The 57194-nt window shown below is 64.4% G+C and carries 59 protein-coding genes and 1 pseudogene (1 of these 60 running past the window's edge); 47 read left to right on the top strand and 13 right to left on the bottom strand.

The window, feature by feature from the left end; genetic code table 11:
- From fliF to JF66_RS25175, 24 genes are all read left to right on the top strand, one after another.
- Positions 1 to 779, top strand: partial view of a flagellar basal-body MS-ring/collar protein FliF gene (gene fliF / locus JF66_RS00375; protein WP_035873760.1) — the 3' portion only. The gene continues 814 nt to the left of window position 1, outside the view; 779 of the gene's 1593 nt are visible here — the last part of the coding sequence; the start codon falls outside the window, past its left edge; its stop codon occupies positions 777 to 779.
- Positions 776 to 1792, top strand: a complete 1017-nt coding sequence (gene fliG, locus JF66_RS00370; protein WP_197059270.1) for a flagellar motor switch protein FliG — start codon at positions 776 to 778, stop codon at positions 1790 to 1792. The genes fliF and fliG overlap by 4 nt, the downstream gene beginning before the upstream one ends.
- Positions 1782 to 2387 carry a FliH/SctL family protein gene (locus tag JF66_RS00365; RefSeq protein WP_051972925.1) on the top strand — a complete coding sequence of 202 codons (606 nt, stop codon included), beginning with the start codon at positions 1782 to 1784 and terminating at the stop codon, positions 2385 to 2387. Before fliG ends, JF66_RS00365 begins: the two co-directional genes overlap by 11 nt.
- Positions 2387 to 3712 (top strand): FliI/YscN family ATPase, encoded by a 1326-nt coding sequence (locus JF66_RS00360; protein WP_035873759.1) that lies wholly within the window; start codon positions 2387 to 2389, stop codon positions 3710 to 3712. Before JF66_RS00365 ends, JF66_RS00360 begins: the two co-directional genes overlap by 1 nt.
- Positions 3709 to 3885, top strand: coding sequence for a hypothetical protein (locus JF66_RS24100; protein WP_231556236.1), 177 nt, complete (start codon positions 3709 to 3711; stop codon positions 3883 to 3885). Before JF66_RS00360 ends, JF66_RS24100 begins: the two co-directional genes overlap by 4 nt.
- A gap of 5 nt (positions 3886 to 3890) precedes the next feature.
- The gene (locus JF66_RS24095; protein WP_231556235.1) at positions 3891 to 4163 is read left to right on the top strand and encodes a hypothetical protein; all 273 of its coding nucleotides are present in this window, start codon (positions 3891 to 3893) and stop codon (positions 4161 to 4163) included.
- Complete coding sequence (locus JF66_RS25105; RefSeq protein ID WP_304413052.1) at positions 4160 to 4813, top strand: C40 family peptidase; 654 nt, start codon at positions 4160 to 4162, stop codon at positions 4811 to 4813. The genes JF66_RS24095 and JF66_RS25105 overlap by 4 nt, the downstream gene beginning before the upstream one ends.
- A complete protein-coding gene (locus JF66_RS21465; protein ID WP_051972924.1) occupies positions 4810 to 6303 on the top strand; it encodes a flagellar hook-length control protein FliK in 1494 nt (497 codons plus the stop codon). The genes JF66_RS25105 and JF66_RS21465 overlap by 4 nt, the downstream gene beginning before the upstream one ends.
- A gap of 22 nt (positions 6304 to 6325) precedes the next feature.
- Entirely contained in the window at positions 6326 to 6772 is a 447-nt protein-coding gene (locus JF66_RS00340; protein WP_035873754.1) for a flagellar hook capping FlgD N-terminal domain-containing protein, read from the top strand.
- Positions 6773 to 6839: 67 nt separating this feature from the next.
- Positions 6840 to 8030 (top strand): flagellar hook protein FlgE, encoded by a 1191-nt coding sequence (locus tag JF66_RS00335; RefSeq protein ID WP_035873753.1) that lies wholly within the window; start codon positions 6840 to 6842, stop codon positions 8028 to 8030.
- Between the two features lie 225 nt (positions 8031 to 8255).
- Complete coding sequence (locus JF66_RS00330) at positions 8256 to 9182, top strand: hypothetical protein (RefSeq protein ID WP_035873752.1); 927 nt, start codon at positions 8256 to 8258, stop codon at positions 9180 to 9182.
- 585 nt (positions 9183 to 9767) lie between these two features.
- Positions 9768 to 10001: a flagellar FlbD family protein gene (locus JF66_RS00320; RefSeq protein WP_035839906.1), complete on the top strand. Its 234-nt coding sequence runs from the start codon at positions 9768 to 9770 to the stop codon at positions 9999 to 10001.
- Entirely contained in the window at positions 10001 to 10819 is an 819-nt protein-coding gene (locus JF66_RS00315; protein ID WP_035873750.1) for a motility protein A, read from the top strand. The genes JF66_RS00320 and JF66_RS00315 overlap by 1 nt, the downstream gene beginning before the upstream one ends.
- Entirely contained in the window at positions 10816 to 11670 is an 855-nt protein-coding gene (locus JF66_RS00310; RefSeq protein WP_035873749.1) for a flagellar motor protein MotB, read from the top strand. The genes JF66_RS00315 and JF66_RS00310 overlap by 4 nt, the downstream gene beginning before the upstream one ends.
- Before the next feature lie 39 nt (positions 11671 to 11709).
- On the top strand, positions 11710 to 12624 hold the full coding sequence (locus JF66_RS00305; protein WP_231556234.1) for a flagellar motor switch protein FliM: 915 nt from the start codon (positions 11710 to 11712) through the stop codon (positions 12622 to 12624).
- Positions 12621 to 13331: a flagellar motor switch protein FliN gene (gene fliN, locus JF66_RS00300; RefSeq protein ID WP_035873745.1), complete on the top strand. Its 711-nt coding sequence runs from the start codon at positions 12621 to 12623 to the stop codon at positions 13329 to 13331. Before JF66_RS00305 ends, fliN begins: the two co-directional genes overlap by 4 nt.
- A gap of 1 nt (position 13332) precedes the next feature.
- Positions 13333 to 13770 carry a flagellar biosynthetic protein FliO gene (locus JF66_RS00295; protein ID WP_035873744.1) on the top strand — a complete coding sequence of 146 codons (438 nt, stop codon included), beginning with the start codon at positions 13333 to 13335 and terminating at the stop codon, positions 13768 to 13770.
- Positions 13767 to 14657, top strand: coding sequence for a flagellar type III secretion system pore protein FliP (gene fliP, locus JF66_RS00290; protein ID WP_081882035.1), 891 nt, complete (start codon positions 13767 to 13769; stop codon positions 14655 to 14657). The genes JF66_RS00295 and fliP overlap by 4 nt, the downstream gene beginning before the upstream one ends.
- On the top strand, positions 14657 to 14932 hold the full coding sequence (fliQ, locus tag JF66_RS00285) for a flagellar biosynthesis protein FliQ (protein ID WP_035873743.1): 276 nt from the start codon (positions 14657 to 14659) through the stop codon (positions 14930 to 14932). The genes fliP and fliQ overlap by 1 nt, the downstream gene beginning before the upstream one ends.
- Positions 14933 to 15691, top strand: coding sequence for a flagellar biosynthetic protein FliR (locus JF66_RS00280; protein WP_035873742.1), 759 nt, complete (start codon positions 14933 to 14935; stop codon positions 15689 to 15691).
- Positions 15692 to 16837, top strand: a complete 1146-nt coding sequence (locus tag JF66_RS00275; protein ID WP_081882034.1) for a flagellar biosynthesis protein FlhB — start codon at positions 15692 to 15694, stop codon at positions 16835 to 16837.
- Position 16838: 1 nt separating this feature from the next.
- Positions 16839 to 18890 carry a flagellar biosynthesis protein FlhA gene (locus JF66_RS00270; protein WP_035873739.1) on the top strand — a complete coding sequence of 684 codons (2052 nt, stop codon included), beginning with the start codon at positions 16839 to 16841 and terminating at the stop codon, positions 18888 to 18890.
- The gene (locus JF66_RS21460; protein ID WP_051972922.1) at positions 18865 to 19746 is read left to right on the top strand and encodes a hypothetical protein; all 882 of its coding nucleotides are present in this window, start codon (positions 18865 to 18867) and stop codon (positions 19744 to 19746) included. Before JF66_RS00270 ends, JF66_RS21460 begins: the two co-directional genes overlap by 26 nt.
- 69 nt (positions 19747 to 19815) lie before the next feature.
- Entirely contained in the window at positions 19816 to 20172 is a 357-nt protein-coding gene (locus tag JF66_RS25175) for a carbon storage regulator (RefSeq protein WP_081882033.1), read from the top strand.
- Positions 20173 to 20189: 17 nt separating this feature from the next.
- Here JF66_RS25175 and JF66_RS00255 read toward each other — a convergent pair whose 3' ends face one another.
- Genes JF66_RS00255 through idi form a run of 8 tightly spaced genes read right to left on the bottom strand, consistent with a single transcriptional unit; the run spans position 20190 to position 26202 of the window.
- Positions 20190 to 20561 carry an RNA-binding S4 domain-containing protein gene (locus JF66_RS00255; RefSeq protein ID WP_035873736.1) on the bottom strand — a complete coding sequence of 124 codons (372 nt, stop codon included), beginning with the start codon at positions 20559 to 20561 and terminating at the stop codon, positions 20190 to 20192.
- A 42-nt stretch (positions 20562 to 20603) separates the two neighbouring features.
- Positions 20604 to 21497, bottom strand: a complete 894-nt coding sequence (locus tag JF66_RS00250; protein ID WP_035873777.1) for a prenyltransferase — start codon at positions 21495 to 21497, stop codon at positions 20604 to 20606.
- Positions 21490 to 21813, bottom strand: a complete 324-nt coding sequence (locus tag JF66_RS00245; protein WP_035873735.1) for a lycopene cyclase domain-containing protein — start codon at positions 21811 to 21813, stop codon at positions 21490 to 21492. Before JF66_RS00245 ends, JF66_RS00250 begins: the two co-directional genes overlap by 8 nt.
- Entirely contained in the window at positions 21810 to 22133 is a 324-nt protein-coding gene (locus tag JF66_RS00240; RefSeq protein WP_035873734.1) for a lycopene cyclase domain-containing protein, read from the bottom strand. Before JF66_RS00240 ends, JF66_RS00245 begins: the two co-directional genes overlap by 4 nt.
- Entirely contained in the window at positions 22130 to 23737 is a 1608-nt protein-coding gene (gene crtI, locus JF66_RS00235) for a phytoene desaturase family protein (protein WP_035873733.1), read from the bottom strand. The genes JF66_RS00240 and crtI overlap by 4 nt, the downstream gene beginning before the upstream one ends.
- Positions 23734 to 24621 (bottom strand): squalene/phytoene synthase family protein, encoded by an 888-nt coding sequence (locus JF66_RS00230; protein ID WP_035873732.1) that lies wholly within the window; start codon positions 24619 to 24621, stop codon positions 23734 to 23736. Before JF66_RS00230 ends, crtI begins: the two co-directional genes overlap by 4 nt.
- Complete coding sequence (locus JF66_RS00225; protein ID WP_035873731.1) at positions 24618 to 25664, bottom strand: polyprenyl synthetase family protein; 1047 nt, start codon at positions 25662 to 25664, stop codon at positions 24618 to 24620. Before JF66_RS00225 ends, JF66_RS00230 begins: the two co-directional genes overlap by 4 nt.
- On the bottom strand, positions 25657 to 26202 hold the full coding sequence (idi, locus tag JF66_RS00220) for an isopentenyl-diphosphate Delta-isomerase (RefSeq protein ID WP_035873730.1): 546 nt from the start codon (positions 26200 to 26202) through the stop codon (positions 25657 to 25659). Before idi ends, JF66_RS00225 begins: the two co-directional genes overlap by 8 nt.
- A 72-nt stretch (positions 26203 to 26274) precedes the next feature.
- Here idi and JF66_RS00215 point away from each other — a divergent pair, with 72 nt between their 5' ends.
- Both JF66_RS00215 and JF66_RS00210 read left to right on the top strand, forming a co-directional pair.
- A complete protein-coding gene (locus JF66_RS00215; protein ID WP_035873776.1) occupies positions 26275 to 26787 on the top strand; it encodes a MarR family winged helix-turn-helix transcriptional regulator in 513 nt (170 codons plus the stop codon).
- Positions 26788 to 26884: 97 nt separating this feature from the next.
- Positions 26885 to 27352 carry an NUDIX hydrolase gene (locus tag JF66_RS00210; RefSeq protein WP_035873729.1) on the top strand — a complete coding sequence of 156 codons (468 nt, stop codon included), beginning with the start codon at positions 26885 to 26887 and terminating at the stop codon, positions 27350 to 27352.
- 17 nt (positions 27353 to 27369) lie between these two features.
- Here the strand turns inward: JF66_RS00210 and JF66_RS00205 are convergent, their stop codons facing one another.
- On the bottom strand, positions 27370 to 29829 hold the full coding sequence (locus JF66_RS00205) for an ATP-dependent DNA ligase (protein WP_035873726.1): 2460 nt from the start codon (positions 29827 to 29829) through the stop codon (positions 27370 to 27372).
- 97 nt (positions 29830 to 29926) lie between these two features.
- On the opposite strand from JF66_RS00205, the gene JF66_RS00200 reads away from it, so the two are divergent.
- From JF66_RS00200 to JF66_RS00180, 5 genes are all read left to right on the top strand, one after another.
- Complete coding sequence (locus JF66_RS00200; protein WP_035873725.1) at positions 29927 to 30730, top strand: Ku protein; 804 nt, start codon at positions 29927 to 29929, stop codon at positions 30728 to 30730.
- A 72-nt stretch (positions 30731 to 30802) separates the two neighbouring features.
- Complete coding sequence (locus JF66_RS00195) at positions 30803 to 31420, top strand: CDP-alcohol phosphatidyltransferase family protein (protein WP_369797921.1); 618 nt, start codon at positions 30803 to 30805, stop codon at positions 31418 to 31420.
- A gap of 94 nt (positions 31421 to 31514) precedes the next feature.
- A complete protein-coding gene (locus tag JF66_RS00190) occupies positions 31515 to 31928 on the top strand; it encodes an FHA domain-containing protein (protein WP_081882037.1) in 414 nt (137 codons plus the stop codon).
- Positions 31928 to 32623 carry a MerR family transcriptional regulator gene (locus tag JF66_RS00185; RefSeq protein WP_035873724.1) on the top strand — a complete coding sequence of 232 codons (696 nt, stop codon included), beginning with the start codon at positions 31928 to 31930 and terminating at the stop codon, positions 32621 to 32623. The genes JF66_RS00190 and JF66_RS00185 overlap by 1 nt, the downstream gene beginning before the upstream one ends.
- Before the next feature lie 183 nt (positions 32624 to 32806).
- The gene (locus JF66_RS00180; RefSeq protein WP_035873723.1) at positions 32807 to 33358 is read left to right on the top strand and encodes a MerR family transcriptional regulator; all 552 of its coding nucleotides are present in this window, start codon (positions 32807 to 32809) and stop codon (positions 33356 to 33358) included.
- Between the two features lie 195 nt (positions 33359 to 33553).
- Here the strand turns inward: JF66_RS00180 and JF66_RS00175 are convergent.
- A pseudogene (locus JF66_RS00175) lies at positions 33554 to 34368 on the bottom strand (ParA family protein).
- Positions 34369 to 34445: 77 nt separating this feature from the next.
- Between JF66_RS00175 and JF66_RS00170 the strand changes: the two are divergent.
- From JF66_RS00170 to def, 3 genes are all read left to right on the top strand, one after another.
- Entirely contained in the window at positions 34446 to 37850 is a 3405-nt protein-coding gene (locus JF66_RS00170; protein ID WP_035873721.1) for a pyruvate carboxylase, read from the top strand.
- 455 nt (positions 37851 to 38305) lie between these two features.
- Positions 38306 to 39235 (top strand): MinD/ParA family protein, encoded by a 930-nt coding sequence (locus JF66_RS00165; RefSeq protein ID WP_231556233.1) that lies wholly within the window; start codon positions 38306 to 38308, stop codon positions 39233 to 39235.
- 47 nt (positions 39236 to 39282) lie between these two features.
- Positions 39283 to 39774 (top strand): peptide deformylase, encoded by a 492-nt coding sequence (gene def / locus JF66_RS00160; RefSeq protein WP_035873718.1) that lies wholly within the window; start codon positions 39283 to 39285, stop codon positions 39772 to 39774.
- A gap of 273 nt (positions 39775 to 40047) precedes the next feature.
- Here def and JF66_RS00155 read toward each other — a convergent pair whose 3' ends face one another.
- On the bottom strand, positions 40048 to 41880 hold the full coding sequence (locus tag JF66_RS00155; RefSeq protein ID WP_035873715.1) for a long-chain fatty acid--CoA ligase: 1833 nt from the start codon (positions 41878 to 41880) through the stop codon (positions 40048 to 40050).
- Positions 41881 to 42067: 187 nt separating this feature from the next.
- Here JF66_RS00155 and JF66_RS00150 point away from each other — a divergent pair, with 187 nt between their 5' ends.
- The 3 genes from JF66_RS00150 to JF66_RS00140 all read left to right on the top strand — a co-directional run bounded on the left by JF66_RS00150 (position 42068) and on the right by JF66_RS00140 (position 45268).
- Positions 42068 to 43015 (top strand): ROK family glucokinase, encoded by a 948-nt coding sequence (locus tag JF66_RS00150; RefSeq protein WP_035873714.1) that lies wholly within the window; start codon positions 42068 to 42070, stop codon positions 43013 to 43015.
- 77 nt (positions 43016 to 43092) lie between these two features.
- On the top strand, positions 43093 to 43782 hold the full coding sequence (locus JF66_RS00145) for a 1-acyl-sn-glycerol-3-phosphate acyltransferase (RefSeq protein ID WP_035873711.1): 690 nt from the start codon (positions 43093 to 43095) through the stop codon (positions 43780 to 43782).
- 106 nt (positions 43783 to 43888) lie between these two features.
- Positions 43889 to 45268, top strand: a complete 1380-nt coding sequence (locus tag JF66_RS00140) for a class II 3-deoxy-7-phosphoheptulonate synthase (RefSeq protein ID WP_051972921.1) — start codon at positions 43889 to 43891, stop codon at positions 45266 to 45268.
- A gap of 48 nt (positions 45269 to 45316) precedes the next feature.
- Here the strand turns inward: JF66_RS00140 and JF66_RS00135 are convergent, their stop codons facing one another.
- On the bottom strand, positions 45317 to 46273 hold the full coding sequence (locus JF66_RS00135) for a proteasome assembly chaperone family protein (protein WP_035873707.1): 957 nt from the start codon (positions 46271 to 46273) through the stop codon (positions 45317 to 45319).
- A gap of 81 nt (positions 46274 to 46354) precedes the next feature.
- On the opposite strand from JF66_RS00135, the gene JF66_RS00130 reads away from it, so the two are divergent.
- From JF66_RS00130 to lnt, 10 genes are all read left to right on the top strand, one after another.
- Complete coding sequence (locus JF66_RS00130; protein WP_255351494.1) at positions 46355 to 47122, top strand: HAD family phosphatase; 768 nt, start codon at positions 46355 to 46357, stop codon at positions 47120 to 47122.
- Between the two features lie 4 nt (positions 47123 to 47126).
- Entirely contained in the window at positions 47127 to 48158 is a 1032-nt protein-coding gene (locus JF66_RS00125) for a tRNA (adenine-N1)-methyltransferase (protein WP_035873705.1), read from the top strand.
- A 203-nt stretch (positions 48159 to 48361) separates the two neighbouring features.
- Positions 48362 to 49195 (top strand): FKBP-type peptidyl-prolyl cis-trans isomerase, encoded by an 834-nt coding sequence (locus JF66_RS00120; protein WP_051972920.1) that lies wholly within the window; start codon positions 48362 to 48364, stop codon positions 49193 to 49195.
- Positions 49196 to 49248: 53 nt separating this feature from the next.
- On the top strand, positions 49249 to 50307 hold the full coding sequence (locus tag JF66_RS00115; RefSeq protein WP_051972919.1) for a YafY family protein: 1059 nt from the start codon (positions 49249 to 49251) through the stop codon (positions 50305 to 50307).
- A complete protein-coding gene (locus JF66_RS00110; protein WP_035873701.1) occupies positions 50304 to 51281 on the top strand; it encodes a YafY family protein in 978 nt (325 codons plus the stop codon). Before JF66_RS00115 ends, JF66_RS00110 begins: the two co-directional genes overlap by 4 nt.
- A gap of 3 nt (positions 51282 to 51284) precedes the next feature.
- Entirely contained in the window at positions 51285 to 51638 is a 354-nt protein-coding gene (locus JF66_RS00105) for a hypothetical protein (protein WP_035873700.1), read from the top strand.
- Positions 51628 to 51840 carry a twin-arginine translocase TatA/TatE family subunit gene (tatA, locus tag JF66_RS00100; RefSeq protein WP_035873698.1) on the top strand — a complete coding sequence of 71 codons (213 nt, stop codon included), beginning with the start codon at positions 51628 to 51630 and terminating at the stop codon, positions 51838 to 51840. Before JF66_RS00105 ends, tatA begins: the two co-directional genes overlap by 11 nt.
- A 46-nt stretch (positions 51841 to 51886) precedes the next feature.
- Entirely contained in the window at positions 51887 to 52639 is a 753-nt protein-coding gene (tatC, locus tag JF66_RS00095) for a twin-arginine translocase subunit TatC (RefSeq protein ID WP_035873697.1), read from the top strand.
- Between the two features lie 7 nt (positions 52640 to 52646).
- Positions 52647 to 55115 carry an RNA helicase gene (locus JF66_RS00090; RefSeq protein WP_035873696.1) on the top strand — a complete coding sequence of 823 codons (2469 nt, stop codon included), beginning with the start codon at positions 52647 to 52649 and terminating at the stop codon, positions 55113 to 55115.
- Complete coding sequence (gene lnt, locus JF66_RS00085; RefSeq protein ID WP_231556232.1) at positions 55116 to 56684, top strand: apolipoprotein N-acyltransferase; 1569 nt, start codon at positions 55116 to 55118, stop codon at positions 56682 to 56684.
- A gap of 64 nt (positions 56685 to 56748) precedes the next feature.
- Here the strand turns inward: lnt and JF66_RS00080 are convergent, their stop codons facing one another.
- Positions 56749 to 57114 carry an RNA polymerase-binding protein RbpA gene (locus JF66_RS00080; protein WP_035873693.1) on the bottom strand — a complete coding sequence of 122 codons (366 nt, stop codon included), beginning with the start codon at positions 57112 to 57114 and terminating at the stop codon, positions 56749 to 56751.
- Positions 57115 to 57194: the final 80 nt, after the last annotated feature.

Below are 57194 nucleotides of genomic sequence, written 5' to 3'. Positions count from 1 at the left end.
AGCGCACGGAGGAGTCCTTTGTCACTCCCCTCGACGCCCCTGCCCTCAACGAGTCGACCAAGACCGAGACGTACACGGGCACCGGCGGCGGCGCGGCGGGCGTTCTCGGCGCCGACAACATCGCTGTTGCGGCCAACGGGAGCGGTGATGGCACGTTCAACTCCGAAGACACCACCCGCAACAATGCCGTCAACAAGGTCACCGAATCCCGCACCATCCCGGCCGGCGCCGTCAACCGCCAAACCATCTCCGTGGCCGTCGACAAGGACGCCGCAGCCGGAATGAACGTCGCCGACATCACGAGTCTCGTGGCCTCCGCCTCCGGAATCGACGTCGCCCGCGGCGACGCGGTCACGGTCGAGGTCGTCTCGTTCAACCAGACGGGTGCGGCGGATGCGGCGGCAGCCCTGGCCGCAGCCGACAAGGCAGCGGCGGATGCCCGCCTCGCCAGCGTGCTGCGCGTCGCCATCATCACCGCAGGCATCGTGATCACTCTCATGGCCAGCCTGATCCTGTACGCGCGCCGGTCACGGCGGCAGAGCCGCGAGGCGGTCGACGTGGGAGACCTCACCGAGATGCAGAACGCTCTCGACGCCATGAACGCGCCGACCCTGCTCAACCCCGTCGTTCCCCAGAAACCGCCAGAGCTACCTCCGCTCAACTACACCCTGACCGAGGCCGACACCCGTCGAGCGGAAATCGACCAGCTGGCCCAGAGCGATCCGAAGCGCACAGCCGAGTACTTGCGTAATCTGATGGATGACCGGCAGAACGCATGACCGAGATCATCACCGCGTTGACGGGCACCCAGAAGGTGGCCGTGGTTCTCATGAACATGGACCACGATCTCGCAACCATCGTCATGAAGCAGTTCTCCGACGCCGAGGCGGAGGTCATCGCGTCTGAAATCATCCAGCTGCGTAAAGTGGATGCCGGCGTCGCGGAGAACGCCCTGACCGAGTTCCATGAGCTCACCCGAACCAGCTCCCGGTCCGGCCGTGGGGGGCACGAGTTCGCCCAGGGGCTGCTTGAGGCGTCCTTCGGCGCGGAACGCGCGGCCGGCGTGCTCACCCGTGTTGCCACCTCGATGGCGGGCAAAGCTTTCGAATTTCTCGACAGCGCCGAGTCAAGCGACGTTCTCAACCTGCTCGAAGGCGAAATGCCGCAGACCATCGCGCTCGTGCTCGCGCACCTGCGCCGTGAGCACGCCTCAGCGATCCTGTCCGGAATGTCTCCGGGACTGCGTACCGACGTGGCCCAGTGCATCGCCACGATGGGCAGCGCAGCCCCCGATGCGATCCGCATCGTGACCGACACCCTCAAGATGGGTGCCCGCACGGTTGTCGCACGCGAAACGGTCGAGGTCGTCGGGGGAGTGCAGCCGCTTGTCGAGATCATCAACCGTGCCGATGCCGCCACGGAGCGTGCCCTGCTCGAAGCCCTCGAGGAGCGCGACCCGATCCTCGCCGAAGAGGTTCGTTCCCGCATGCTCACCTTCGCCGACATCGTCAAGCTCGAGAGCCGGGATGTGCAACAGGTGCTGCGTGGAATCGACACGAGCGTGCTCGCAATCGCTATGAAGGGCACCTCCGGCGCCGTGCTCACCGTCATCCGAGCCAACCTTTCCGAGCGCAACCGTGACCTGCTCGACGACGAAACCAAGAGCCTGGGCCCTATGCGTGTCAGCCAGGTGGAAGACGCCCGCGCGGAGGTCGTGCGGGCCATCCGCGACATGGAAGCCCAAGGCACGATCACCGTGCAGCGCGGAGCGGAGGAAGAATATGTCAACTGACGCCCGCTTCTCGAGTGTCGCCTTTCCGCGCCTGCATGTTGTGGTCGATGCTCGCGCCGACGAGCAGGACCGCGCTGCCGGGCACGCCGCCGGGTACGCCGCCGGCCTGCGCGAAGCCGGGATCACGGCCGTGGCCGTCGCCGCGGAGCATGCGGCCGAACACGCCGCAGCGCTGCGCCACGCTGAAGCGCGTTCCGACCGTGCGGTGCGCCTGCTCGCGGCCGCTGCCGAAGCGCTCGACAACCGCACGATTCCCGTGCTCCGCGAGGCCGAAGGAACGCTGGTGCACACGGCGCTCGACCTCGCCGAGGCCGTGCTCGGTGCCGAACTGAGCCACAGTGACGTCTCGGCCCGACGTGCCCTCGAACGTGCCCTCGGTCAGGGCGAGCACGCCGAAACGCACACGGTGCACATGCACCCCGATGATCTGGCCGTGCTCGGCGCCGCCACCCAGAATGTTCCTGGCGTGCTCTTCGTGTCCGACGCCTCACTGGCGCGCGGCGACGCCGTCACCAGATTCCCCGACGGATTTATCGACGCCCGTATCGGCACGGCCTTCGCCCGAGTCAAAAACGCCATGTTGGGCGGAATCTGATGGGCGCCGTCACCCTCCTCGACTCCGTCGTCGCGACGGCACGGCGGGCGGCGCGACCGGAACGGGTGGGAACGGTCAGCTCCATCGTGGGTCTCGGCGTGGAGGTGCGCGGTCTCGATGCCGCCATCGGCGATCTCGTGAACCTCGGAGACCACCCGGGAATCGACGCGGAGGTCGTGGCCACGGGAGCGGGCGGCATCCGCTGTATGCCTCTCGGCCGTCTCACCGGACTGCGGGCAGGTGCAGCGGCCCGTGCCGCGAGCACACCACTGCTCGTTCCCACCGGAAACGGACTCTTCGGCCGCGTCATCGACGGCCTCGGCCGCCCGATCGACGGCAAGGGCCCCCTCGTCAGCGATGGAGCGGTGTCCCTGCACAATGCGAGCCCCTCGGCCATGCAGCGTAGCCGCATCACCGAACAGCTGCAGCTCGGCGTGCGTGCCCTCGATACCCTCACTGCCGTGGGCAAGGGCCAGCGCATGGGACTGTTCGCCGGTTCCGGTGTGGGCAAGTCCTCGCTGCTGTCGATGATCGCCCGTGGAACGGATGCCGAGGTATCGGTCATCGCGCTGGTGGGGGAGCGTGGCCGTGAGGTGCGGGAATTCCTCGAGGACGACCTCGGCCCCGAGGGCCTTGCACGGTCCATCGTTGTGGTCGCCACCAGCGACGAGCCGGCCATGATGCGCCTTCGCGCAGCGTTCACCGCCACTCGCATCGCGGAGTCCTTCCGCGACCGGGGTTCCGACGTGGTGCTCATGATGGATTCGCTCACCCGGGTGGCCATGGCCCAGCGCGAAATCGGGCTCTCGGTGGGCGAGCCCCCCGCTACCCGCGGCTACCCGCCGTCGACGTTCTCCGTGCTCGCGCAGTTGCTTGAGCGCGCCGGCACCGGGCAAACCGGCTCCATTACGGGCATGTACACGGTTCTCGTGGACGGAGACGACCACAACGAGCCGATCGCGGATGCCGCGCGGTCGATCCTCGACGGACACGTCGTGCTGGATCGCAAGCTCGCCGTCACCGGTCATTTCCCCTCGATCGACGTGCTCGCTTCCATCTCTCGGGTTGCCTCGCGGGTCAACACGCCTGCCCGCAACCAGGTTGCCGCGACCCTCCGCAGGGTTCTTGCCGCCCGTCAGGGTGCGCAGGATCTTCTCGACGTCGGCGCGTATCGCGCCGGCACGAACCCGCTCGTCGACGCCGCAGTCAACAACGAAAGTGCCATCAAGAACTTCCTGCAACAGCGCATGGACGACCAGACGCCCACCAGTGTGGCCTGGGACAGTCTGACCGTCTTGACGCGCCAACTCGGGGTGGCCTCATGAAGCGCCTCTTTCCCCTGGCCGGGCTGCTGCGCCTTCGCCACCTGCAGCAGGACGAGGCCGCGGGCGAACTCGCCGCAGCCAACTCCCGAGTGCAAGACAACGAGACCCGTCGGGACCGGGCGCGAGCCTGTTACACGGGGGAGCCCACTCACCCACCAGCTCCGCGACGATGAACGCCATGGCCGCCGCACGGGCATCGTCTCGGAGCATGCTCGCCGACCTCGATGCCCTCGGTCAGGGGCACCTCGCTACCCTCGCGCAGGCGCAGTCCGTGTTTGACGCGGCTCGCGCCGAATCGATCGGACTCGAGAAGCTCGAAGCTCGGCACAGTGCTGCCGTGGCTGCGGCGGACCTGCGCGCCGAGCAGATCGTGCTCGATGAGATCGCTTCCACCCGCTGGCATCGCGACCAGGCCGCGCATGACACGACCGACGATGGAGGTGCGCGATGACAATGACCATGTCCGACGCCCTGAGCCGCATCGACCAGATACAGTCGACGTTGCAGCGCATGAGCGGCACCCAGTCGGCCGCAAAACCCGCGGCATCCGCTGCCTCAAGCGCTGCCTCGGCCGATGCCTTCGCGGCCAGTCTGGCGTCCAGTATCGGCACCACCGGGAGCGCCGCCACGGGCAGCGCCGCACTGCCCGGAAGCGCCGGAGTGACCGGCACAGACGTCAGCAACGCCGCCCAGAAGTATCTCGGTGTTCCCTACGTTTTCGGTGGGGAAGACGCGAGCGGTATGGACTGTTCCGGCCTCGTGCAGAAGGTATATGCCGACGTGGGCATAGAGGTCCCCCGCCTGGTTTCCGGACAGATGAAGATCGGTACCGAGGTGGGATCCCTCGCCGAAGCCCAGCCCGGGGACCTGATCGTCACCGGCGGCGGCGCCCACATTCTCATTTACGCCGGCAACAACAAGGTCATTCACGCACCGTATGCCGGCCGCTCAGTATGCCTCGTTGACGCGTACATGACGGATGCCGACATCGACACGATCCGACGAGTGATCCCGACCCCCACGGCGGCGACCACCGGCGGCACAACCGCCGACATGTTCAGCGCGGCATTCGCTGCATTCGAGACTGGCGGTGCCCGGTGACCTTCAGCCTGAACTCCAGCCTCGCTCGACCGGCAGCACAGACGGGTGGGCAGGGTGGTTCCCCAAGCGGTACCGCGCGCGTCGGTTCGTCGGAGCGCGCCGCCGGCTTCGCCGCTGTCATGAAGCGGACAGGCTCCGACTCTTCGGCACAGAATGCTGCCGACCGCGAGGCGACCGGCAGCACGTCGGCGGCCACCGCGCATTCTTCCCGCGCGAAGTCGCCGCGATCGGAGTCTGTCACTGCAGGGCCGACGATCGATTCCGTGCGTGCGGACGCGGCCGATTCGGTCACCGCTGCCGGTGAGCCACCGACCGGGTCAGAACCTACCCTCGACGAATTCGGTGACGCCTCCGTTAGACCCCGTGCGTCCACCGCAGAACGCACCGACGCGGCCACGGTGGAAGCGACCGCCGCTGCCAGCCCCATCGACGCACCGGCACCGACATTCGCCTGGCCAGTGTTCAGCCGTGACGTCGCCGCGACCGCTGCTCCGTCGACGGCCGTTGCTGGGGTTGCTGGTGCGGGGACGATTGGGACGGCCGCTGCGACGACGACGAGTGCTGCGACGACGACGGCTGCCGCGGCGACTTCGCTTGTGACTGCTGGTCTAACGATTCCGGCCGCTGCGCCAGCGTCGGCCCAGGCGTCGGTCCAGACGTCGGTCCAGACGTCGGCTGAGGCGGCGCTGGCCACACGGGTTCGCGGGAGCCTCGACATCACACCCCCTCCCGCCCCGGGCACGTCGGTCGCGTCGCCAACCAGGACCGACGCATCCGCCGCGCCGCAGCTCACCGCGCTGCCTGCCGCGCTGCCTGCCGCGGTACCTGCCGCGCTGCCTGCCGCGACGCCCGCCTCGGCCGGAGCGGTGCTTCCGCAGCCTGCGGGTACCGCTCCCCGCACCGATTTCCTGATTCGCCCGACCGGTGCCACCGCGGCCGAGGCGGTCACGATCGTGCAGGCGGACGCGGCGGCATCCGCATCTACGTCCCTCGCCGCGGCAGCTGTGGGACCGGCGGCGCCCGCGGCTCTGGGCGCACCGATGGCCCCTGCCGCCATCGTCACTCCCACGGCCGCCGCTGTGCCCGTTCCCCTGACGACACAGGTTGCGAAGCCACTCTTCACTCTCAGCGGCGTCAAGCCGGGGGAACACGTGCTCACGATCACAGTGACGCCCGAAAACCTCGGACCGCTCACTGTGCGGGCCCACGTGACCGGCGACAACATCCGTGTGGAGCTGTTCGCTCCCACCGACTCGCGCGTGAGGCGCTTCGGGCCATTTTGCCCGACCTGCGCCGGGACCTCGCCGGAGGCGGGCTCAACGCTCAGCTTGATCTGTCGTCCCAGAGCCAGGCGAACGACGCCCGATCGGATGCTCAGGACGGCCGCCTGCAACGGCCGCCGCCCGGAATACGTGACGGCCCCGGTGATGAACCCGTGGCGCGCAGCCCCCGCAGTTCTCTCTCCCACTCTTCATCGACCATCGACGTGATGGCATAACAGGAAGGTCGACCGTGACAATCCCCGCAGTTACCGCCGCACCGACAACCGGAATGTATTCCTCCACGGTCACGCGTGCCCCGAAACAGACCATGGACTCGGAGGTCTTTATGTCGTTGCTGGTCACCCAGCTGCGCAACCAGGACCCGAGCTCGCCGATGGACACGAACCAGATGATCGCGCAGACGACCCAGCTGGCCATGATGGAGAAGCTCAACGCCCTGGCCACAACCAACGAAGAGAATTTCTCCCTGCAGATGCGCATGGCCGCGGCCGCGCTGGTGGGACAAGAAGTGACATTCACCGATGCCGGGGGCGTGGAATCCACCGGGCAAGCCACGGCCGTGTCCTATGCCGGTTCCGTGCCCCAGGTCACGGTCAACGGGCAGACCATCGCTCTCGACGCCATCTCCGGGGTGACCGGCGCGAAAGCCTCGTCGGTCGAGCCTGTCGAGCCCTGATCCCCGCACCCCAATCATTCGTATTCCGCTCATTCTTCTTCTTCGTCCTTATCGAAAGGCAGCACTCATGCTTCGCTCTCTCTACTCCGGCATCTCCGGTCTTCGCGCCCACCAGGCCATGCTCGACGTGACCGGCAACAACATCGCCAACGTCAACACCACGGCATTCAAGGCATCCGCCGCGCAGTTCCAGGACACGCTCTCGCAGATGTCGCAGGCCGCGGGCGGGCCGCAGACCACGGTTGGTGGCACGAACCCGGCCCAGGTGGGCCTCGGCGTGCAGGTTGCCGGCATCTCCACCAACTTCGCTCAGGGTTCCGCTCAGTCCACTGGACGCGCTACCGACATCATGATCTCGGGCGACGGCTTCTTCGTCACCCAGCTGGGCGGCGAGACGCTCTACACCCGCGCCGGAGCCTTCGATTTCGATGCCCAGGGCCGACTCGTGTCGCCCGATGGAGCCATCGTGCAGGGCTGGAACGCTGTCGGCGGCGTGATCAACGCGGGCGGCGCCACCGGAAACATCACCCTGCCCGTTGCAGCCATTATCCCGGCGGTCAGGACAACAGGGGCAACCGTCGGGGGCAACCTGCCGTCCGACGCCCTCGCCGGAACCGAACTCATCCGCGATATCGAGGTCTTCGATGCCTCGGGTGCCGCCAGCACCGTTTCCCTGCGATTTGTGAAGGACGCAGCGGCCGGCACCTGGAACGTGACCGATGTGAACAACGCAGCCACGCCCCCCGTGGCTCTCACCTTTGTGGCCGGAAAGCTGACAAACGCCGCTGGATCCGCAACCATCGCGGCCGGCTCGGCTGCAACCCCGATCGACCTCTCCGCGCTCGAAGGCTCCGCTGGTCTCACGACTGTCGCGTTCACGGGCCAGAACGGTTCCGCGGCCGGCACGCTCGAGTCCTTCGCACTTGGGGCCGACGGCACCCTCGTGGGCCTGTTCAGCAACGGTGGCCAACAGGCCATCGGACGTATCGCTCTTGCCACGTTCACGAACCCGGGCGGTCTCGAAAAGGCCGGTGCCTCCGGTTACCGCACCACGTTCAACTCCGGCGCCGCGCAGCTGGGCACCCCCGGCGCGGCCGGCCTGGGCTCGCTGCAGAGTGGCGCTCTGGAGATGTCGAACGTCGATCTCTCGCAGGAGTTCACCAACCTGATCGTCGCCCAGCGCGGCTTCCAGGCCAACGCCCGCATCATCACCACCTCCGACGAGGTGCTCCAGGAGCTCACCAACCTCAAGCGATAGTCGCAGGAGCAAACACGTCCCTGGCGCTGGTCGAGGCGCGACGAAGGAGTGATCGAGACCGCGCCAGGGTATGGCGCCTGCGTTGCGCGCCGACGGGGCTGGATAGACGGCGAACCGCGCAATCGTGCTGAGATGCTGGCGTGTGGACGGCGCCGTGCGCGGTCTCGAGACGCGCCGTAGACGGCGCTCCTCGACCAGCGACGCGGGGCGTTGGCCCGGTCAGATGTGTCCGCGAGAGCGTTCGCGGAGTTGTCCGACGACGGGTCGGAGAACGCCCACCGGGCGATGGCCCACCATCTGCGTGAGGTGACCGCGGCCTACGCGCTGTCGGCGGCGAATATGGCCGGCCGATCCGACTGGACGCTCGGCCGCGAAGGCCTGTCAAGAAAGAAGGGATACAACAGTCCAGAGGACTACGTGCAGGCCCTCGGCGGAGGAGGAGGCGGCGGAACCAAAGCCGACACCCGCCGCCTGATCGAGGCCGGCACCATGGCTACAGAGGCCGAGGCTGCTCGAGCCAGGCAGAAGGAAGCCGACCTGCGCGCTGCGGAGTACCCGGAGGCCCCGCCCGTGGAAGTTCACCGGCCGTGGTTGGCACCTCTCGGCGACGCCGTGACCGACGGAACACTCAGCACCGACGCCGCAACGGCCATTCGCCGCGCCCTCGGCGTGTCTCGACAGGCTCGACAACGGGCCCTTGGCGTGACGGAGGAGATGCTCAGCGACGCGATCGAGCATCTCATGGCCGAGTGCCGCACCCTCAACGCCGATCAGGCGGCGAAGGCGGCCCGGCAGCGCCGGGACACGATCGATGCCGCCGGGATCGCCTCCCGCGCCGACGGCCGCGCCCACTGCGGCCGAGCCCACTGCGGCCGAGCCCACGACGGCCGAGCCCACGACGGCCGAGCCCACGACGGCCGAGCCTACTTCGGCAGGGCCCACGAAGGCAGGGCTCACGACGGGCGCGCCCACTGCGGCAGGGCGCACAACGGCCGCGCCCACGACGACGCAGCCGACAACGGGCTTGGTGCTTCTTCGCAACGGCTTCATCGAAGGAACACCCGACGCCGCCACCGCCGCCACCATCGACCGGACCGTGTGCAACACCGGGTTTACGCCGGTGTTGTTCGGGCGGAGCGGCACCGTACTTGATGTTGGACGCGAGCAACGGCTGTTCACCACCGCTCAACGTGCGGCGTTGGCGCTTCGAGACGGCGGGTGCATGTGGAAGGACTGCCTGCGGCCACCGAGCTTCTCAGAAGCTCACCACCTTCGGCTGTGGCAGGCGGAGGGCGGACTGACCAACCTGAACGAGGGGATACTGCTGTGCAGCCCGCATCACCTCCGGTTGCACAACGAAATCTCGACAAGCTCGATCCAAGGGCTGGAAGATCATCCGCATCGGGCAGGAGTTCTGGCTGATTCCAACGCCCGCCGCCGACCCGACCCAAACCCCCATCCTCCTGACGAGCAAATCAGCCCTGAAGTTGGGATCGTCCCTGCGACTGCAGGCATGAGGGTCGCGCCTCGGCAGTGAGATCGGGCGTCCGGAGGTAGACGCTCGAGCCTCTTCGGTGTCGAGCCCGTCGAGCTGCGCCGCCAGGTCCCGAGTGGTGGCGCGACTGCTCGGTGTCTGTGCCATACCTCCCTGGGTGAGGAACCTAACGCTGGGGGCCGCGCGGCCGACAGTACTCAGTAGCGCCTCACCGGAGTCGTTCGGTACCAGGGGATGAACTCATGATCGTAGTTACGCGGCTTAACGACAGCCAGTTTGCGATCAATCCCGACTTGATCGAGCGCATTCATGCGAATCCCGACACCACCCTGGTGATGGTGGACGGGGCGAACTTCATCGTGACAGAAACGATGGAGGAGGTCATTGAACGCATTGCGCAGTATCGTGCCCGCGTAATTTCCCTCGCCTATGACCCCGACGCGGGCGAGCTTCCGCGCGGCCCGCGGAGGATCTGATGGATCCGGCAACACTGGTCGGCATTGTCATCGCCTTCGGGGCGCTCTTTGCCATGATCACACTCGAGGGATCGCATATCTCGAGCATCATGCTTCCTGCGCCGATGATCCTGGTATTCGGCGCGACGCTTGCCGTGGGCATCGCCGGTGGCACGATTCAGGATGCGGTTCTCGCGTTCAAATCGCTGCCGCGTGCTTTCAAGGGAAAGACCACTCCACCCAACCAGATCATCGACCAGGTCGTGCAGCTGGCCGAGACGGCCCGAACCTCGGGGCTACTCTCCCTGGAGCAGGAGGCCGACAACGTCAAAGATCCCTTCCTGCGTGGTGCATTACAGAACATCGCCGATGGGACCGATGGCGACGAGCTGCGCATGCTCCTTGAGGACGAGATCTCCACCCGAGCTCGGTCCGACAGATCCGCCGCGAAATTCTTCACGAGTCTTGGTGGCTATGCGCCCACGATCGGCATTGTCGGAACCGTCGTGTCCCTCACCCATGTACTCGAGAACCTCGACACGCCCAGCACGCTCGGGCCGATGATCGCCGCGGCGTTCGTTGCCACCCTCTGGGGACTGCTCTCCGCCAACTTTCTCTGGCTTCCGATCGGCTCCCGACTCAAACGCCTCGCGGACATCGAGGTCGACCGGATGACCTTGCTCATGGAAGGAGCACTCGCCGTTCAGTCCGGGAGCCAGCCGCGCCTGCTCGGTGAACGTCTGCGCGCCATGGTCTCCGACGACGCGCTGGGCAAGTCCGCGAAGCCCGCAAAGGCGGCCAAGCAAAAAGACGACGACTCCCTCCCCGAAGCCGCATGAGTTCCCGCACCAAGCGCCGGAATTTCGGCGGCGACGATGAGGAGCATCCCGACGAACGGTGGATGGCCTCCTACATGGACATGGTCACTGTGCTCATGTGCATGTTTATCGTGCTCTTCGCCATGTCGAGCGTTGACCAGAACAAGTTCGAGCAGTTGCGCAACTCCCTGGCCACCGGATTCGGCAGTGTGGAGGCCGGTTCCATCGATACGGCGACGGGTGTTGTGGTGCCGGCGGAGCACGCCAATTCTGACGCGGAGGCCTTCGCCGGCGCAGCGCCCACGGACTCGCCGGCCACCGACGCGCAACTGGCGACCGCCGAGGTGGAAAGTCTCGTCGACGTGAAGGCCCAGATCACCGCCAACCTGGCCGCGGTTGGCCTCGCCGACCTCGTTCAGTTCGCGGTCGATGAGCGCGGACTCACCGTGGGACTCGTCGGGTCCGAGACCTTCTTCGCCCCTGACCGTGCTGATTTGAGCGCGACGGCCATCTCTATTCTGGATGCGATGGCCCCGGTGCTCGTGGCGAGTGATCGGGAGATTTCGGTGGAGGGACATGCCGACAAGCACGGAGAAACCGTGAACTTCGCCACAGACTGGGAGCTCTCGGCAGGGCGAAGCACGCGGGTGCTCCGTCGTCTCGTGGAACAGGGTGGCGTGCAGCAGGAACGGATCGCCGCGATCGGCTACGGGGCGGCCCGCCCCGAATCCACTGGTTCGACACTGGCCGATATGGCCATGAATCGCCGCGTCGACGTCGTGCTTCTGTCGACCCTGCCGGACTCGGTGCGTTCGCTCATCCCCGGGGTCCTATCCGGAACGCCGACAACCGGGGAAACCGGCACCGGATAGCATCTAACGCCCCGGCGACGCCGGCCGATAGTGCCAGACGTGACGGTCCAGGAACAGGTAAGCAGAGGTGTGCCCGCCAAGCCACCCGAAACGGTCGAGGTGTACGACTTCCGTCGTCCCACGACCCTGGCGCGTGAGCACGGCCGCGTTCTGGAACTGGCCTTCGAAACGTTTGCTCGCCAGTGGGGCACGCAACTCACGGCCCGTGTTCGTCTGCTCTGCCAGGTGACCTGCGACCTGGTGCTTATGCAAACCTACGACGAGTATGCCGCGAGCCTGCCGTCCACCACCGCCATGGTGCTGTGCAGCATCGACGGCATCGACGCCAAGACCGTGATGCAGTTCCCCACCCGCACCGCTTTGAGTTGGGTCGATCACATGCTCGGCGGCAACGGGAGCAAGGCAACCAAGGAAGAACGCAAGTTCACCCCGATCGAGCAGGCGCTCGTGCGCCACCTCGTCGAGGAGGGGCTTGAGGACCTGCGCTATTCGCTCGGCGACCTGCTTCTTACCGACGTGACGATGGACGGGATCCAGTACAACTCTCAGTTCGCGCAGGCAGCGGCCACCGGTGACCTGATGATCGTGGCCACCTTCGGGATCCGAACGGGCAACGAGACTCCTGTGATCGCCACCATTGCCATCCCCGAGCACGCACTGATGCCCCAGCTCGGCGAGGCGAACCCCAAGAGCCTTGCCGAAAACGCCCGGGAACGACTTGAACAGCAGTTGGCTTTCGTGCCGGTCGAGGTGTCCCTTCGACTTAATCCGATCCAGGTCTTGCCCAACCGCATACTCACCCTGGCCGTCGGAGACGTGCTGGCCATCCCGCATCCGCAACATCGCCCGCTCGAACTTGTCGTCAACAGTCAGGTTTTGGCCACCGCCGCCGTGGGCGTGAACGGTTCCCGTCTTGCCTGCATCGTGATCGACACCGAGGAGAAATCACCATGACCGACACCGGAGTGTTGTCTGCGTCCGCCGTTGACGCCCTGATCCGAGTTCTTCCCACCGGCGTACCCCTGCGCGCCATAGAAACTCATGGAAGTTCCGCGTTGAGCGCCCGCGTCGGGTCGGCCGCGGTGGCCTCATTTGTGGGTGCGACCTCGGCCGACCTTGCGATCGTCCTGATGGACCCGGCGGCATTCGACGCCGCGTCCGGGTCGACATCGGCGCTCGTCGCGAGTCACGACGTCCTACGCCCGTCGCTCGAGAGCGCCTCTGGTGTACTGGGCATTGGGGTGCTCGGCGACACCCGGATTGAAGACGCTTCGGCCCTGTTCACGGATGCGGAGACCCGTGTTTTCGAACTGGGCGCCGCCGGTGAGGTGACCGGGTGGTTCGCCATGCGCGTGCGAAAGAACGGCACAGCGACCACCACGTCGCCGGGCTCTTCTTCCTCCTCCGCAGTGAGTAACCTGGGGCGCATCAACAACGTGTGGATGGCCCTGACGGTCGAGATCGGGCATACTCGCATGCCCGTCCGGGACGTGCTTTCGCTCGAACCCGGCGCCGTCATCGAACTCGACCGCTCGGCGGGCGCCCCGGCCGACGTGATGCTCAACGGTCGACTCATCGCCCATGGCGAGATCGTCGTCGTCGACCAGGATTACGCGATTCGCATCACGCAGATTCTCGACGTGGTGGAGAGCGCTTCCTAAGGTGGACACCCTGATCGTGGCGTTGCGGGTAGTGCTGTCCCTCTCCGTCGTTCTCGCCCTTCTCTGGTACATGCAACGTCGCTTCACCAAGGGTGTTCGTGCCCGCGGGGGAGCCAACCTCGTCACCGTGGTGGGTCGCCAAGGCCTCGGCCAGAAGGCATCCGTCGTGGTGGTCGACATTGACGGCCAACGCCTCGTGCTGGGAGTGACGGAGCAGTCCGTGACGGTTTTGCACGGCGGTGAAACACCGGTACCGGCAACCGGCCACGAGGCATTCGCGCGCTCGTTGAACACCGTGACCGAGGACGATACGACCGTGGGCGAACCCCTCGAATTCCGCCCACGCCGCAAGGCCGCCCCGTCCGGCGCGCTCGGCGGGTCTATTCTTTCCGCGTCCACGTGGCAGCAGGCTGCCGCGGCCCTTCGGCAGGGTCGGTGAGCACCCCGGCCCAGCGGCCCGCCCCGTCTGCCGCTGCCCTGCAGCGTCGGCTGTACGTGCGGCTGAGCCTGCTGGTGGCCGCCGTCCTGCTCATCACGGCAGTCCTGCTGTGGTTCACGGCTGCGGCCGGACACGCCCTGCCTGTGGACCCGAAGATGCCGACTGACCCGGTCGACCCAACGGCCCCCGTCGCCCCGCTCGACCCGAGCTCCGGCGAAGGCGGCCTGACGATCGACATCAACGGCCCGAATGGTGCGCCGTCCTCTGCCATCGTCACCCTCGTGGGGATCACGCTGCTCTCGGTGGCCCCGGCGCTCCTGCTGATGATGACAAGCTTCACCAAGATCTTCGTGGTGCTCGCCATGACCCGTAACGCTCTGGCGCTCCCGTCGATTCCACCCAACCAGGTGCTCGCCGGCCTCGCGCTTTTTCTCTCCCTCTTCATCATGGCGCCGGTTCTCGCGGACATCAACAGCCTGGCCGTCACGCCGTACCTGGACGGCACCATGACATTCACGGATGCCCTCGCCGCGGCATCCACACCACTCCAACACTTCATGATGGCCAATACCCGCGAGGAAGACCTCGCTCTGATGACCCGGGCCGCCGGCCAGGAGAACCCGGCGAGCCCCGATGACGTGGAGCTCCTGACGCTCATTCCGGCCTTCATGATCTCCGAGCTGCGCGCGGCATTCATCATTGGCTTTGTCATCTTCATTCCGTTCCTCGTCATCGACATCGTGGTCTCTGCCGCGTTGATGTCGATGGGCATGATGATGCTTCCGCCTGTGATGATCTCACTCCCGTTCAAGATCCTGCTTTTTGTTCTCGTCGACGGCTGGGGGCTCATCATCACCTCGCTTATCGGCAGTTATCGGGTCGGCTGATGGACGCGAACGCCGTTCTCGACATCGGCCTGCAGGCGCTGTGGCTCGCAGCGAAGCTCTCCGCGCCCGTGCTCATCACCGCGCTCGTCGTCGGATTCGCCATCTCGCTGCTTCAGTCGATCACTCAGATCCAGGAGGTGACGCTGTCATTCGTGCCGAAGGCCATCGCCGTTTCCATCGCGCTGCTGATCACGGGGCACTGGATGATTTCCGAATCAGTGTCCTTCACCTACGCCATGTTCGACAAAATCCCCACGCTGATCGGCGGCGGCTAGGTGGAATTCGTCCTCAACCAGGCCTGGATAGAAGCCGTCATGCTCGCGGGAGTGCGGATGATCGCGTTTCTCGTGATCGCCCCGCCCTTTTCCTACAATGCCTTTCCCCTGCGGATCAAGGCGATGCTCGGCATCGGGCTGGCCCTCGCTGTTTCGCCGCGCGTCACAGCGACCTATGAGTCGCTGAGCACCGCGGGATTCTTTGGAGCGCTCGTGCTTGAGATCCTGGTCGGCGCGCTGCTCGGGTTTCTGGTGTTTGTCATTTTCGCCGCCGTGCAGTCGGCCGGTGGCCTGATCGACATGTTCAGCGGATTCCAAATGGCCCAAGGCTATGACCCGCAGTCCATGGTCAACGGCGCCCAGTTCACCCGGTTGTTCCAGATGACAGCCCTCGCCCTCCTCTTCGCTTCCGGCGGGTACCAGCTCATCATCGGCGGACTCGTTCGGTCGTTTAACGCCCTGCCGCTCGGCGGCGGCATCGACATGGCAGCCCCAGTGCAGGCCCTGATCGGTTCGGTGAGCCAGATGTTCCTGGCCGCCGTGCAGATCGCCGGCCCGCTCCTGGTGGTGCTCTTCCTGGCGGATGCCGGCCTCGGCCTCATCACCCGGGTCGCCCCTGCGCTCAACGCGTTCGCCCTGGGCTTCCCCCTCAAGATCCTGATCACCCTGACCCTCGCCGCGACCGTCTACGTCGCCCTCCCGCACATCGTCTCCACGCTCACCGGTGACGCCGTTGACGCGCTGATGGGGGTGAACTAGATGCCAGAGGCCGATTCCGGCGAGAAGACCGAGCTCGCGACCCCCAAGCGCATGAAAGAGGTGCGCGCCAAAGGCCAACTGTCGAAGTCGCAAGACGTCACGGCCTGGCTTGGAGTGGGAGCGGCTGCCGTCATGATCCCCGCCACCATCGCGGCCGGTGCTGAGGCCGGCAGCGACCAGATGTTCACGATCAAGGGGCTGATCACGAATCCCGATCCCCTCGAGGCCGTCACGGCGCTCGGGGACGGAATGGCATCGATGGCCGGCGTCCTCACACCGATGCTGCTCCTGGTGGTGGGTGTCGTGCTGTTCGGGGCCGCGCTTCAGGGCGGGATCCACTTCAAGAAGTTCGAGGGCAAGTTCGAGCAGTTCAACATCGTCACAGGCCTCAAGCGGGTATTCGGTGGTCAGGCGCTGTGGGAGGGAGTGAAATCCCTGCTTAAAACCGCGGTCGTCGGCCTCGTCCTGGTCTGGGTGATCCAAGGCCTCATGCCGGTCATGATGACCGCCGGGGGACTCCCCGTGATGGAACTCATCGGAGCGGCCGGCGACGGCGCCGGTGCCCTTCTGCGTTCCGCGGTGATCGCCGGGCTCATCCTGGCGGCAGCGGACGTCTTCGTCGTGATGCGTCGCAACCGCAAGAAGACGCGCATGACCAAGAAGGAAGTGCGCGACGAGAACAAGGCATCGGAGGGCGATCCGATGATCAAGTCCCAGCGCCGTGCTCGCCAGCTGGCCATGAGTCGCAACCGCATGATCTCCTCTGTGACGGATGCCGACGTCGTGCTGGTCAACCCCACGCACGTGGCCGTGGCCCTGAGCTACGAGCCCGGCAAATCCGCCCCGCGCGTAGTCGCCAAGGGCGTCGGCCACATCGCCACTCGCATCCGTGAGCAGGCGGAAACGGACCAGGTCCCCATCGTGCAGGACATTCCTCTTGCGCGTGCCCTGCACGGCGCGTGCGAGATCGGCGAGGAAATCCCCGTCGACATGTATAACTCGGTCGCCCGCGTGCTCGCCTTCGTCATGGCCCTCAAGGGGCGCGGCGGCGGCGGGGTGCACACCATGACGGCGCAGGCCGCACCGCCGCCTGCACCACCCACACCAACCAGACCATCGTTCGCCACGACCACCGGAGGCAATTGACGTGAATCGCAATCTCACCAAGCTTGCCGTGCCTGTCGGAGTGGTCGGCATCATTCTGCTGCTTGTCGTGCCGATCCCGGCGGTCATGCTCGACATGCTCATCATCGTGAACATCATGCTGGCGCTCGTCACGCTGCTCACCACGATGTTCGTGAAGAAGCCCCTCGACTTCTCGGTTTTCCCCTCGCTGCTGCTGGTGGCAACGCTGTTCCGGCTCGGCCTCAACGTGGCTTCCACCCGCCTGGTTCTCGGGGACGGCTACGCCGGCCAGGTGATCGAGGCTTTCGGACATGTCGCCGTGGGCGGATCGATCATTATCGGCGCCGTCATCTTCCTCATCCTCGTGGTCATCCAGTTCGTCGTGGTCACCAAGGGCGCCGAGCGCGTGGCCGAGGTCGGAGCTCGTTTCACCCTCGACGCCATGCCTGGCAAGCAGATGGCCATTGACGCGGACCTGAACGCGGGCCAGATCACCGACGCGCAGGCGAAGGATCGCCGCGCGGAGGTGTCAGCGGAGGCCGACTTCTACGGCGCGATGGACGGCGCTTCGAAGTTCGTCAAGGGAGATGCGATCGCCGGCATCATCATCATCATCATCAACCTCGTGGGCGGCATCGCGATCGGTATGCTGCAGAAGGGCATGGAGGTCAGCGAGGCACTCAACACCTACGCGCTGCTGACGATCGGCGACGGCCTCGTCACCCAGATTCCCGCGCTCCTCATGGCTGTATCCACCGGCATGATCGTCACCCGCTCGAACGCGGAAACGGATATCGGGTCCACGGCCTCGGCGCAGCTGTCCCAGTCACGCTACGCGCTCACGATCGCCGGTTCGGCAGCGATCTTGATGGCGATCATCCCCGGCATGCCCATCTTCCCGTTCCTCATTGTGGGCGTGGCGTTGATCGTGATCGGGCAACGCATGAAATCGGGAGAGACCTCCAAGCAGGCGGCAGCGGATGCGAGCCTCGCGGCCGAGAAGACCGCGCCCCGCGCGGACACGCCGGAAGACCTGATCGAGCAGATGCGGGTTCATGCCCTGGAGATCATGCTGGCTCCCGACCTCGTGGATTTGGTCTCCGGAGCCTCCGACGACCTCCTCGCTCGTGTGCGGGGCCTGCGCCGCAAGATCGCCCTCGACCTGGGTGTCGTCGTGCCTCCCGTGCGCACCCGCGACAGCGTCGAGCTGCCGGCATCGACGTATTCCATTCGCATTGCCGGAGTGGAATACGGGCGTGGTCTCGCCCCGTCGGGCAAAGTACTCGCTCTGGGCGAGGCACTCGACAACCTGCCGGGCGTGGTGACCGTTGAGCCGGTCTTCGGCCTGGCCGGCAAGTGGGTACCGAGCGAGATGCGGCACAGCGCCGAGATGACCGGTGCCACCGTGATCGACCGGGTGTCCGTGCTCATCACTCACCTGTCATCGATCATCTCGCTCAACGCCGCACGACTTCTCACGCGAGAAGACGTGCGCGTACTGACCGACGGCGTCAAGCAGGTCAACCCCGCTGCTGTCGACGATCTCATACCGAGTTTGCTCTCCCTGGCCGAGGTGCAACGGGTCTTGCAGGGCCTGCTGATCGAGGGGATACCCATCAACGATCTTCCCCGCATCTATGAGGCCCTGTCGCTGCGAGCCAAGGTGAGCAGCGACCCGGAAGGTCTCATCGAAGCGGCGCGGCAGGCCCTGGGGCCTGCCCTGACCGTTCAGTACCTCGACGGTAGTCTGTTGCGTGTCATCATGATCGAGCCGACTCTTGAACAGTCGATGCTGGAAGGAATGCGGCCCTCCGAGCAGGGCACTCAGATCATGATGGACGCCGCAAAGATCGAGACCGTGCTGTCGAGCGTTCGAACGTCTGTGGCCGCAATTGAGGCGAGCGGGCTGAGCGCCGTGCTCGTCTGCGCGCCGGCGTTGCGTCCGGCCATCCGCCGGCTGGTCTCAACCCAGTCCGGTGGGCTCCCGGTACTCTCGTATCAGGAGGTCACGTCGGCCAACGTGACGATCGAGACGGTGGGAGTGGTTCGTGGAGCCGAATCACTTTCTGCTTAAGGGCGCGTCCCTGCAGGAGCTGCAGGACCAGGTTCGCCTCGAGCACGGACCGGATGCGCGGATCGTATCGGCCGAGCGTGTCACCGTGGGCGGAGTGCGTGGATTCTTCGCACGCCAGCACTTCGAAGCGACCGTGGAGGTCTGGCCTTCGGAGCGTCGCGCGGTGCGTGCCCTGCTGGACGTGCCGGCGCGACTCGGCATCGCAGCGTTGTTGGACGTTGCCGATGCGGCCGAGGCGCGCAGCAACGGGCTCACGAGCGAACCGGAGGTATCTACCGAGTCGGAGGATTTCGCCGCTCTCATGGACGATCTCACCTTCGCGACGGCACGGCACGTCCCGGCAGCGGCGTCCCACGGCTTTCATCGACAGGCTCCCGCTCCGCTGACGGCAGCCGGCGATCTCGTGCTCGTGATCGGTCTCACCGTGGAGGCCCTGGAGGTGGCGCGAACGATGGTGCTCACAGCGACCGGCGCCGATCTGCGCGTGGGCGGCTCCCTTGTCGTGGCGGGACTCGACAGGATCGATGACCGGCGACAGGCCCTGGCCGCGCGCGCGCGCGGAGTCGAACTCGATCAGGTGACGTTTCTCGCGTTTGGTCTGGCTCGTCCCGGCGTGGACGTCTCCATCGATCTCGCCCTGCGCACCGCAAGCATAGAGAGCATCGGGGCCGATCAGGTGTGGGCCGTGGTGGATGCCGGACGTAAGGCGGACGACACCGCTCGTTGGGTGACTGCCGTTGGGGAATCGGTTCAGATCGACGCCGTTGCCGCGCTCGGCGCCGAACTCACTGCCACACCTGGCACGGTGTCTGACCTGCGGTTGCCCGTTCGCTGGATCGAGTTCGCGAACGCTTAGCCGCCGTCAGGACGACGCGCGGCGGCCCCTGGAGAGGGTGCGGCCGACAGGTCGCGATAGGCTGAACGAATGCTGGTTCTGACACGCAAACCGGGGGAGAAGATCCTCATCGGTGACGATATCGTCATCACAATTCTCGATGCCCGTGGAGACAGCGTACGGATCGGAATTGATGCTCCGCGCGGGGTCAAGATTCAGCGTGACGAAGTCGTTCGTGCCGTGGGCGAGGCCAATCTGGCAGCGACTGCGGTCGATGCCGAAGCGGAACAGCGCATCAAGCGCAATCTCGGGCTCTTGGGCCTGCGGGTGCCGTCCACGCGTCCGCTTCTCGATGGCCCGACGGCACCGGTTCCGACCGAGACCGAGACCGAGACCGAGGTCGTCGCCCCGACACTTCAGGCAAGGCCGCCGCTCCCGGAGGCCTGAGGGCCGCCATCCTCTGCCTAATACCCGCGGAGTTCTTCGATGTCGCGGCGTTCGCGTTTAGTGGGGCGCCCGGCGCCCCGATCCCGTACCGGGACCATGGCGACTTCCTCGCGGGCCGGCGGCGGAGGCGTATGGTCGACGAAGCACTCGGCGGCAACGATCGCGCCCACGCGCTTGACGATCAGTCGTGACACGATCAGAACCCGGTCGAAGCCATCGCTTCGCACGCGTACCTCGTCGCCGATTCGCAGGGACTGGGCAGCCTTGGCTTTGTCGCCGTTCACGCGCACATGCCCGGCCCGGCAGGCAGCCGTGGCCATGGACCGTGTCTTGAACAGGCGCACCCCCCATGTCCAGCTATCGACGCGGGCGGTGACCAGGGGTTCCATTATTCAACTCTATTGCGTTGTCGCCCCCGCGTGTTCGACCCGTTATGCCCTCAGCCCGGACCATCCGAGCAGGAGCAGGGTGACGACGAATCCCGTGAAGAAATTGAGCCAGAGGAAATGTTTCCAGCCGCGGTTGGCCAGGTCCGCCCTGTCATCGGTGACCGACCAGTAGGGGAGAGCAGCGATGATATACGGGAGCACAAGAATCGCAGCGATCGGGCCCGGCCACCGTGTCAGCAACATCAGCAGTCCGGCCAACGTCCATAGACCGATGGCGAGGCGTACCGTGTGTGCAGCACCGAGGACGGTAGCCACGGAGGAAATACCGGCGTCACGATCGGGGGTGACGTCTTGCACCGCTCCGAAGGCGTGACTGGCCATGCCCCACAGCAAGAAGGCAGCGAGCAGCGCCCAGAGGCCGGTGGTGAATGCGGCCCCGGTCACGAGCAGGGCGTACACCGCCGGACTCACAAAATGAATGCTCGAGGTGATCGAATCGAGCCCCGGTCGCTCCTTGAACCGCAGCCCCGGCACGGAATAGGCGACGACGAAAAAGAGGCTCACGGCCAGGGCCGCCCATGACAATGGGTGTGCGGTGCCGCCCATAACGAGCATCACTGCGATCAGCGGAACCGCCGTGACGATCCCGGCGGCGATCACGGGTCGATGCATTGACGGTGCGAGCAGGGCGCCCTCGACACCGCCCTTGCGTGGATTTCGAAGGTCGGACTCATAATCGAAGACATCGTTGATGCCGTACATCACGAGGTTGTACGGGATCAAGAAAAATAGGGTCCCGACCAGAAACATGAAGTCGACTCGCCCGGTGGTGATGAAGTAGGCCGCCGCGAAAGGGAAGGCCGTGTTGACCCAGCTGAGGGGACGCGAGGAGAGTGCCACCTGGCGGATTTTCCAGAGCAGGGTGGATTCACGCATCTGCACGAGCACCGCCCTTCCTCGCTCCCACGAGCACCCAGATTGACGGTAGCAGGAGAACGGCGGCGAGAGGATACGCGAAGTCTTCGAGGGGGGCCAGACCAACGAACCAACCCACGAGATGAGCCGGGTCGTAGGAGAAGAGGCCGGCCGAGATCATCACGTTGTCGAAGACCGCAGTCAGTGTCAGAACGATCCCGAGGGCGATGCCCATGGATGCCATCAAGCGTCGCGTCAGGAGACCGCGCAGGGCCGCGGCGACCACACATGTGGTGACGACAAGCAGAAAGCCGGCGTTCAGGATGAGATAGGTCATCTCCTGACCCTGCCGGCGAGTAGTCGGTGCGCACCGAGGGTCAGGTTCATGGTCAGGTAGGCCAGGAAGGTGAGAAAAAAGAGTTCTTCAACGGGGAGCTCGGGTGCGAGCTGAAGGCCCGTCATCAGCTCGGTTTCGCCACGGTAAAAGATGCCCAGCCCGATGCCGAGGAGGTCCCAGCAGAGAAAGAGACCAACGCCCGCGACGAGCACGAACGTTGCGCGTCGTGCATCGCGCCAGAAGAAGAGCGAAAACGCGCGGTCGAGCACGACCATGCCCGTCAGGGAGACCAGCAGGATCAGGAGGTACAGCGTGCTCATTGCTGTTTGGGCTCGGGCTGCCGCGCTGGTTCGGGTAAAGGACCGGTGGTGACGTCGCCGCGCATGCGCTTAACCAGGATCTCTGCACTGATCAGGCACATGGGGAGCCCGATCCCGGGGATGGTCGTGCCCCCGGCGTAGTAAAGGCCGTCAACCTTCTTCGAGGCGTTTGAACCTCGCAGGAAGGCGCTCTGGCGGAGCGTATGAGCGGGGCCGAGTGCGCCTCCGCGCCAGGAATTGAGATCGGTGGCGAAATCAGCCGGCCCAACGGTGCGTCGAACAACGACCCGGTCGCCGAGATCGGGGATCCCAGCCCACTCGGAGAGCTGTGCGATCACCGAATCTGCGATGGCTTCGATGGTGTCCGAACCGGCCCCATTGATGCCTCCGTGTCCGAGGCCAGGATCGGCGGGGACCGGTATCAGCACGAACAGGTTGCTGTGGCCCGCGGGGGCGACGGTGGGATCGGTCGCGTTGGGCATGCAGACGTAGAACGATGCCGGTGACGGCACCGAGGGATGCTTGCCGAAAATTCGTCCGAAATTGTCGCCCCAGTCCCGCGTGAAAAACAGCGAGTGGTGCTTGAGCGCTGGAAGTTCGCCGTCAATGCCGAGCATCACCAGCACCGCGCCAGGACCGGAGGTACGGCTATTCCACCATTTCTCGGGGTACGTTTGCTCTCCGGCCGCGAGCAATTCGGTTTCCGTGTGGTGCAGGTCGGCCGCGGACACCACACGGTCGGCGTCTAGACGCATGCTCAGGCCGTCGGCCTGGACATAGCTCACGCCCGTCACGATGTGGTCTTTGCCCCGAATCGGGTTGGGAGCGGTCAGGATACCGGTGACGCGGGCGCCCGTGATCACCCGAACGCCCTCGCGCACGGCCAGATCGGCGATGCTGCCGATGAGTTGGGAGAATCCTCCCTGGGGGTACAGCACGCCGTCTGCGAGATCGAGGTGGCTCATCAGGTGGTACATCGAGGGAGTCTGGTCCGGTGATGAACCGAGGAACACCGCGGGGTAACCCAGAATCTGGCGCAGGCGCGGGTCCTGCACGTAGCCGGCGGCAAATTTGTCGAGGGGCTGCAGCAGCAGACGGGCGAGTCGCCCCAGTCGAGTGAGCACGTCGCGCACCAGGAAGGGACGGAACGATGCGAACGTCGAGTACAGGAACCGGTGCACGGCCATGTCGTACGTGTCCTTGGCCGATTCAAGGTACCTGGCCAGAGCAACACCGGCGCCGGGCTCGAGGCTCTCGAACAGCCTGATGTTTTCATCACGGTCAGCCTTGATGTCCACCGGGTGGGAATCGCCCTCGAAGTACACACGGTATCCCGGATCGAGACGAACAAGGTCGAGCTGTTCAGCCGACGATGTGCCGAAGAGCCGGTAGAAGTGCTCGAAGACCTCCGGCATGAGATACCAGGAGGGGCCCGTATCAAAGCGAAACCCGTCGGTGTCCCAGACACCGGCTCGTCCGCCAAGTTCATCACGAGCCTCCAGCAGAGTGACCTCGTGCCCATCGCGGGCGAGCAGGGCAGCACTGGCGAGGCCGGCGATGCCTCCGCCGATCACCACGATCCGGGACGGCTCTGTGGTTGTCATCGTCGCCGCCCCGCAGAACCGACGACCGCACCCAGCGCAATAACCAGCTTCTCACCGTCGGGAACGCGAATGCGGGCCCGCAGAAGCGTTTCAGCCGGTGTGGCACGCAAACGAATGGAGAGATGAGTGAAGAGCCCGTGGGCGGCCATGACGGCCCGTCGGCTGCCGGGCGGGAGAGCAGGTAAGACCCTGTCCGCCGCGGCCAGGTCGTTGTCGATGTCGTCGAGAATGTGGTTCTTTTCGAGTTCAGTCATAGTGAGCGGATCGATTCCGGGAAAGTAATTGCGTCCGAGAATTTCTCGGTCGCATGCCAGGTCACGCAAGAAATTGATCTTCTGAAAAGCGGCACCGAGACTGCGTGCTCCGAGTTCGAGCTCTCGCAGTGCGGTCGAGGAGCGCGGCGAATCCTCCAGGAAACAGCGCAGGCACATGAGCCCGATCACCTCGGCGGAACCGTAGATGTACTCGGCAACGCCCGCTTCGGTGAACGGGCTTGAATCCAGATCGCGCCGCATCGAAGCGAAGAACGGAGCGGTAAGGCTGGAATCAATGCCCGCTGACCGGGCAGTCGTCGCGAACGCGTGCACGATCAGATTCGTGCTGTAGCCGCGCACAATCGCGCGCTCGGTTTCACGCTCAAGGTCGTCGAGCAACTCGCGTTGGCCGTCGATGCCGATACCGGCTCCGGCTGCTGCGCCGTCGACGATCTCGTCGGCGATCCGCACGAGCGCATATATGGTGCGCACGTGCGTGCGAACCTTGGTGTCGAGCAGGCGTGCCGCGAGGCCGAAAGAGGTGGAGTAGGCGCCAATGACCGTCGTCGCGCTGGCGATGGCTGCGGCGTTATACCGATCGATGTCGGTGGGAGTCGGTGCGGGACTCATCGGGATCGACTCACAGACGATTCGGCGAGGACGGTGAGTTTTTCTCGCAGGTCCAGGGGAAGCGTGGATTCGGTGAGTGCATCGATCGCACTCGTCGCGTAGTCCCTGGCGAGTTGCTCCACCGCGTTCCGCGCTCCACAGGCGTCCAAATGAGTCCGCGCCCGTTGAGCCTCTCGCTCCGTGAGGTCCCGCTTGCCGACGAGCGGCGCTATGGCGTCCCAACCAGGAACGGATCGCGCGTGGGCCAGGAGCGCCGTTTGCTTGCCTTCGCGGAGATCGGCGGTGACACTCTTGCCCGTTTTGGCCGGATCGCCGAAGATCCCGAGCAGATCGTCGGTGAGCTGGAAAGCGACGCCGACCAGTCGGCCGAATCTCCCCAGGGCATCAATAGCCTCTGGTGATGCCGAGGCGAGAACGGCTCCGGCCTGGAGCGGCGCTTCAAATGAGTACACCGCCGTCTTTTGGTCGAGAGTGGCCACGACCTCGTCTATCCCCGGGGGGTGCTGGGTGAGGGCGTTGGTTACGTCGGCGAGTTCTCCGGCAGCAGAGATGAAGACGGCGCGGTCGAGAAGGTCGAGTAGTTGCATCCTCGTTTCGCTGGCGATGGGCAGTCGAGCCAGAATGCGGTGGGCCTCACTCAGCGCCAGGTCCCCGGCCAGGATTCCGGCCGCGGTAGCCCACACTGCAGCCTGATCAGGGCCCGCTCCGCGGGCGAAGGCCCGGTCAGTGAAGCGTCCCGCGATGTTGGCCACCCCACGCCGCAGCAGATCCCGGTCAATGACGTCATCGTGGATGACGAAGGCCGTGTGCAGCAGTTCGAAGCTCACGGCAACCTGCGATGCCAGCGCGACATCGCGGCCGCCGAGGCCGGTGAAAGCTGTCAATACGAGGGTGGGACGGATGCGCTTTCCTCCTGTCGCAGCGTGCGCCAGCGCATCCCAGAGAGCGAGGTAATGTTCACCGTACTGGCTCGCTCGCGTCCGGGAATCTGCAAAAAACTGCGTGAGCCCGAATTCGACGTCCGGCGAGGTCGTCTCAAGCACGAAAGCTCTCCAGTTCGGCCACCTGCAGCGCGAGCCAGGGGCTGAATGCCCACGGGGCGTCCTCTGCGGCCCGGCGCAGAGCGGCAGGCGTGGACCAGGTGTATTCGAGCACCTCATCGGGGTTGGGAATGGGCTCACTGACGGTCGTCGCGACGTAGACCGGGCATATTTCGTTTTCAACGATCCCACTGCTGTCGACGGCGCGATAGCGGAATGCGGGAAGACTCACACTCACGTCGATCGGATCCAGGTCGAGCCCGAGTTCGAACTTCGCCCGTCTCACAACTCCGAGGTTCAAGGCCTCGCCCGGCATCGGGTGGCCGCAGAAGGAGTTGGTCCACACTCCCGGCCAGGCCTTCTTGCCGAGCGCTCGGCGCGTGACGAGAACTTCACCGATCGGGTTGAAGACGTAGCAGGAAAATGCCAGGTGCAGGGCGGTGTCCGTGGTGTGCACACTGTGTTTGGGCGCTGTGCCAATTTCGCGCCCGCGCTCATCGAGCAGCACGACCAGCTCTTCGGCCAGGTCCAGGGTGTGCATGTGTGGGGTCTCCCGGTGTCGTGAAAAGCTGAATTCGCTAACTTGGTTAGCTTGTTGAGGCTAGCATGGGGCATGTCCGAAAAAGAGATTCCTCTGCAGACACAAGCACTGTACTGGTACCACACAGGCGAGCGTACAGCCTCGTCGGTGGCAGTCTTGCAGTCGCTCCGACGCTTCCGCGCGGCGGACTCGGCGCTCAGGCGTCGCACGCAAGAAGAAATGGCCATGAACGAGACAGATCTGATGGCCTTGCGCCACCTGATCAAGAGCGCCGCATCCGCGTCGTCGGTGAGTCCGAAAGATCTGAGCGCCTACCTTGACATCTCGTCGGCAGCGACCGCGAAGTTGCTGTCCCGTCTCGTGAAATCCGGTCATGTTCGACGCGAGGCGCATCCGAGGGATCGTCGGGCGCAAGTGATTTTCGCGACCGAGGAAGCGCATCGAGATGTGCGGAGCACTCTAGGCCCCGCCCATGCCCGTATGCTTGCCGTCGCGGAAAGCCTCGACCCTGAGCAGCAGCGGGCTGTGGTGCATTTTCTTGATGCCATGAGTTCTGCCGTGCGGGACGACGAGGGCGTGCGGTGACCGAGGGTGCCGTTGCCCCGATGTCCGTCTCTGAGGATATCGGCCTGATTGCTGTGCGGTCTTGAGACTTCGTGCCGGGGAGGGCCATGCTGGGAACATGACGAACGGCGGCGGAGATGCGTGGGTGTACGGACCCAACGGCGGCAGATTCTGGGGTCGGTTCGGCGCCGCAGGCCTGCTCCTGCGACATCCGGAGCATGGGGTGCTGTTGCAGCACCGCGCTGTCTGGAGCCACTTCGGCGATACGTGGGGCCTCCCGGGAGGAGCGCGTCATGAAGACGAAACCGCGGTCGAGGCCGCGTTCCGAGAGGCTCGGGAAGAAGCAGGCGTGCCCGAAGATGCCCTGCGCGTTCTGTTCACGTCGGTTGTGGACCTCGGTTTCTGGTCTTACACGACCGTCGTCGCTGAGTCCACGCACGATTTTGACCCCGTCATCAGCGATGCGGAGAGCATCGCCTTACGCTGGGTCAAGCCTGACGAAATCGCCGATTACCCTCTGCACCCCGCGTTCGCCACAAGTTGGCCTGAGCTGCATCGTCGGCTGGAATCGTTCGTGCCCGACTGATTCCCGACCACGGGCCGCTATTCGCGACTGACGTCGAGAGGTGTTTTGTCGGGTCGCCAGCCGCGCCACGACGGATGGCGCAGTCGACGGCCGGGTGTCCACTCGGCGAATTCCACCTCGCCGACGAGTTCAGGGCGCACCCAGATGACACCCGCGGCCTCGTCGTCGCCCAGATCGGCGAACGGACAGCCTGCGGCCGTGATGGTGTCCATGAGCTGCCGTGCACGTACGAGGTCACGATCTGTGAATCCCGTGCCGACACGTCCGACGTACTCCAGCGTTCCCTCGTGGGGAACTCCGAGAAGAAGCGACCCGACCATGTCGGCGCGGTTGCCGCGCCCGGGCCGCCATCCACCGACGACGACTTCCTGCGTCCGTCGCTGGGTGATCTTGATCCAGGCGTGAGAGCGGTGTGCGGCCCGATACGTGGAGTTGTGGCGCTTGGCAACGACGCCTTCCAGACCTAACTCCCTGCTTGCGTGAAGGGCGGCTTCTACGTGGCCGTCGAAGGCGTCCGGAATTTGAACCGCTGCGACGGGGGCCACCGATCGCCGCAGAAGCTCGCGGCGTTCATCGTACGTACGGCCGAGTAACGACTCGCCATTGCGTTCGAGGATATCGAAGATGAGGTAGACCACCGGTGGACCGGGGGGCAGCTGGCCGTGACGGGGAGGAGAGATCGATGGCAGGCGAGTCTGGAGTCGCGAAAAGTCGGGTCGGCCCCGTGAATCCAGCGCGACGATTTCGCCGTCGAGGACGGCGGTGCCGCCGCCGAGGGCCGTGACCAGTCCGGCAACCACCTCAGGGTAATAGGACGTCGCGTTGATCGCGTTGCGTGTGCTGAGCCGCACGCGTGGCCCGGGTGCCACGAGCGCGACCGCCGCCAGTATACGAATGCCATCCCACTTCATCTCGACCGCCCAGTCGCTCGCCGGGCGGAGGTCGGCGGGTGTGCCCGTGGTCGCGAGCATGGGGGAGTATGCCGGCGGGTCGGACCCCTCGGGGAGCCCGGCCCGAGCCGCCGCGTTCTTCGCCACCGGAGTCGTGCTGTCGTCGGTAGCCGGCGCCATGAGATGAATGAGCCAGTTGTTGTCCGGCCGGCCCCGTCCTGCTGTGTGGATCAGCGCAAATCTGCGGGGGCCACCCAGCCCGCCGCCTCCGTCGGGATAGAGGGTGACGATGACCTCGTCGTCGCGCCATTTCTCGATTTCGGCGCTGCCGGCGTCCCAGATCCGCATCGTCCCCGCTCCATACTGCCCGGCGGGAATGGTGCCTTCGAACTCCCGATACTGCAACGGGTGGTCCTCGGTGCGCACCGCCAGATGGTTGTGTGCGGAGCTCGTGGGCATCCCCTTGGGCAGCGCCCAGCAGGCGAGCACACCGTTGTGTTCCAGCCGTAAATCCCAGTGAGACATTCTGGCGTGATGTTCGTGCAGCACAAACGACCGTCCCGTGCTGGTCGACGGCGTGGGGTCGAGGGCTGCAGGGACAGGTTCCGGGGTGTGCGTGGCGTCACGCTTCGCTCGGTAGGCCCCGAGCGGGTCCGGGTCGGCCAGGGAGACGGATGTCCTCTGCCGGTGGGGAGTGCCAATGGAGCCGAGTGCGCCCAGGGGGTCGCTCCCGCCACTCATCCTGCGCATGACCTCCACATAGTCCAGCTGCGTCAGGTCGCCGGCGGCCAGCTCATCCCACGTTCGCGGCGCTGCGACCGTGGGATGTGACAGTCCGCGCAATGAATAGGGCGTTACCGTCGTTTTCGCGGCACTGTTCTGACTCCAGTCGATGAGGACCCGTCCGACGCGCGCCGACTTCGTCATGGTGCTCACCACGAGATCCGGGTGATCCGCTTCCACGGCACGTGCCAGCTCGTGCGCCACTGCGGAGATCTGTTCGCTCGTGGAGCGCATGTCCAATGCGGAATACAGATGGATGCCCTTGCTTCCGCTCGTCACCGGGACCGGGTCGAGTCCCATGCCGGTCAGGAGCGCGCGCAGTATAAAAGCGACTTCCGCGCACTCGACGAGCGAAGTCCCTGGTCCAGGATCGAGATCCAGCACCAGTCGGTCGGGGTTCTGCCTCATTTCCTGCGGACCGAACCGCCACTGCGGCACGTGGATTTCGAGGGCGTTCAGCTGAGTCAGCCACAGCAACGTGGCGAGATCGTTGACAAGCGGATACTCGTTGGCGTGCTCACGGTGGCGCACCGTCCCGCGTATGATCCACTCGGGAGCGCCGGACTCCAGATTCTTGTGGAAAAACATCGGCCCCGGCGCCGACTCCGTTCCCACGCCGTGCACCCAACGCTTCCGCGTTGCCGGGCGCCAGGCAATCGATGGAACGAGAACGGGAGCGACACTGACGTAGTACTGGAGAACGTCGGCCTTGGTGGTGTTCGACTCGGGGTACAGCACCTTGTCGAGGTGGGTGAGTGTCAGGCGGTGGCCGTCCACAGAGACCACCGGGCTCGTAGCATCCATCACACCAGAATGCCCCGCTCCATGGATTCGGACTAGGTTCGCTGCGCTGCGCGAATTCGGGCTAGCTGGTCACGGAATATGGGTGTCTACTGGACAGGTGAGGTCAATCTGGAAGGGTGCGATCACCTTCGGGCTCGTGAACGTTCCCGTGAAGGTGTACAGCGCCACGGAAGATCACGACGTAGCGTTGCATCAGGTGCACGATCATGATGGTGGACGCATCCGATACCAGCGCCGGTGCGAGACCTGCGGTCAGGTCGTTGATTACGAGCACATCGACAAGGCCTGGGACGACGGAGAACAACGCGTCATTCTGACAGAGCCAGAACTGGCATCCCTCCCCGCAGCCCGCGCTCGTGAGATCGAGGTCGTCGAATTCGTGCCGAGCGACCAGCTCGACCCCATCATGTATGAGCACACGTATTACCTGGAACCAGAGGGAATGTCGACGAAGGCCTACGTTCTGCTTCGGCGCACACTCCACGCAACCAGCCGCACGGCTATCGTGCGCTTCGCGCTGCGCCAGAAGACTCGACTGGGCGCCCTGCGAGTCAGGGGAGATGTTCTGGTGCTTCAGGGTCTGCTGTGGGGAGATGAGGTGCGGTCAGCGGATTTTGCTGTGCTGGCCACGCCCGTATCGGTCTCTGATCGGGAACTCGAGCTGTCCGGCGTTCTCGTGGAGTCCTTTGAGAAGGACTTCACTCCAGACGAGTTCTCCGACGACTATCAGGTGCAGCTTCGCGCGCTCATCGCTGGAAAACTGGATCGGGGCGAAGCCCGCACCGTACACGCGCTGGACGCCTCCGCTGATGCGCCGGCCGGGGGTGACGTTCTCGATCTGATGGAGGCACTCAGGCGTAGTGTCGACGAGAGCCGTCGTCGGTCATCCGGGGCCGGCTAGCATCATGATATTTCTCAGAGTTCTTGCTGATCGGGAGCCTTTTTGAACGAGAAGATCAGTAGACTGGACACCGTGACGAGAGCAGAGCGCACCGAGGTCGGCTCGCAGGTGATGACCGTGCCCAACGGGCTGAGCGCCATCCGTCTGCTTCTCGTCCCGGTTTTTCTCGTCTTACTGGCTCAGGGCTCTGATGCACTCGCACTCATCGTGCTCGCGTTCTCGAGCCTGACGGACTTCCTCGACGGTTTCATCGCCCGCCGTTTCAATCTCGTCACCCGCCTGGGTCAGCTGCTCGATCCTGCCGCTGACCGCCTCTACATTTTTGCGGCCCTCATCGGCCTCGCCTGGCGTGACCTGGTGCCCTGGTGGATTGTGTTGCTCGTCGTGGGTCGCGATGTCTTCCTGCTCGGGTTGGGCGTGATCCTGGCCAACGTCGGCTTCGGTCCGCTTCCGGTGCACACGTTGGGAAAAGTAGCGACATTCTGCCTGTTCTACGCCCTCCCCATGATCATGCTGGGACAGGCCTTTCCAGACCTGTCGTGGTGGTCGCAACCAGTGGGGTGGGCCTTCGGTCTGTGGGGCGTCTTCCTGTACTGGTGGGCTGGAATCATCTACGCCATTGAAACGATGCGCGTGATTCGGATTCCGCGGGCCATTGTGCCGGTGCAATCAGATACGCTGGAAGCATAGGAGGTGCAACGTGGCCGATTTTGAGAATTCGAACAAGGAGCAGAACGAGCCCGTGCCCAAGAACACACACGATTCGGTCAGTACCGACACCACGATGACTTTCAGTCAAGAGTTCGCTGCGCAGATGGCATCGATTGACGCAAACGTCACCGCCGAGGAGCAGGAAGCGATTGCGGCGCTGCCGTCCGGTTCTGCGCTGCTCGTTGTGCGTCGCGGTCCCAACGCCGGTGCGCGATTCCTGCTGGATGCCGACGTCACGACGGTGGGGCGTCATCCGAACGCGGATATCTTTCTCGATGACGTGACCGTTTCGCGCCGTCACGCGCAGTTCCTGCGGAACGCAACGGCCTTTGAGGTGAAAGACCTGGGATCCCTCAACGGAACCTACTTCGACGGCGTGCGCATCGAGACCGCAGTGCTGAACGATGGCGCTGAGGTGCAGGTGGGAAAGTTCCGTCTCACGTTCTACGCGTCCCGTCTCGATCTCGCGCGCACGGCGAGCGAATAATGTCGGCGTCCTCCGCCCAGGTGAAAGCCTCGGGCGCAGCGCCGCTATTGAGCATCGGTCAGGTGCTGGCTCGGCTCACGCCGGACTTCCCTGAGCTGACGCCGTCAAAACTTCGTTTCCTCGAAGAGCAAGGTCTGGTCTCACCGGCTCGTACCGGCTCCGGGTATCGCAAATTCTGCTCCGGCGATCTGGAACGCCTCCGGCTCATCTTGTCCATGCAGCGTGACCATTACCTCCCACTCAAGGTGATTCGGTCCTATCTGGAGGACCTGGACGCCGGACTCTCGCCGACGCTGCCCGGTGGGGCAACGCCCGGTCCCTCCATGCTGTCCACGCTCCGGCGCCTCACGCGCGAAGAGCTGGTCCGCGAGGCCGGGGCGTCCGTCACGCTGTTGCATGATGCAGTTTCGGCGTCAATCATTCTGCCGGCCGACTACTACGGTGAGAATGCCCTCCAGGTGCTTCGCGCGCTCGTAGAGCTGCAACGCAGCGGCATTGAACCTCGTCACCTGCGCGGATTCCGCGGAGCCGCCGAGCGTGAGCTTGGCCTGATTGAGAGCGCCCTCGTGCCCTTGGCGCGGCGAAAAGATGCCTCCAGCCGGGCCAAGGCCGCGGAGATGGCCGTCGAGATCGCCGGGCAACTTGAAGTTATTCGCAGCAGCCTGATCCGTTCCGCTCTGGGGCGGTTAGGCTGAACTATCCGTTTCACCACGGTTGGCATCCCCGCAGCGAGATTCGTGACCATGGCGCGTCGAAATTCTTCGATTTCGACACGGCAAGTTCGTGGGGCGAATGTCAGCCGTCTGATGCCCGGTTGTCGGTACCGTTAACGACAGCGATCAAAACTTCATCGCGAAGAATTCCTGAGAGGCAGTCGTATGAGTGAGCTCAAACCCGATGACGTCGCCTCGCGCTATTCACAGGGACTGCTGTTCACCGACGGACTGCCCGAACTCGATGAGAATTCCGGCTATCGCGGCGCTGTGGCGGCACGGGCTGCCGGAATCACGTACCGCCAGCTCGACTACTGGGCACGTACCGGCCTCGTCGAGCCGACTGTGCGCGGGGCTGCCGGGTCAGGATCTCAGCGCCTCTATGGCTTCCGAGATATCCTCGTGCTCAAACTCGTCAAGCGTCTGCTCGACACCGGAATCTCGCTCCAGCAAATTCGAACGGCCGTCAACCAGCTGCGAGAATCAGGGGTCAGCGACCTGGCCCAGACCACGCTCATGAGCGACGGAGCGAGTGTCTACTTGTGCACGTCAAACGATGAGGTCATCGACCTCGTCAGCCGTGGCCAGGGTGTCTTCGGCATCGCCGTTGGCAAGGTACTGCGCGAGGTCGAGACGAGCCTCGTCGAGCTCAACCTGCAGGAAGCTGATCCGTCCGATGAGCTCGCGGCTCGTCGTTCGTCCCGCAAAATCTCCTAGCCGCGCCCCGGTTCCCCACCCCATCGTCACGAGGGCACAGGCCCAACCTCAGAAACTACCGAGGACCGCCTGACGGGCGGGGTATCCAGTTATAAAGATTCTCAGGCAGCCCCGAGTGTACCTTTCGGGGGCTGCCTGAGAATTTTCATTGTCTGAGGTGAGGAGCCTGTTACGCGTTTCTCGACGCACGCACGACTACCGACTCGCCGGCGTCTCCGCATACTCACCAATACGTGCCGTCCGCAAAACCCGCTCGAGCAACTGGTCGAAGTATCTCGCCATTTCCTGTGCGCTGTCGCCCGGCCAGATGTGCAGGGGCTTCGCGGCGCCCTGAGCCTGCTGCAGAGACGTGCGTTCGGGCAGCTGGGGGCTCAGCACGAGCGGACCGAACATGTCGCGCAGCTCCTTGATTCGAAACTGGTGCTCCAGCGACGCCGTACGTGCCTGTTCACGATGATGCCGAGGGGCTGCAGGCGCGGGCTGAGGCCGCGTCGGATTTCCTCGATCGCGCGCAGCGCCCGGTCGGCGGCTGCCACGGAAAACAGACCCGGCTCGGTGACGACAGCGACACGGTCGCTCGCGGCCCAGGCCGTGCGTGTCAGGGCGTTGAGGGAGGGGGCGCAATCGATGAGTACGAGGTCATAATCTTTCTCGACTGTCGAGAGGGCCTCTTCGAGCTTCCAGATCTCACGAATGCTCGGGTGCGGGCCGTCAAAGTTGATGGCCGAGGGGCTGCCGATCATGACGTCAATCGTGCCCTGTCGGCCGCGGGTCCACCCACTGGGGGCAATCGCGGCGCGAACGGTCTTCTCCTTGGGCGAGGCGAGGACATCCGCCACGTTCAGGTGACCGGCGACGTCAATGTCCATTCCCGTCGACACATCCGATTGCGGATCGAGATCAACCACCAGTGTTCGCACACCGCGGGCGAAGGCTGCAGAAGCAAGACCAAGGGTCACCGTGGTCTTACCTACACCTCCCTTGAGGGAGCTAACGCTGAGTACATGCACAAGTAGACACGTTACCTTCACTAGTCTGGGAGAACCTAACCGTTGGCTGTATGCCGGTATGCGTTCGAAAGGTCTGCATGTTTACGAAAATCCTTGTTGCCAACCGTGGTGAGATCGCAATCCGTGCCATGCGTGCGGCCGTTGAGCTCGGAGCGAAGACCGTCGCGGTGTTCCCTTTTGAGGATCGCAACTCCCTGCACCGCCTGAAAGCCGATGAGGCGTATCAGATCGGCGAGGTCGGCCACCCCGTGCGTGCGTATCTGGACGTGAGCGAGATCATTCGCGTGGCCCGGGAATGTGGCGCTGACGCCATTTACCCGGGATACGGTTTTCTTTCCGAGAACCCGGAACTGGCCGAGGCCGCTGCCGCGAACGGAATCACATTCATCGGCCCGGGCGCCGACGTACTGGAAATGGCCGGCAACAAGGTCACCGCCAAGAACCACGCCATTGCGGCAGGGGTCCCGGTCCTGAAATCGACACCGCCCTCGAAAGACGTCGAACTTCTGATCAGTCAGGCCGATGCAATCGGCTTCCCCATTTTTGCCAAAGCAGTCGCTGGCGGTGGCGGGCGTGGAATGCGACGCGTCGAGTCCAAGGCCGAGCTGCGGGGCTCCCTCGAGGAGGCCATGCGCGAGGCGAACAGCGCTTTCGGTGACCCGACGATGTTCCTGGAGGCGGCCGTGCTGCGGCCCCGCCACATCGAGGTGCAGATTCTTGCCGATCACACGGGTGAGACCGTGCACCTTTTTGAGCGCGACTGCTCGGTGCAGCGTCGCCACCAGAAGGTTGTCGAGATTGCCCCAGCGCCTAACCTGAGCGACGAGATCCGCGTCAAGCTGTATGCGGATGCCATCAAGTTCGCTCGGTCCATCGGCTACGTGAACGCCGGAACAGTGGAATTCCTGCTCGACACTGTCGGTGAGCGAGCCGGGCAGCACGTGTTCATCGAGATGAACCCGCGCATTCAGGTGGAGCACACTGTCACCGAGGAGGTGACGGATGTTGATCTCGTGCAGTCGCAGATTCGCATCGCCGCGGGGGAGACCCTCGAGCAACTCTCGCTCACCCAGGACAAGATCACTCTGCGCGGTGCCGCGTTGCAGTGCCGCATCACCACCGAAGACCCCTCGGCGGGTTTCCGCCCCGACACCGGCAAAATTACGACATACCGTTCGCCCGGAGGTGCCGGCATTCGTCTTGACGGCGGAACGATCAACCCCGGAACGCAGATCAGCCCTCACTTTGATTCGATGCTCGCCAAGCTCACCTGTCGTGGCCGCGACTACGCCTCCGCTGTTGTGCGGTCGAAGCGCGCGCTGGCAGAGTTCCGTATCCGCGGCGTCTCCACCAATATTTCGTTCCTGCAGGCAGTCCTTGACGACCCTGATTTCGCGGCGGGGGACCTGAGCACCTCGTTCATCGACGAACGGCCCGAACTGCTGCGCACCATGGCGTCGAAGGACCGTGGTACGAAGATCGTGAACTGGCTCGCCGATGTCACAGTGAACCAGCCCCATGGCGCTATGGTCACGTCGGTGAGCCCGACCGAGAAACTTCCCGTCCTGGACCTCAGCGTTCCTGCGCCGAATGGGTCTCGTCAGCAGTTGCAGTTGCTCGGGCCGGTGAAGTTCGCGGCTGCCCTGCGCGCACAGACCGCTCTGGCCGTGACCGACACGACCTTCCGGGACGCGCACCAGTCGCTGCTCGCGACTCGTGTGCGCACGAAAGACCTCGTGGCCGTCGCCCCCTATGTCGCACGGCTCACTCCCCAGCTGCTCTCCGTGGAGGCCTGGGGAGGTGCGACGTACGATGTCGCCCTCCGTTTCCTCGGTGAGGACCCGTGGGAACGTCTTGCATCCCTGCGGGCTGCGCTGCCGAACATCAACATTCAGATGCTGCTGCGCGGTCGTAACACGGTCGGATACACCCCCTATCCAACGGAGGTGACCGACGCTTTCGTGCGCGAAGCCGCCGATACCGGCGTGGACATCTTCCGCATCTTCGACGCGCTCAACGACGTCGCGCAGATGCGTCCGGCGATCGACGCGGTACTCAACACGGGTACCTCGGTGGCCGAGGTCGCCGTCTGCTATACCGGTGACCTGCTGAACCCGGCCGAAGACCTCTACACGCTCGATTATTACCTTCGCCTCGCGGACCAGATTGTGGAGTCGGGCGCGCACGTGCTCGCGATCAAGGACATGGCCGGACTGTTGCGTCCGGCCGCGGCCGAGAAGCTCGTCAGCGCATTTCGGGAGCGTTTCGACCTGCCGGTGCACGTGCACACGCACGACACCCCGGGTGGACAACTCGCGACGCTCCTGGCGGCCGCGCGCGCCGGTGCGGATGCCGTCGACGTTGCCAGTGCCCCGATGGCGGGCACGACGAGCCAGCCCTCCGCATCCTCTCTCGTGGCCGCCCTCGCCCACACTGAGCGCGATACCGGCATCGAGCTCAAGAGCGTGACGGACCTCGAGCCGTATTGGGAGGCCGTTCGCAACGTCTATCGTCCGTTCGAATCCGGCCTGTCGGCTCCTACCGGGCGCGTGTACACGCACGAGATACCGGGTGGCCAGCTGTCGAACCTGCGCACGCAGGCCGTCGCGCTGGGCCTCGCAGACCACTTTGAGCTGATCGAAGACATGTACGCGGCGGCCAATAACATTCTCGGCCGCGTGCCGAAGGTGACCCCCTCCTCGAAGGTTGTCGGCGACCTAGCCCTGTACCTCGCTGCGGTCAAGGCAGACCCTGCTGACTTTGAGCAGAACCCGGACAAGTACGACGTGCCTGACTCCGTGATCGGTTTCATGGCCGGTGAGCTGGGCGACCTCCCCGGTGGCTGGCCGGAACCCTTCCGAAGCAAGGTCCTCAAGGGACGCAACGTCAAGGTCGGGGTCACGGAGATCTCTGAAGCCGAGCGCACGGCCTTGAACATGGACAGTACGACCCGGCGAGCCATGCTTAACCAGCTGCTCTTTCCCGCGCCCACGCGACAGTTCGAGCAGATTCGCGAACTGTTCGGCGATCTGTCCGTCATCGACACCGTGGACTACCTCTACGGCCTCCAGCAGGGCCAGGAGCACGCGGTCGATATTGCCCAGGGCGTGCGACTCTACATTGGGCTCGAAGCAATCGGCGAGGCCGATGACAAGGGCATCCGCACCGTTATGACCATGCTCAACGGTCAGCTGCGTCCCGTGTTCGTTCGGGATCGCAGTATCACGGTCGACGCGCGGGTGGCCGAGAAAGCGGATGCCAACCAGCCCGGCCAGATCGCGGCTCCCTTCTCCGGCGTCGTGACCCTGCAGGTCGAAGATGGTGCGGAGGTCACCGCAGGCCAGAGCGTGGCGAGCATAGAGGCCATGAAGATGGAGGCGGCCATTACGTCCCCGATCGCCGGTTTCATTGAGCGTGTCGCTATTCCGAAGACTCAGCAGGTCGACGCCGGGGACCTCCTCGTCGTCGTGCGGCCGCGCTAGGCTTCAGTGCCGCAACCTACGAGGAATTGAGTGCAGTTTTGCCAGACAAGCATGATGATGTGGACGACACGGAACTTTCGGGTTCGTCTCAGAGCGACTCCGAGACGAACCAGTCGGAGTACCACAGCGAGTTGGCCCCCCACACGGTCCAGAACCTCGCGTCCGTGCTTCCTGAGGGTCTGAGCGAGGCCGTGGATGTCGTACCGACACCACGCCGGGCGCTCTCCTCGGACACGCGTGGTTCGTCGCGTCTGGCAACACACACCGTCGCAGTCGATACGACCGCGATAGCGCGGCCCGTTAGTGCGGCGGGGGCCGTTGCAAATGGGGCTGTGACTTTGCCGCGGACTCGCGCGGACGCACCGGGTGGCATTCGACGGGACAGGCCTCGGGGTGAACTCCCGGCAGGTGACGCGTCCGACAAATCATATGTGGGTCAGCCGGAGTCTGCCGCCATGCTCACGTCCGAGCGGCTCCTCGCTGTCAACCGCAAGACCCGCCGGCCACCGCGCGGTGCGTGGAATGAATTCGTCTACGCGGCGACACTGCATCTGGTCAATCTGGGAGACTCTGCAGCGGTGCGTGCCCGGTCCGACATGGACGAGCGCATCCGCAAGCACTTCGACGGGGGTACTCGTTTTGTTCCGATCCTCACGCGCAAAGGTGGCGTCGGCAAAACGACCGTGACGACCCTGCTGGGGATGGCACTCGCAGATTCTCGAGACGATCGGGTCATCGCCATCGATGCGAATCCCGACCGGGGAACCCTGTCAGAGCGAGTCAGTCAACAAACGAGCACAACCGTTCGTGATGCGGTCACGAAGGCGCCGTCCATCGGCAATTTCACCGACTTCTCTACGCTGGTTTCCCGGGACGAGACTCGGCTCGACATCCTCGCATCCGATACCGACCCGATGCTATCCGAGGCATTCGACGAAGACGACTACAACGTTGTCGCGGATCTGGCGGCGCGGTACTACTCGATCGCCCTGACCGACTGTGGAACCGGAATCGTCCACTCCGTGATGCGGGCGACCCTGCGACGCGCCGATTCCATCGTCATCGTGTCGGGTGGCAGCGTCGATGAGGCTCGGCTGGCTTCGGAAACTCTCACCTGGTTGGAAGCCAACGGATACGGCGATCTGGTCAAGAACGCCATTGTCGCCCTGAATACCGCCACTCAGGGCACGAACCTGGTAAGGCTGGAGGAAATCGAATCGCACTTCCGGTCTCGCGTGCGTGAGATCGTGCGCATTCCGTACGATCCGCAGCTGGCGGCGGGCAGCGTCGTGTCGTACGCCGACCTTCAGCCCATCACTCGTCTCGCGGCACGCACCCTCGCAGCCCTCGTGGTCGAAGGACTGCCGACCAAGCGACACGCCTGACCGTTCGTTTTTGTTCCATCACCGACATTACAAGTGGGAGTTCTCCTGTGCCCGAGCGCCAGATTCGTCTTTTCGGAGACCCGGTCCTCAAGACCGTCTCAGACCCGATCCTGGTCATCGACGACCGGGTACGCAGTCTCGTCCAGGACCTTGTGGACAGCGTTCGCCTTCCCGGCCGCGCAGGCGTCGCCGCGTCGCAGATCGGCGTCAACCTTCGCGCCTTCAGCTATCACGTGGACGGCGAGGTCGGCTACATCCTCAACCCGACCCTGGTTGAGCTCTCGGGAGAACCCGAATTGATCGAGGAGGGATGCCTGTCGGTTCCCGGTCTGTGGTACCCCACGGAACGGTTCCCGTACGCCAAAGCGGTCGGGATCAATCTCGAGGGTGAGACCGTGGAACTCTCCGGAACAGGTCTGATGGCTCAGGCCCTCCAGCATGAAACCGACCACCTGGAGGGCTTGCTCTATCTCGATCGGCTCACCAAGGAGAATCGGCGGGCCGCCATGAAGGAAGTCCGCGAGTCCGACTGGTTCTAGCGCTCCCCACCCACCCATCGAGGCGTGTCGCACCTCTCGCCGGTCGAGGTGCGAGACATCCCCCTCGTTGGTCGAGGCGCGAGGTACGAGCGATCGAGACCTCGCGAGACATTCCTCGGATGGCAGGCGCCGTCTGAGCATCGACTCGCGCGGTCTCGATCGCTCCTTCGTCGCGCCTCGACCAACGGAATTAGACGGGCGCCTCGACCAACGGAATTAGACGGGCGCCTCGACCAACGGAATTAGACGGGCGCCTCGACCAACGGCCACGCGCTAGTCGCGGATGGAGAACCCCTCCGTGACCGGAGCGCCGGCGTACAGGCGGTCGATCTCCTCAGCGAAGTCCTGCAGGATGATGTTGCGCTTGATGCTCATCTTCGGTGTCAGGTGCCCACTTTCCTCGGTGAGTTCAAGGGGCAGCACCACGAACTTACGGATGGACTCGGCGCGGCTCACGGTGTCGTTGGCGCGGTCGACGGCACGCTGGATCTCGGCGAGCACGACCGGATCGACGGCCGCCTCCTGAACGCTCATGCCTGCATCCGCGTTGTTGTTGTTGAGCCACACGGGAAGCATGTCAGGGTCCAGCGTGATGAGGGCGCCGATGAACGGCTTCTGGTCACCGACCACGATGACTTGGCCGATCAGGGGGTTCGAACGAATGGGGTCTTCGAGCGCGGCAGGCGCCACGTTCTTGCCACCGGCGGTCACGATGATTTCCTTTTTGCGGCCGGTGATGGTGAGGAATCCGTCGTCGTCGAATGCACCGATGTCGCCGGTCTTCAACCAACCGTCGTCGAAGGTGTCCGCGGTTGCCTGCGGGTTGTTCCAATACTCCGTGAAGACATTGACACCCTTGACCTGGATTTCACCGTCATCCATGACGCGCACGGAGACACCTGGAAGCGGCGGGCCGACGGTGCCGATCTTGGCGCGGGTAGCGAGGCTCACGGTCGCGGGCGCCGTCGTCTCCGTCAGGCCATAGCCCTCGAGGATGACGATTCCGAGGCTGTGAAAGAAATGCCCGAGATGCGCGCCGAGTGGTGCGGAACCCGAGACGGCGTACCGCACGTTGCCGCCCATGGCCGTGCGCAGCTTGCTGTAGACGAGGCGATCGAAGAGAGCAAACTTGATTTTCATCCCGAGGGGAATCTGTTCGCCGGCCTGAACAGCTTTGGAGTGTGCCACGGCGGTTGCCACGGCTGCCTTGAAGATCTTGCCCTTGCCTCCGGCTTCGGCCTTCTGGCCCGCGGAGTTGTACACCTTCTCAAAGACCCGAGGCACGGCCAACAGGAACGTGGGCTTGAAGCTGCCCAAGGACGGCAGGAGTTGCCGTGTGTCGGGCTGGTGCCCGACGCGGACGCCGGCGTGGACGCACAGAACAGCGATGAACCGCGCGAAAATATGCGCCGTCGTAATGAACAGCAGGGTGGATGCGCCATTCGGATCCGTGAGAACTTCTTTCAGGGCAACGGCAGCGTTGCGGCTGGTCTCGAGGAAATTGGCATGGGTAAGCACGCAACCCTTGGGCTTGCCGGTGGATCCCGATGTGTAGATCAGGGTCGCCATGTCTGCTCCGACCGCGAGATTGCGACGTCGCTCGATCTCCGCGTCGGGAACGGCGATCCCGCCGGCGATGATCTTGTCGAGATCCCCGAGATCAATTTGCCAGACCTGACCGATCGCCGGGAGGTCGGCGTGCACCTCGTCGAACCGGGCGAAGTGCTCCGCTGTTTCCAGGATCACCGTCGTCGCCCCGGAATCACTGAGGTTCCACTGCACCTGGCTGGGTGAGCTGGTGTCGTAAACGGGAACAAGTACGGCCCCGGCAAACCAGGTGGCGAAGTCGATGAGCGTCCACTCGTAGCGCGTCTTGCAGACCAGCCCGATCTTGTCGCCGGGCTCGATGCCGGCGGCGACCAAACCCTTTGCCAGCGCAACCACCTGGCCGTGGAACTCGGCGACGGTGACCGGAACCCATCCGCCTGAGCTCGGTAACGAGAACAAAACGAGGTCAGGGGTCGCCTCGAGGCGCTTCACGAGAAGATCGGTGACATTGGCCCCGGGGTCTGCGGGTACAACGGCTGGGACGTCAAATTGTTTCACGGTAGCTCCTTTGGTACCGGTTAGGGCGGGCAACCTCACAACCAGGAAATGACGGTGGTGATCTGGTGCTTCGCCCTACGGCAAGCTGGTTAACTACACTCTATGTGGTGTGGTGTTGCCCTGTCAGGTCGGCGCGCACGCCGTCCGTCACGCCCTGAACTCAGAGCCACTCACGAAAGGTGCTCCCGTGCACGCCATTGGAATCGATATCGGCGGCACGAAGATTGCCGGAGCACTCGTGGACGAGGAGGGTGTCATCGTCAGGTCTGAACGGCAGCCCACCAACGCCGGCGACCCCCGGGAAATTGAAGATGCCGTCGTTGCCATGATCGAAGCCCTGGGCGGCGGGGAGAAGGTTATCGGCGTCGGTGTCGCGGCCGCCGGATTCATCGACGCCGCGCAATCCACTGTTTATTACGCGCCGAACATCAACTGGCGCAACGAGCCATTTCGAGAGAAACTCGAGGCGCGGGTTGACCTGCCGATCATCATTGAAAACGACGCGAACGCCGCGGGCTGGGCGGAATTTCGATTCGGCGCCGGTCGCTCGTATTCCGACATGGTCACGCTGACAATCGGCACCGGGGTCGGCGGCGCGATCGTCGCCAACGGTTCCCTTTTCCGCGGGGGATTTGGCGCCGGTGCAGAGTTGGGGCACATGCGCGTCGTTCCCAACGGACTCACGTGTGGGTGCGGGTCCTATGGATGTCTTGAACAATACGGTTCTGGGCGTGCGCTGCTGCGCATTGCGAACGAAATCGCTGATGAAGGCGTGATCGGCAGAGGCCTCGCCGCGGCCCGGGAACGCAAGGGCAAGCTCACCGGCAAGGAGGTCGGCCGCCTCATTCAAGACGGTGATGGGGGAGCCCTGGCGGCACTCCGGCGGCTGGGAGGATCGTTGGGGCAAGCATGTGCGAGCTTGGGCGCGGTTCTTGACCCTCAGGTCTTTGTCTTCGGCGGAGGCGTGTCCATCGCTGGCGATCTTTTACTTGAGCCGATCCGCGCGGCGTACCTCGAACACCTGCCGGCGCGGGGTTATCATCCCGAAGCGGCCTTCGCTATTGCGCAGCTCGTCAACGATGCCGGGGTTGTCGGTGCCGCTGATCTTGCACGTATCGCGGCAGCCGGACACTAGCGGCGGCTTTCCGTTTCACTGGGGCACACGCCACGCGGTGGTGACGTAAGTTTTTTGAGTCGAATGGAGATCATGCAATGTTCTACTGGTTTATGAAGAACATTGTGGTGGGCCCCCTGTTGCTGGGCATCTTTCGCCCCTGGGTCGTGGGGCTGGAGAACATCCCGAAGGACGGCGGAGTTATCCTCGCGAGTAACCACCTGTCTTTCATCGATTCGATCTTTCTCCCCCTCGTGGTGTCGCGACGCGTGGTCTTTCTGGCGAAGAGCGAGTACTTCACCGGCACGGGCCTGAAAGGATGGGCGACTCGGCAGTTCTTCAAGGCCACCGGGCAGCTGCCGATTGACCGCTCCGGCGGCAAAGCGTCTGAAGATTCCCTCAACACGGGCCTGCGCGTTCTCGGCGCCGGGGGCGTGCTGGGAATCTATCCGGAAGGGACTCGCAGCCCCGACGCGCGGATGTACCGCGGTCGCACAGGTGTTGCTCGCATGGTGTTGGAATCTGGTGTGCCGGTAATCCCTGTTGCCATGATTGATACCGAAAAAGCGATGCCGACGGGAACGCGCATACCCAAGGTCCGTCGGATCGGAATCGTCATCGGCACGCCACTCGATTTCACCCGCTTCACGGGCATGGAAGGTGACCGATTCGTGCTGCGATCGGTCACAGATGAGCTCATGTACGAGCTCCAGCGATTGAGCACTCAAGAGTACGTCGACGTGTACGCCACGAGCGTGAAAGAAAAGCGCGCGAACCTTTCGCGATAGGCTGCGACTACCGCGTTTGCCCGCTGAGGGCCGCGTTCCCTTGCGGGCACCGCACCATTGAGGCGCACACGCGTGTGCGCCGTACACAGAAAACAGGAACTATCACGTGGTAGACCCCACCGAACCAGTCGTATTGGCCGATGCATCTGTAGTCGCCGGGCTGGATCACTGGCGCACGCTGCCTATCAAGCAGCAGCCGGCGTGGCCGGATGCCGACGTTGTCGCGGCCGCCTCAGCCGAATTGGCCACCCAGCCCCCGCTCGTCTTTGCCGGTGAGGTTGACATCCTGCGAGACCGCCTGGCCGAGGCCGCCAGTGGCCACGCGTTCCTGCTCCAGGGCGGGGACTGCGCCGAGACGTTCAGTGGCGCTACAGCCGACCAGATCCGCAATCGCGTCAAGACTGTTCTGCAGATGGCCGTTGTCCTGACGTACGGTGCGTCCATGCCGGTTATCAAGATGGGCCGCATGGCGGGCCAGTTTGCCAAGCCGCGCTCGAGCGACTTCGAGACGCGCGGGGACGTCACGTTGCCTGCCTACCGTGGCGACATTGTGAATGGCTACGACTTCACTCCTGAATCGCGTGAGGCCGACCCTGCCCGTCTCGTGAAGGGCTACCACACGGCGGCCTCGACGCTCAATCTCATTCGGGCGTTCACTCAGGGTGGATTTGCCGATCTGCGTCAGGTACACAGCTGGAACCAGGGCTTCGCTGCCAACCCGGCGAATCAGCGTTACGAGAAGCTCGCCCAGGAGATCGATCGTGCCATCAAGTTCATGATCGCCTGCGGTGCAGATTTTGAGGCCCTGAAGCGTACCGAGTTCTACACCAGCCACGAGGGCCTGCTCATGGATTACGAGCGCCCTATGACACGCATCGATTCCCGGACCGGCACGCCGTTCAACACGTCTGCACACTTCATCTGGATCGGGGAACGAACACGCGACCTCGACGGCGCGCACGTCGACTTCCTGTCTCGCGTGCGGAACCCGATCGGTGTCAAGCTCGGCCCGAGTACCTCGGCCGACGACATGCTGCGCCTCGTGGACAAACTCGACCCCAACCGCGAACCCGGACGCCTCACGTTCATCACCCGCATGGGCGCCGGTAAGATCCGGGATGCGCTGCCCCCTCTTCTCGAAGCGATCAAGGCGAGCGATGCAACGCCGTTGTGGGTCACCGATCCGATGCACGGCAACGGAGTGACCACGCCGACCGGATACAAGACTCGTCGCTTCGACGACGTCGTGGACGAGGTCAAGGGGTTCTTCGAGGCGCACCGCGCTGTCGGGACCCACCCGGGCGGGATCCACGTCGAACTGACGGGCGACGACGTGACCGAGTGTCTCGGCGGATCGGAGCACATCGACGAGGCCGCCCTCGCGACGCGCTACGAATCCTTGTGCGACCCACGTCTCAACCACATGCAGTCCCTCGAGCTGGCCTTCCTGGTGGCAGAAGAACTGGGGCAGGCCTCACGGGCGTAATCACCGCGTGCAGGTCCTGACCGACCCGAGAGTGGCGCGGGATCGGCTTTATTGGCGGGAGCCGTCGGGGCCGGATCTGCCGTCGGGGCCTGAACGGCCGTCACCGCGGCCGTCACGGCCATCTCCACGTTTGCGCAGGTACTTCTCGAACTCCTGCGCAATCGCCTCGCCACTGGCCTCCGGCGAGTCGACCGTGTCTCGCGCCTGCTCAAGCTGCGCGATGTAGGCGGCCATCTCGTCATCCTCCGCCGCCAGAGTGTCGATGCCGGTCTCCCATTCCGCCGCTTCGGTGACGAGGTTCCCGCGGGGGATGACCACATCGATGACTTCTTCGAGCTTGTCGATCAGGGCCAGCATGGCCTTCGGCGACGGCGCATTGTGCACGTAGTGGGGCACGGATGCCCAGATCGAGAGGGTGGGAATCCCGGCGTTTTCTGAGGCCTCCGAGAGAATGCTGAGGATCCCGACGGGGCCCTCATACGTGCTGCGCTCAATCTGCAGCTCCCCGCGCACGACCGCATTGTCGCTCGACACGAAGATGGAAATCGGACGAGTGTGTGGAACGTCTGCCAGCATGGCGCCGAGAAAAACCACTCCGGTCACGTCTGCGGCAAGAGCCGCGTCGAAAATCTCTGCCGCGAAGCTCTTCCAACTTCGTGACGGCTCGGTGCCGAGGAGAAGATAGATGTTGGCGGCATTGGTTCCGCTGACGCGCAGTTCGGCATCCTCCGCGAGGGGCACGCTGACGGCTCCCGGCGTGGTCGGCCCGTACATCGTCGCGCTCGGCCATTCGATGACGCGCCGGCCGTCCTCGTTGGTGGAAATCGTGGGCCGATTGAATTGGTAGTCAAAATATACTTCGGGGTCGACGGTCATGAGCTCTCGTACGTCGAGCAATTCTTTCAGCGCGCGAACGGCCCCTGTCGCGGCTTCCCCCGCGTCGTTCCATCCCTCAAACGCAACGACCAACAGTCGTCCGCCTAGAAACCCATTACCGTCTGTCACCGTGCAAAACCTCGATCTCGGAGTGCTCCGTTCGGCGCACCTTCAGTCAAGGATAGGCCGTGCCCCCTACACTTGGACTCCGTGAATGTGTTCCAGAAAGAATCCCCCCTGCCAGCCGCCGTTCTCTGGGACATGGACGGCACCCTCGTCGACACCGAGCCGTACTGGATGCGCGCGGAAACCGAGCTCGTCGCATCGTACGGCGGCGTGTGGACGCACGACGACTGCATGCTGCTCGTGGGATCCGGTCTCTGGAATTCGGCGAGCATACTTCAGGCGCGAGGCGTCGACATGGACGCCGACGCGATCGTGCAGTGGCTGACCGACCGCGTGCAGGAACAACTGGCCGAGCACGGGGTTCCGTGGCGTCCGGGCTCCCGCGAGCTGTTGGCCGAGCTCAAGGACGCGGGGATTCCGACCGCCCTTGTCACCATGTCGGTGAAGCGCATGGCGCGTCAGATCGTTGAACTCATAGATTTCCCGGCTTTTGACCTCATCGTCGCGGGCGACATGGTCGCCAACAGCAAACCGCACCCCGAACCGTACCTCACCGCGGCCGCCACCCTCGGGGTCGACCCGACGCACTGCATCGCGATTGAAGATTCCACCCCGGGGGTCGCCAGCGCCGTAGCGGCGGGAACGATCACGATAGCCGTTCCGCACCAGATCGATTTGCCGGAGAGTGCGGCTTATACGCGCTGGTCCACTCTCGACGGACGCACGATCGACCACGTGACGGCGCTCTACCGCGAACGGTTGGCCCACGTGGAGCTCGAACTCCTCCCCGATTTTCTTCCCGACCCGGCACAGCCTTCCGTCGTCGGGCCCATCACCACGAGAATGCAGTAGTCACATGAGCAATACCGGCACCAGTTCCGTCAACCAGAGCCAGGTCCCGCAGAACAGCGGCCCGTTCCGACCGGGCGACCGCGTGCAACTCACGGGGCCCAAGGGTCGGATGAACACCATCGCCCTGATCCCGGGTCAGGGGTTTCACACGCACCGCGGGATCCTGGCGCACGATGACATCATCGGGCAGCCCGATGGGTCGGTCGTGACCAACAACGTCGGCGTGGAGCACCTGGCCCTGCGGCCGCTGTTGAGTGATTTCGTCATGTCGATGCCGCGCGGCGCGGCCATCATCTACCCGAAGGACGCCGCACAGATCCTGGCCCAGGCGGACATCTTTCCCGGGGCGACCGTCGTCGAGGCCGGTGTCGGATCCGGCGCGCTGTCGCTCTGGCTGCTGCGCGCCATCGGGTCCAGCGGACGCCTGGCGTCCTTCGAGCGCCGCGAAGAGTTCGCCGACGTCGCGCGGGACAACGTGGCGACGTTCCTCGGTTCCGACCCGGACAACTGGAGCATCACGCTCGGCGATCTCGCGGAGACTCTTCCTGATGTCATGCCGGCGCACAGCGTCGACCGTGTCGTCCTCGACATGCTCGCCCCCTGGGAATGCCTCGGCGTCGTCTCCGATGCGCTCAAGCCCGGGGGAGTCGTGCTCTGCTACGTCGCGACCGTGACCCAACTCTCGCGCGTGGCCGAGGCCATCCGCGGAACGGGCCTCTACACGAACCCGGATTCCAACGAGACAATGATCCGAGGATGGCATGTGGAGGGTCTCGCTGTTCGTCCCGACCACCGAATGATCGGGCACACCGGATTCCTCATCACCGCCCGTCGTTTGGCCCCGGACACGATTCTGCCCGAGCTGAAGCGTCGCCCATCGAAGACTGACTTCGAGGACGCGGATGTCGAGGCGTGGACCCCGGGCGCGCTCGGAGAACGAAACGTCAGCTCGAAGAGCATGCGCAAGCGCGCCAGAGCTGCGAGCACGAGTGCGGGCCTCTCCAAAGCGCGCGACCTTGAGCCCCCGGTAGAATAACCTTCTGCCCGCCGACCCGGCATTTCCCTGCCGCCCGAGGGCGGCACCCCCAACTGAGAAAGAGGACTTGTGCGCAAAGCATCCGCGCTGATTCTGACCGCAGGACTCGTCGTAGCGTCATTGACGGCCTGCAGCACTCCGGCTCCAACGCCGCCGATTGCACGCCGCCCCTGCAAGCGGGCCCCGCGTCGGAACTCGTCTCCGTGACCGGGGATTTCGGTGCCACACCGGCAGTGGACTTTCCGACTCCGCTGAAGACCGAGACGTCGCAGCTGGCCGAGATTATTCCTGGCACCGGTCAGCCGGTCGTCAAGGGCCAAAAAGTAAAGGTCGATCTCAGCGTCTACAACGGGACGACCGGAGAAACCCTCCAGGAATCGGCGTACGACGGATCGACGCAGTCGGGCATCGTCATCAGCGATCAGACCATCGCGGGACTGTCGAATGCCCTCGAATGCGCCCAGGTGGGCTCGCGTCTTGCCGTTGTCGTCTCGCCCGATGACGCCTTCGGCCCCCAGGGCGGCAGTGCCGACCTGGGGATCGCGGCGACCGATACGATCGTGTTCGTCATCGACGTCGTCAAGTCCTATCTCACCCGCGCCAACGGCGCCGCGCAGCCCGCCGAGAACGGACTGCCCGCCGTCGTCCTGGCCGAGGATGGCACGCCCGGGATCACCGTTCCCTCGGCCACTCCGCCAACCGAGCTGCAGGTCGGTGTCCTCAAAAAGGGAACCGGAGCAACGGTGAAAGAGGGCGAGCCCGTTACGGTCGCGTACTCCGGTGTGGTGTGGGGCGAAAAGACGGCGTTTGATTCGACGTGGACCACGGGAGTACCGGCAGAATTCCTGGCGGCCGACGGCTCGAAGACGCAGGGCGGAGTTATCCCCGGCTTTGCGGAGGCCCTGATCGGCCAGACGGTCGGGTCCCAGATCGTTGCCGTCATTCCTCCCGACCAGGCCTACGGTGATCAGGTCTCCGGTCCGATTCCCGCCAACTCCACTCTGGTGTTCGTCGTCGACATTCTCGGCGTGAACTGAGCCGGAGTCACCTGAATCACGAGGGGCGGCACGTGCGCGATAGAATCGCACACGTGCCGCCCCTTTCTGATGATTCCCTCGCCGAACCCGCACCAGAATCGAATTCAGTGCCCCGCGCTGTGACCGTTGAGGAGCGACTCTTCAGCCTCGTGCTGGCGCTGGTCGCCACGGAGATCGGGCTGACGAAGGGGGAGATCCTCGCCACGGTACAGGGATATCGCCAGCGCTACTCCGCGAGCGGAAACAACGCCAGCCTGGAGCGACAGTTCGAACGGGACAAGGACGATATTCGGGAACTCGGCATACCCCTCGACGTGATCGAGCCTCCCGACGACCCCGGCAGCAACCACAACCTTCGATACCGCATCCCGAAGGGCCTCTATGACCTTCCCGCCGATGTTGTTTTTTCTCCCGACGACATCATGTTGCTGAAACTGGCGGCAACGGTCTGGCGCGAAGGCTCTCTCTCTGCTGATTCTCGGCGCGCGCTCACCAAACTCAACTCCCTCGGCATCGACTCCCGTGATCCGGTCCTGGGCTATGCCCCGCTGCTCCGGTCTCGCGAGGCATCCTTCGAGCCCCTGAACAAGGCCATGGACCGCGGGCTGGTCGTGTCGTTTGCCTACCTGAAACCGGGGGAGACGGAATCCCATCGCCGTCGGGTCGCGCCGCGGGCGATCGTTCTGCACGAAGGTCGCTGGCACCTCTTCGCCACCGATCAAGCCGCGGCCGCGCCGCGAACCTTTCTGCTCTCCCGCATCGTTGGGCCGGTTGTGACCGTCCCGAATGCCACGTTTGAGCGAGATGCCGTGGACGCAGCCCAGGACGCACTCGACGGGCTGGCTCAGCTGTGGATGAGGCAGGTCGCGGTCATTTCCGTCGTACGCGGCAGCGACGCGGAGGTGCGGCTGGGCAAGCGAAGCGCGCCGGAGACGGCTCTGGAGTCGGACGCCGGAACGGCGGTGAGCCTTCACTACACCGATCTCAACATTCTGGCCGATGAACTGGCCGGGTTCGGCCCGGAGGTCTTCGTCGTGTCGCCGTCTGCCCTGCGCACGGCAGTCCGAGAGCGGCTCACCGTGGTTCACAACGCTCACGCGGATAACTCGTGAGCGCCAGGACCCCGCGACTTGCCGCGGACAAACTCACTTTTCTCCTCGCGCTCGTGCCGTACCTGATCGACCACGACAACGTGGCCGTCACGGACGTCGCGACGAGATTCGGTGTCAACGCCGAAGAGGTGCGGTCTGCCGTGCGGCTGATCGCCGTCTCGGGTATTCCCGGTGAAACGAGGCAATACCTGCACGGAGACCTGTTCGACATTCACTGGGACGAGTTCGAAGAGAACGACCGCATCGTGCTGACCCATCAGGTCGCCATTGACGATTCGCCGCGGTTTTCAGCGCGGGAGGCGGCTGCGTTGATCGCGGGGCTCCAGTACCTGTCGGCGTTGCCCGAGAATGCCGATCGTGACGGGATCGCATCGCTCATGGCGAAACTCACCCGGGGAGCCTCGGCTGCGCCGAGCCAACTTCGCGTGTCGAGCACGGAATCCTCCGCCACGATCAGTGTGATCCAGGCCGCGGTGCAGGCAAACGTGCAGATCGAATTCGACTATCTGAACTCCCGTGGCGATCGGGTGAGCCGACGGGTCGACCCGCTGCGCATCGAATCGGTGGATAGCGATTGGTACCTGCGCGGCTGGTGCCACCTCCGCACGGCCGTGCGAACGTTCCGCCTGGATCGCATCAGCGAACTCACCGTCACGTCGGAACCCGCAGGGGCGCGCAACGGCGATGTGCCGCTGCCCGACACGCTCTTCGAGCCGTCCCTCGATGATCGTGAGGTTGTGCTGGAACTGCCGGAATCTGCGCTCACGCTGATCGCGGACTACCGGCCAGAGCAGGTTCACGCTGCCGGCTCGGCGGACCGCGTGCGTGCGACCCTTCGCGTGGCGCACTACCACGCCCTCAAGCGACTGGTCGCGGGCCTCGCAGGGGTCGTGACAGTTGTCTCGCCGCCTGAGGCGCGTCGCGTCGTCGCCGAGTGGGCGGCGGCCGGCGCGGCGCCGTACGACGAGGACTGATCCATGGCGTGGTGGTCATGGTTCATCGTCTGGGGGGTGATGCTCGCTGTGCTGCTCGGCACGGTTGGGGGCCTGGGTCTCGTGCTCTTCCGCAAGGCTATGCGCACCATGGACGCGTTGGACGAACTCGCTGCTCAACTCGCGGCAGTCGGCTCCGTTACCGGGCAGACGGACGCGACGCAACCGGCGTTCCGGCCCGCGGTCTTCCACGACCAGGCAGCGCTGAAATTTGCCGTGGAGCTGCGAGCAAGCGAGCGCAGACACCGCCGGCAGGTGCGTCGCGATGAATTGATCACCCAAGGTAAACTGTTGTCACACGCACAAATGATTCAGAGGACAAAACCTCATGCTCGGTAATGCATTCAGCGGATGGCACCTGGTGATCATCCTCTTCATCGTTCTGCTCCTTTTTGGCGCACCCAAGCTTCCGGGTCTTGCGCGCAGCCTCGGCCAGTCGATGAAGATCTTCAAGACCGAAATCAAGGGCGACAAGGGCGACGAACCCAGCGACGAAACGCCCAAGACTGACGGTCCGGTCGATCCAGCGGCCAAGTCCTAACAAAGTGGCGGTTCGGAGCCGCCGGGGTGCGGCGACAGAGGGAAAGATGTCGCTCGGTCAACACCTGATCGAGCTGCGTAAGCGTCTCTTTCTGGCAGCAGCCGGCATCCTGGTCGGTGCCGTTATCGGCTGGTTTCAGGCCGATTTTGTGCTGGATCAACTGCGTGCACCGATCACGCAGATCATGGAGGCGCAGTCGCGAAACGCGCAGATCAATTACCCGGATATGACGTCGGCGTTCGATCTCAAGCTGAAGATCGCGTTCTACGTCGGGCTCATCATCTCGAGTCCGGTTTGGCTGTACCAGATCTTTGCTTTTTTGGTGCCGGGGCTGACCCGCAAAGAAAAGGCCTACACGTTCGGATTTTTCTTCTCGGCCATTCCTCTTTTCCTGGCCGGCTGTGCCGCGGGATGGTTTGTGCTGCCCCACGTGGTCGAACTCCTGACGAGTTTTGCGCCGGCCCAGGACGCTGCTCTGATTAACGCGCAAAGCTATTTTGACTTCGTGCTCAAGCTCGTTTTGGCGATCGGCATCGCGTTCGTGCTTCCCGTCTTCATCGTGCTGTTGAACTTCACCGGGGTGGTCAGCGCACAATCGATCATCAAGTCCTGGCGCATAGCCATTCTCGTCATTGTTCTGTTCACCGCCATCGCCACCCCGGCCGCCGACGTCGTCTCGATGTTCATGCTGGCCATTCCCATGGTGGTGCTTTACTTCGCCGCCTATGGAGTCGCCTGGCTGCATGACCGCCGCGCCGCCAAACGAGCTCGTTCCCTCGAACAGGAACTGGCGCTTTAGGATCCCCGTGACCCACACCCAATCCCCGGCCGAGCGCTACGCGGCGTCACGCAAGCGCGTGTCCCAACCCGTGCTTCAGGCATTCCGCACCGCTCAACGCTTCGACCTGGATCCCTTCCAGATCGAAGCCTGCGCCTCCATCGAGGCCGGAAACAGCGTGCTCGTCGCGGCCCCCACCGGAGCCGGCAAGACCATCGTCGCCGAGTTCGCCATTTTCCTGGCGATGCAGGACCCCACAAAGAAGGTCTTCTACACGGCGCCGATGAAGGCGCTGAGCAATCAGAAGTTTCAGGAGTTCGTCGCTGAATACGGAGCCGAACAGGTCGGGCTTCTCACGGGAGACACCAACGTGAACGCCCAGGCCCGCATCGTCGTCATGACGACGGAGGTGCTGCGAAACATGCTCTACGCCGACTCCGGTCTGCTCAAGAACCTCGCTTTCGTCGTCATGGACGAGGTGCACTACTTGGCCGACCGATTCCGCGGCGCCGTCTGGGAAGAGGTGATCATCCACCTGCCGCAGTCCGTGCGCATGGTGTCGCTGAGCGCCACGGTGTCCAACGCCGAAGAATTCGGAGATTGGCTTCAGGCCGTGCGCGGGGAGACGGATGTGATCGTTTCCGAGGAACGCCCGGTTCCCCTGGAACAGCACGTTCTGGTCAAGAGCAACATGCTCGATCTCTTCGACGCCGCCGGGCTGGCCGGAACCCACCGGGTCAACCCGGAACTCGTGCGTCTCTCCCACGCCGGATCTCGTTCGACCGGGCGGGGCGGCGGGCGCAGCGGTGAAGACCGGCGGTCCGACTATCGCGGACGCAACCAGCAGCGTCCCGCATTCGTGCCGACGCGGACCGATGCCGGCCGCATGGACCGCGCCGAAATCGTGCGCATGCTCGAGGGCAAGCACCTGTTGCCGGCCATCTTCTTCATTTTCAGCAGGGTCGGCTGCGACCAGGCGGTGCGCCAGGTGTTGCGCGCGGGCGTGCGACTCACGACGGAGCACGAACGCGACGAGATCCGCAGCATCGTCGACGAGCGGTGCCGAACCCTGCTCGACGAAGACCTCGGCGTGCTCGGATACTTCGAATGGCTCGACGGCCTCGAACGCGGGGTGGCTGCTCACCACGCCGGCCTTCTTCCCGCGTTCAAGGAGGTCGTCGAAGAACTCTTCCAAAAGAAGCTCGTGAAGGCCGTCTTCGCTACCGAGACCCTCGCCCTGGGCATTAATATGCCTGCGCGCACGGTCGTTCTGGATAAGTTGGAGAAATTCAACGGCGAGGCGCGTGTTCCGATCACGCCGGGGGAGTACACCCAGCTCACCGGTCGCGCCGGTCGGCGGGGGATCGACACCCTGGGGCACTCGGTGATCCAATGGCAGCAGGGACTCGATCCGCAAGCGGTCGCCTCACTCGCTTCGCGGCGAACGTATCCGCTCAATTCGAGTTTTAAGCCCACGTACAACATGGCCGTCAATCTCATAGACCAGTTCGGTCGCGAGCGCACGCGCGCCGTGCTGGAATCGTCATTCGCCCAGTTCCAGGCGGACAGATCCGTCGTCGACCTGGCCCGCACGGTGCGCCAGCAGGAGGTATCCCTGGCGGGTTTTCAGGAATCTATGACCTGCCACCTCGGCGACTTCGCCGAGTACACCACCATCCGCCGCCGACTCACGGACCGCGAGCGCGAGGCATCCAAGAGCGACAATTCCCTCCGCGGGGAGCGGGACAACCGCCAGCGTGAGATCGCGCACTTGCGCAAGACGATGCGTTCGCACGCGTGCCATCACTGCCCCGAGCGGGAGCAACACGCACGCTGGGCCGAACGCTGGTGGAACCTGTCGCAGCAGACGGATGTGCTCAGTCGCCAGATCAGCACGCGCACGGGTGCCATCGCCCGTGTCTTCGACCGCGTCACGGACGTTCTGCTCGGCTACGGATACCTCTCCGAGAATGAAAGCGGACAGGTGCAGCTCAGCGAGAGTGGGCGCATGCTGCGCAGGATCTACGCGGAGCGAGATCTGCTCGTCGCGGAGTCCCTGCGCCGCGGCCTCTGGAACGATCTCGATGCCGCAAGCCTCGCCGCCATGGCCTGCGCTCTCGTCTTCGAACCTCGCCGCGAAGAGGGACTGCTCGATGCCCGGTACCTGCCTCGGGGTGCGTTCCGACCCGCCTTCGACGAGACCACGGACCTGTGGAGTCGCATCGACGACCTGGAGCGCGACAACCGGCTGCCGGGAAGCAAGCCGCTGTCGGTGGGCCTGAGCCTGGCCATGTGGAAGTGGGCCCGCGGCGCGAGCCTCGGCGACGTTCTGCTCGAGGCCGAGATGGCCGCGGGAGATTTCGTGCGCTGGACCAAGCAGACCATCGACCTGCTGGACCAACTGTCGGTTGTCGCCGACGGACAGGTTGGCCGCACGGCCCGCCAGGCCATGGATTCCGTTCGCCGGGGCATCGTCGCCTACTCCTCGGTGTCCTGAATGCCCGCGATGACGGCGCCGGGCGAGCGTAGGCTCGTGCTTCCGGTGTGGGCCGCGCTTCTGCTCGCGGGACTTGCCGGTGCCGTGCTCGACGCAGGATTTCCCGACCGGGACTGGTGGGTGCTGGCCCCGGTGGGTGTCGCGCTCATGCTCGTGGCGCTGCTCGGCCGCGGTCCGTGGACGGGACTGCTCGTGGGGCTCGTGGCCGGACTGTCCTTCTGGTTGATTCACATCTCCTGGATCACCCTCTACCTCGGTCCGGTGCCCTGGATCGCGCTCGGCGGATTGCAGAGCATCTTCTTCGCCGTTGGACTATCCCTCACCGCTGTGGTGCTGCGCACCGGCCCGCGCCTCTGGCCCACCCGCGTGTCGCGGCTCGGCCTGATTCCTGTGGTCGTGGCGGGGCTCTGGACAGCCCGTGAGGCCATTTCGGCCGTCTGGCCCTATGGCGGGTTCGCCTGGGGTCGGGTGGCCCTGTCTCAGTCTGAGGGCCCGTTCAGTTACTTGGTGGCGTGGGTCGGTATGTCCGGCCTGAGTTTTCTGATCGTCTGGCTGAGCGCCCTCGGGGTGCAGCTTCTGCGGGAGCCCGATCTCAGGCTCCTGTCGCGAGCGACGATCGCGGTCGCTTCCGTCGCCGTACTCCTTGTCGTTCCCGCGTTCACGATCGTACAGAGCGGAACCACCAGGCTGGCGGCCGTGCAGGGTGCGTCCGATGCCGGACTGAATGCCGTCTACACTCCGGGGCAAATTCTGGGTGACCAGACCTCCGCCACCCTGCCGCTGATCTCGCAGAACCAGCAGGACCCGGTGGACTTCGTTGTGTGGCCGGAAAACGCGAGTGACATCAACCCGCTGAGTTACCCGGAAGCGGCAAAGGTGCTCGACTACATCAGCAGGGAGATGAGCGCCCCACTCCTCGTCGGCACCATCACGTTGCAGGATGGAACGTATTACAACAGTTCCTTGCTGTGGAAAGCGGGGGAGGGGGCGGTGGATATCTATGACAAGGTGCACCCCGTGCCTTTTGCGGAGTACATGCCCAATCGTTCATTTTGGCGCCCGTTCGCTCCTGATCTGATCGACATGATCGGCCGGGACTACGGTATCGGCACCCGTGACAACATCTTCGACATCAACGGGGTGATCGCCGGCATCGCGATCTGTTTCGATATCGCCGACGACCAGCTCATTCACAACATGATCGACGATAAGGCCGAAATCATCCTCGGTCAGACCAACAACGCCGATTTCGGCCACACCGACGAGAGCGTGCAGCAGCTCGCAATTGCGCGCCTGCGCGCAATTGAAGCCGGTCGTACCGTCGTCAATATCTCCACCGTGGGTACGAGCGCCATCATCACGGCTGACGGCAGAACAGTAGACAGCTTGCCGACCTGGGTGCCGGGGGCGATGGTGCAGACCGTGCCACTGAGCTCGACTATCACCCCCGCCATGGCTTATGGACGCGAAATCGAATGGCTGGTTGCGGGCCTTGGACTGGCTGGATTCGCGTTGTGCATCGGCAGTGGCCGCGGAAAACGGTACAGCAAAAGACGGTTTCGGAGCTAGACCGAAACCGTCTCTTGGGAGATCAGCCTTTTCAGCCGGTCATGCCCGGCGGGTGAACGCTGGGTTAGGCTCCGATCTTCTGCTGTCCACGTCGCTCACGCAGAACGGTCAAACGCTCCTGCAGGAGGTCCTCCAGTTCCGCACGGGTGCGTCGTTCCAGCAACATGTCCCAGTGGCTCCGAGCGATTTTCTCGCCGGAGTGATCGACGATTACCGGAGTCGAATCGACGAGGCGTGTGGCCACTCGGGAGCAATACTTGCATTCCCACTCGTCGGGTGCCTCGGCGTCGGCGGAAAAAATCATGACCGTTTCCTTCGAGCAGGTCGCACACCGGTAGGTGTGGCTTACTCGTGCGGAAAAGGTAACGCCCTCTTCACTCTGAAGGCTCTGTGCGCCCAATCTCATGCCACGCAAACTGCGGTCAGCCATTGTGTGGTCTCCTCTCGCGATGCAATCACATTTATCGCGATGCATACCCAGTTGTAAACCATTAAGCTGTGTGTTACCTT

It is taken from the genome of Cryobacterium sp. MLB-32 (assembly GCF_000738085.1).
Taxonomy (GTDB): Bacteria; Actinomycetota; Actinomycetes; order Actinomycetales; family Microbacteriaceae; genus Cryobacterium.
The sequence above is the reverse complement of the archived record's forward strand: the minus strand, read 5'-3'. Positions and strand labels throughout refer to the sequence as shown.

Excerpts from the sequence above, each read along its gene's own strand:
- fliG (WP_197059270.1), top strand. The coding sequence starts at position 776 with ATGACCGAGATCATCACCGCGTTGACGGGCACCCAGAAGGTGGCCGTG.
- JF66_RS00365 (WP_051972925.1), top strand. The coding sequence starts at position 1,782 with ATGTCAACTGACGCCCGCTTCTCGAGTGTCGCCTTTCCGCGCCTGCAT.
- JF66_RS00360 (WP_035873759.1), top strand. The coding sequence starts at position 2,387 with ATGGGCGCCGTCACCCTCCTCGACTCCGTCGTCGCGACGGCACGGCGG.
- JF66_RS24100 (WP_231556236.1), top strand. The coding sequence starts at position 3,709 with ATGAAGCGCCTCTTTCCCCTGGCCGGGCTGCTGCGCCTTCGCCACCTG.
- JF66_RS24095 (WP_231556235.1), top strand. The coding sequence starts at position 3,891 with ATGGCCGCCGCACGGGCATCGTCTCGGAGCATGCTCGCCGACCTCGAT.
- JF66_RS25105 (WP_304413052.1), top strand. The coding sequence starts at position 4,160 with ATGACAATGACCATGTCCGACGCCCTGAGCCGCATCGACCAGATACAG.
- JF66_RS00335 (WP_035873753.1), top strand. The coding sequence starts at position 6,840 with ATGCTTCGCTCTCTCTACTCCGGCATCTCCGGTCTTCGCGCCCACCAG.
- JF66_RS00320 (WP_035839906.1), top strand. The coding sequence starts at position 9,768 with ATGATCGTAGTTACGCGGCTTAACGACAGCCAGTTTGCGATCAATCCC.
- JF66_RS00315 (WP_035873750.1), top strand. The coding sequence starts at position 10,001 with ATGGATCCGGCAACACTGGTCGGCATTGTCATCGCCTTCGGGGCGCTC.
- JF66_RS00310 (WP_035873749.1), top strand. The coding sequence starts at position 10,816 with ATGAGTTCCCGCACCAAGCGCCGGAATTTCGGCGGCGACGATGAGGAG.
- fliN (WP_035873745.1), top strand. The coding sequence starts at position 12,621 with ATGACCGACACCGGAGTGTTGTCTGCGTCCGCCGTTGACGCCCTGATC.
- fliQ (WP_035873743.1), top strand. The coding sequence starts at position 14,657 with ATGGACGCGAACGCCGTTCTCGACATCGGCCTGCAGGCGCTGTGGCTC.
- JF66_RS00275 (WP_081882034.1), top strand. The coding sequence starts at position 15,692 with ATGCCAGAGGCCGATTCCGGCGAGAAGACCGAGCTCGCGACCCCCAAG.
- JF66_RS25175 (WP_081882033.1), top strand. The coding sequence starts at position 19,816 with ATGCTGGTTCTGACACGCAAACCGGGGGAGAAGATCCTCATCGGTGAC.
- JF66_RS00255 (WP_035873736.1), bottom strand. The coding sequence starts at position 20,561 with ATGGAACCCCTGGTCACCGCCCGCGTCGATAGCTGGACATGGGGGGTG.
- JF66_RS00250 (WP_035873777.1), bottom strand. The coding sequence starts at position 21,497 with ATGCGTGAATCCACCCTGCTCTGGAAAATCCGCCAGGTGGCACTCTCC.
- JF66_RS00245 (WP_035873735.1), bottom strand. The coding sequence starts at position 21,813 with ATGACCTATCTCATCCTGAACGCCGGCTTTCTGCTTGTCGTCACCACA.
- JF66_RS00240 (WP_035873734.1), bottom strand. The coding sequence starts at position 22,133 with ATGAGCACGCTGTACCTCCTGATCCTGCTGGTCTCCCTGACGGGCATG.
- crtI (WP_035873733.1), bottom strand. The coding sequence starts at position 23,737 with ATGACAACCACAGAGCCGTCCCGGATCGTGGTGATCGGCGGAGGCATC.
- JF66_RS00230 (WP_035873732.1), bottom strand. The coding sequence starts at position 24,621 with ATGAGTCCCGCACCGACTCCCACCGACATCGATCGGTATAACGCCGCA.
- idi (WP_035873730.1), bottom strand. The coding sequence starts at position 26,202 with ATGCACACCCTGGACCTGGCCGAAGAGCTGGTCGTGCTGCTCGATGAG.
- JF66_RS00215 (WP_035873776.1), top strand. The coding sequence starts at position 26,275 with ATGTCCGAAAAAGAGATTCCTCTGCAGACACAAGCACTGTACTGGTAC.
- JF66_RS00210 (WP_035873729.1), top strand. The coding sequence starts at position 26,885 with ATGACGAACGGCGGCGGAGATGCGTGGGTGTACGGACCCAACGGCGGC.
- JF66_RS00205 (WP_035873726.1), bottom strand. The coding sequence starts at position 29,829 with ATGGATGCTACGAGCCCGGTGGTCTCTGTGGACGGCCACCGCCTGACA.
- JF66_RS00190 (WP_081882037.1), top strand. The coding sequence starts at position 31,515 with ATGACTTTCAGTCAAGAGTTCGCTGCGCAGATGGCATCGATTGACGCA.
- JF66_RS00185 (WP_035873724.1), top strand. The coding sequence starts at position 31,928 with ATGTCGGCGTCCTCCGCCCAGGTGAAAGCCTCGGGCGCAGCGCCGCTA.
- JF66_RS00180 (WP_035873723.1), top strand. The coding sequence starts at position 32,807 with ATGAGTGAGCTCAAACCCGATGACGTCGCCTCGCGCTATTCACAGGGA.
- JF66_RS00170 (WP_035873721.1), top strand. The coding sequence starts at position 34,446 with ATGTTTACGAAAATCCTTGTTGCCAACCGTGGTGAGATCGCAATCCGT.
- JF66_RS00165 (WP_231556233.1), top strand. The coding sequence starts at position 38,306 with ATGCTCACGTCCGAGCGGCTCCTCGCTGTCAACCGCAAGACCCGCCGG.
- JF66_RS00145 (WP_035873711.1), top strand. The coding sequence starts at position 43,093 with ATGTTCTACTGGTTTATGAAGAACATTGTGGTGGGCCCCCTGTTGCTG.
- JF66_RS00125 (WP_035873705.1), top strand. The coding sequence starts at position 47,127 with ATGAGCAATACCGGCACCAGTTCCGTCAACCAGAGCCAGGTCCCGCAG.
- JF66_RS00105 (WP_035873700.1), top strand. The coding sequence starts at position 51,285 with ATGGCGTGGTGGTCATGGTTCATCGTCTGGGGGGTGATGCTCGCTGTG.
- tatA (WP_035873698.1), top strand. The coding sequence starts at position 51,628 with ATGCTCGGTAATGCATTCAGCGGATGGCACCTGGTGATCATCCTCTTC.
- tatC (WP_035873697.1), top strand. The coding sequence starts at position 51,887 with ATGTCGCTCGGTCAACACCTGATCGAGCTGCGTAAGCGTCTCTTTCTG.
- lnt (WP_231556232.1), top strand. The coding sequence starts at position 55,116 with ATGCCCGCGATGACGGCGCCGGGCGAGCGTAGGCTCGTGCTTCCGGTG.
- JF66_RS00080 (WP_035873693.1), bottom strand. The coding sequence starts at position 57,114 with ATGGCTGACCGCAGTTTGCGTGGCATGAGATTGGGCGCACAGAGCCTT.